Below are 56,366 nucleotides of genomic sequence, written 5' to 3' on the forward strand. Positions count from 1 at the left end.
GACCCCGCCCGGATGTCCCCCCGGGCGGGGTCATCCGTTTCAGCGCCAGAACAGCCCAGCGACGACTTGGCTCAGACTGCCTTCCGATTGCACGTTCCGCGTGTCAGGATACGAATCGGGGGCTGGAGGGCGAGCGTGAATTGGCGGGTCTCAATTGGATCGATCCTGATCGGGATCCTGGCATCGACGCAGGCATTTTCAGAGCCGGAGTCACGACCGCAAGCAGCGATCCAGGGTGACAGTCGCGCTGCCGTGGACATAGAGATCGTGATCGCGGTCGACATTTCCTACTCGGTGGAGCCGGACCTGGCAGCTCAACGCGAAGGCTTTGCCAATGCCATCGTTTCGCAGGAGTTTCTTCGAGCCTTGCGGACCGGCCCGATCGGCAAGATAGCGTTGACCTATTTCGAATGGTCATCCACGAACGACCAGAAAATCATCGTCCCCTGGCGGCAGATCGACGGACCGGAAGCGGCCGAGGCCGTCGCGACTGAAATCATGAAGGCGCCGATCCGCCGCGGTTCGCGCACCTCGATTTCGAGTGCGATCAAGTTCGCGGTGCCGCTGTTCGAGCAGGGCCCGTACCAGGGCTCGCGTCGTATCATCGACATTTCGGGCGATGGTCCCAACAACAACGGCGATCCTGTCACCACTGCGCGCGACACAGCGTTGCAGCAGGGCATCGTCATCACCGGCCTGCCAGTCATGATCAATGCAACACCCCCTGGTCAGGCGGACATCAACCATGTGGACCATATCGATTGGTACTATGAGGATTGCGTGATCGGCGGCCCAGGTTCCTTTGTTGTGCCGGTCACCGATCGCGAAAACTTCAAGCAGGTGATCCGGACCAAGCTGGCTCTCGAGGTCGCAGGCGGCGCGCCGGATCAATCGCCTGCTTACTCTGTGGACAAGAAGCCGCGAGTTCTCTGCACGATCGGCGAAAAGCTCTGGCAGCAGCGGTGGGATACGATCGGGCCGGCGACGAATAGTCCGGCGACGAGCAAGCCGGCGGCAAACGGCCCGACGAACAAGGAGGACGCGTTGCTCGACAAGAAGATGAAGGGCATCTGCCGCGGCTGCTAGGTGCTTACGTGAGCCGGCGACCGACCGCCGACCTTCACGACTCCGCCGCCCCTCCCATTTGCCTAGCCTCAGATAGATCGCCAGCAAGGGCCGGCTCCGCTCAAGCAGTCCGGATTCCCCGGCACCGTCAGGCAATGTTGCTGTCACGTCACACCGAGATGCGAACCATCCCCTGCGGCAATCCGCACTAGTTGCTATTGAGAATTAATCGCAATAAGGTTCGCAACGAGTTCAGGGGCTTGGGAAGAAGCCGGATCGGATCGAGATCATCTCGCCCGATCGCGGGAGCACCTAAGACCTGATGACAGGGCCGCCGCGAATCGGCAGGGATAATCGCGGCGAATGGGACACATTCGTGTTTGGGGGCGTGCGTTTTGACGTTGAGAGGTCACCGACACCGGTATTTGCGGACGGCCGCGGCGATTGCCTCGGGCGTGCTGGCTTTTCCAGCCGCCGGCCATGCGGCCGATCTGCCGTTGAAGGCGCCGGCGCTGAAAGCCGTCTATGACTGGACGGGCCTCTATATCGGTGCGCACGCCGGCTACAGCCTCGGCTCGTCGCGCTTTACGCTGAGCGACGGCGCCGCGATTAGCGACAACGGCGTCTTCAGCGGCATGAGTGGCGGCGTGCAGGCCGGCTACAATTACCGGCTCAACTCCGGTTGGCTGGTCGGCGTCGAAGGCGATTTTTCGTTTCCGAACTACATCATCTCGAACTCGACCGTCTCCTTCCTGGCGACACCCGCCAACACCGTCACCCAGCAATGGGACTACACCGCGAGCCTGCGCGGCCGCGTCGGCTACACCAGCGGTTCGTGGCTGGTCTACGCCACCGGCGGCTTTGCATGGATGGGCGAGCGCTATTTCGACACGCCGGCCGCGGGCGAAGTCCCGAAAATCCTGAACACGCGGCCCGGCTGGATCGCGGGTGCCGGCATCGAATACGGCTTCGCGCCGCATTGGAGCGCGCGGGTCGAATATCTCTACAGCCGCTTCGACGGCGCCAACGTCGCCTTCTCCACAGGCGCCCAATACACCTCTTCATCACTCGACTTTCAGTCGATCCGGCTCGGCCTCAATCGCAAGGTCGATTGGCCAGGCATGCCGAGCTACAATCCCAAAAGTTCGCTGTTCGACGCTGAATCGGATCGCTGGGAGATCCACGGCCAGAGCACCTATCTGCCGCAAGGCTATCCGTCGTTCCCCGCGCTCTACAGCGGGCCGAACTCGCTCTCGCCATCGACGCAGGCCAAGGCGACCTGGAGCAACAGCCTGTTCCTGAACGCGCGGCTGTGGGACGGCGGCGAGGTCTATTACAATCCCGAACTGCTCCAGGGTTTTGGATTGAACGACACGGTCGGCGCGGCAGGCTTCCCCAATGGCGAAGCGCAGAAGTCGAACTTTCCCTATCCGCATTACAACACCTCGCGCCTGTTCGTGCGCCAGACGTTCGGCTTTGGCGGCGAGCAGGAAGAGCTCGCCAGCGGCCAGTTGCAGCTTGGGCAGAAGGTCGATGTTTCCAGGCTCACGGTGCAGGCCGGCAAATTCGGGGTGGTCGACGTGTTCGACGGCAATGCCTACGCCAAGGACACCCGCAAGGATTTCATGAACTGGTCGCTGTGGGCGCCGGGCGCCTTCGACTATTCCGCCGACAAGGTCGGCCTCACCTACGGCGTCACCGCCGAGCTCAACCAGAGGCAATGGGCGCTGCGCGGCGGCTATTTCCTGATGGTCGCGGAGCCCAATTCAAATCATTTCGACACCAAGGTCGGGGAGCGCGGCCAGTACGTGGTCGAGCTCGAAACGCGGTTCTCGCTGTTCGGCCAACCCGGCAAGCTCAGGACCATGGGCTGGCTCGACAGCGCCAATATGGGAAGCTTCCGCGAGACGCTGGACAATCCCGCGCTGAATCTCGACATCGCACAGACCCGGCGCGGCCGCGTCAAGGTCGGCTATGTCGTCAATCTCGAGCAGGCGATCACGGACGATGTCGGGCTGTTCGGCCGCTGGAGCTGGAACGACGGCAAGTCAGAAACGGTTGCCTTCACCGATATCAACCGCAGCCTGTCCGGCGGCCTGTCGATCAAGGGCACGAAATGGGGCCGGCCCGACGACGTGGTCGGCGTCGGCGGCGCCATCAATGCTATCTCGCAGGACTATCGCGACTTCCTGGCCGCCGGCGGCCTCGGTGTTCTCATCGGCGACGGCGCGCTCAACTACCGCAAGGAGCGCATCCTCGAAACCTATTACGCCTACGCGCTGAACAAGAATCTCACCCTCACCGCGGACTACCAGCTCATCGTCAACCCCGCCTACAACGCCGACCGTGGACCGGTGTCGGTGTTTTCGGGACGGCTGCACGGCGAGTTCTGATCGCGACTCAGAACAGCAGCGCGACGCCGGAGACGAACAGCAGCGCGAGCACGATCTTGCGGAACATCGCCTCATCGATCCGGCCGAACAGCTTCAGCCCGAGCCACGTCCCGGCAAACAGAAACGGCAGGCCAAGCGCAAACAGCTTTGCGGTGTCGAGCGTGAGCGCCCCCTTGGCGCCCAGCAGGAACGCCGCCATGGCGAACACCACGACTGCGACGGGCTGGAAGGTCGCGCGCTGGACGTCCTTGGGCAGGCCACGCAGATTGCACCAGATGGTGATGATGATGCCGGCAAGGCCGGTCAGCCCGCCGAGCAGGCCGTTGACGAAACCAATCGACATGTCGGCGGTGCGCGGCACGATTGTCGCGACCTTGAGCTGCGGCCTGAAGAACGCATAGAGGCTGTAGACGATCAGGATCGCCCCAACCGCGATGCGGACGCTGTTCGGGTCAGCCCAGGTCAGAAGCGACACGCCGACCGGCACGCCAAGGACGGCGCCGACCATGAACGGCCACAGCCGGCGCCAGTCGAGCGCGCTGCGCAATTTCCAGACCGAGTAGCCCTGCACCAGAAGTCCGAAGCCGACGATCAGGCTCGCGCTCTGAAGCGGCGTCAGCACATAGAGCCACAGCGACGCCGCGACCAGGCCGAAGGCAAAGCCGGAGAGGCCGGCGACGAACGCGCCGGCGAAGGTGGCCATCAGGAAAAGGGTAAGCTCGATCGTGATCCCGTCCATTGCTCGCTCCAAACATCAGCGAGCAGCGCTTGCGTGGGATCACCCACTTCACGGGGAGGCTGCGACACCCCCAGGCTGGAAAGCCTAGGTGAAGCCGGCTGCTTCCACAATGACCATGTTACGCGGCCCGGATCGCGTCCAGAAACTTCCCAACCTCGACCTTGAGGCGGCTGCTCTCGCCGGACAGCGATCTCGCAGACGCAAGCACGTTGGAGGAAGCCGATCCGGTCTGGCTCGCGCCGCGCTGCACGTCGACGATGCTGGCGGAGACCTGCTGGGTGCCGCGTGCCGCCTGCTGCACGTTGCGGGAAATCTCCCGCGTCGCCGCGCCCTGCTCCTCGACCGCCGAGGCGATCGCCGATGCGATCTCGGACATGCGGGTGATGGTGTCGCCGATCGCCTTGATGGCGCCGACGGAATCCTCCGTCGCGCTCTGGATTCCCGTGATCTGCTGGCTGATCTCGCCGGTGGCCTTGGCGGTCTGCTCGGCCAGCGCCTTGACCTCGGAGGCGACCACGGCGAAGCCGCGCCCGGCCTCGCCGGCGCGCGCCGCCTCGATGGTCGCATTGAGTGCCAGAAGATTGGTCTGGCCCGCGATCTGGCTGATGAGCTCGACCACGTCGCCGATCCGGCCGGCAGCCTTGGCGAGCTCGCCGACATAGTCGTTGGTTCGCCCTGCCTGCTGCACCGCTTCGCTGGCGACGCGCGCGGAATCCTGGACCTGCCGGCTGATCTCGTCGACCGAGGACGCCATTTCCTCCGCGGCCGCGGCAACGGTCTGCACATTGGTGGAGGCCTGCTCGGAGGCGGCCGCGACGGTCGCGGTGACCTTTTCCGATTGGTCGGCGGTGCTCGTCAGCGTTCCCGCCGACACTTCCAGCTCCGACGATGCCGACGATACGGTGTTGATGACGTCGCCGATCAACGCTTCGAAATCGCGCGCGATCTGGTCCATGCGCTGGCTGCGCCGGAGTTTTGCCTCGGCTTCGACCGCGGCTGCCTCGTCGGCGGCCTTCTTGTCGACCAGCGAATCCTTGAAGTGCTGGAGCGAGCCCGCCACCTGGCTGATCTCGTCATTGCGGCCCGTCACGGGAATCTCGATCTCGTGCTGTCCGGCGGCGAGCGTTGCGATCACATTCGCGAGCCGGCTCAGCGGCGTCACCACGCGGCTGCGCAGCATCATGGTCACGCCACCGAGCGTCCCCAGCAGCGCCAGCACTGCAACGCCCGCGAGCGCGAGCATCGCCAGCGCGCCGTCGCGCGAGGCCGAGGCGCGCTCGGCAGCTTCCGCCAGCGCGGCGTCGCGCACGCCGTAGAACATCTGGATGGCCGGCACGATCACGTTGGCGAGCTCCTCGGCGTTGATGCCGTACTTGCCGTCGCTCCGGGCCGCGGGCATCTCCTTGTCCACGGCAGAAGCTGCTCTTCCGAAATAGGATTCCGTCGCCGCCTTCAGCGCGGTGGCGATGCGGGGCGGGCTTCCGAGCTGGTCGATGCCGGCCTCGATGCGCTCGCGGTCGGCCTCTACCCGCCCCTGCATACGATCCATCAGCGAGAATTCGGCCGCCGTGAGCGGTCGGCGTGCGCTCAGCGCCGGCGACAGCGTGGCAGCGCGGCTGCCGGCCGAGACGCGCAAATCCTGCGCCGTTCGCGCCAGGCTCAACAGCGCCGCAAGCGAGGAATCGGCATTGATGATCTTCGCTTCGAGCCGGTTCATGATCGGCTCGATATTGCCGATGACCTCGGCAACGCCTGGAAGGAAGCCCTTGATCACAGCGCTGTCGCGCGCCGCCAGGGGAACGCTCATCGCGCGATCCGCCGCCGTGGTGACATCCTTGAGCCGCCGCGCGGCACGGTCGAGGTTCTCGATCATCGGTCCGGAATCATCCAGCATCATGATGGCGCGCCTTGCCCCCTCGAACGCGGCATCGGCTGCTTTCGCGGCCTTCGCGGCGGCATCGATCTGCGCCTGTGTTGCAGGGTTCTCCTGGAAGATCGGGGAGATGTAGGGAGCGCGAAGGCCGGCGACCTGCTGGCTGACCATCAGGGTCGCACCAAAAGCGTCGACCGTCTTGATCGCGTCGGAGCGGTTCGTGAAGATGCGCGTCTGTGGTACGAGCACCTCGGCGCCAAGGACGACTGCAAAAACCGTCACCGTCAGCATCGACAGCGCGAAGAGCTTCCCGATCCGCATCCTGGTCCCCGAATACATTTCTACAAATGTCGAAAACCTAGCTGGCGGCCGCTAAGGGCCGGTTAAGCAGGGACATGCCCGTAGTTCCGCGGGGCGGCAGCGTCGCGGGCCTTTCGGAACACAGTGTCGCACCGAGGTTCCTCGCGGTGCCGAATGCGACAGAATCGTCGGCATTTCTTCCCCGAATACCTATATCAATGCCCTGTGCCGCTATCTGGCCACACTCCCTTACCTCGGAATGTCAATGCTCTCCGTCGAACTCGCTATCGTCGTTGTCCTGATCGTCATCAACGGCTTGCTGTCCATGTCCGAGCTGGCCGTGGTCTCGTCACGCCCGGCCCGGCTGTCAATGCTCGCCGCCAAGAGCGTACGCGGCGCCGAGCGGGCGCTGACGCTCGCGGCCGATCCCGGCAAATTCCTCTCGACAGTGCAGATCGGGATCACGCTGGTCGGCGTACTCTCCGGCGCGTTCTCGGGCGCGACGCTCGGACAGCGGCTGACGCAATGGCTGCTCGAGCTCGGCCTGTCCGCAGGGATTGCCGACATCGTCGGCGTCGGCATCGTGGTCACGCTCATCACCTACGCCACCCTGATCGTCGGCGAGCTGGTGCCGAAGCAGGTGGCGCTGCGCGACCCCGAGAGCATCGCGGTCAGGGTCGCGCCTGCGATGCACCTTCTGGCGCGGATCTCGCTGCCGCTCGTTTTCCTGCTCGATCTCTCCGGCAAGCTGATCCTCTCGCTGCTCGGCCGCGGCGGCAAGGCCGAGGAGAAGGTCTCGGAGGACGAGATCCATCATCTCGTCAGCGAGGCCGAGAGCGCGGGCGTGCTGGAATCCGGCGAAAAGGAGATGATCGCAGGCGTGATGCGGCTCGGCGACCGGCCGGTCGGCGCGATCATGACGCCGCGCACGGAGGTCAACGAGATCGACCTGCGCGATGCACCGGAGATCATTCAAGCGACCATCGCGAAGAGTCCGCATTCGCGCTTTCCCGTGTCCGACGGCGACCGCGACAAGCCGATTGGCGTGCTCCAGGCCAAGGACCTGCTGGTCGCCTACATGAACGAGCGCACGCCGGATTTGCGCGTGCTGGTTCGCGAGGCGCCTGGCATTCCTGCGTCGGCGGATGCCCGCGACGTGCTGGCAATCCTGAAGGCTGCGCCGGTGCATGTCGGCCTCGTCTACGACGAATACGGCGCCTTCGAAGGCATCGTGACGACGGCTGACATTCTGGAATCGATCGTCGGCGCCTTCCATTCCGAGGAAGGCCCGCCGGAACCGGCCTACGTCAAGCGCGCTGACGATTCGCTGCTGATCTCAGGCTGGATGCCAGTCGACGAGTTCGGCGAGCTGCTCGGCATCGAACTGCCGCCGCACCGCTACAACACTGTCGCCGGCCTCGTGCTGCAACAGTTCAACGTGCTGCCTGATGTCGGCGACGCCTTCGACCTCGGCGGCTGGCACGTCGAGGTGGTCGATCTCGACGGGCGGAGGATCGACAAGATTCTGGCGAGCCGGAGCGGCGAGAAGGCGGCGGCGTGAGTAACGCCACTCGTCGTCCCGGCGAATGGTCGGGGATGCCGACGGGGCTGGTGACGTCGAGCGCGGCGCCGGTATCGGACAGGTTGCGGACGGTGCAGTCGATCGCGCCGCCGCCGAACTCGATCGTCGCGGCCTTCAGCACGCGATGCCTGCCTCTATTGCGTCGCTCGTCCATAGGGCCAACTTACACCCAAGCTGACACAGACATTAAGATGCAATCCGGCTCCCGTTAAATTTACGCGCGATCAGACCTCGCGATATCATCTGGCGGTATCATATGGTGGGCCGGCGCCCTATGGCGCCGGCTGGAACGTCTCCGTCCGCGCCATCCGCCAGGCGTCGCGGAAGCGTGGGTCTTCGGTGCCTTCGAGCAGCTCGCCCGGACGCAGCGACGGATAAAGCTGCGCGAAGGATTTCACCTGGGTCGTCGACGTCCGCTGGCTGAAGTGGATCGGGCGCAGCTGCTGCGGATGTTCGAGGCCGGCCGCGGCGATCAGCTCGGTCAGCGAGTACAGCGTCGCATGGTGATAATTGTGCACGCGGTCGATCTTCAGCGGCACGTAGAGCGCGCGCGCCCGCGTCGGGTCCTGGGTCGCGACGCCGGTCGGGCAGCGGTCGGTGTGGCAGCTCAGCGACTGGATGCAGCCGAGCGAGAACATGAAGCCGCGCGCCGAATTGCACCAGTCGGCACCGATCGCCATTGCGCGCGCCATGTCGAAGGCGGTGGCGATCTTGCCGGACGCGCCGATCTTGATGCGGTCGCGCGCGTTGATGCCGATCAGCGCGTTGTGGACAAAATTGACACCCTCGCGCATCGGCATGCCCAGATGGTCCATGAACTCCAGCGGCGCTGCGCCGGTGCCGCCCTCGTTGCCGTCGACGACGATGAAATCAGGATAGATGCCGGTCTCGATCATCGCCTTGCAGATCGCCAGAAACTCCCAGGGATGGCCGATGCACAGCTTGAAGCCGGTCGGCTTGCCGCCGCAGAGGCGGCGCATCTCGCCGATGAACTGCATCATCCCGGTCGGCGTCGAGAAGGCGCGGTGCGAGGCCGGCGAGATGCAATCCTCGCCCATCGCGACGCCGCGGATCTTGGAAATTTCCTCCGAGACTTTCGCCGCCGGCAGCACGCCGCCATGGCCGGGCTTGGCGCCCTGGCTGATCTTGAGCTCGACCATTTTGATCTGGTCCTGGCTCGCGACGCGCGCGAACGCTTCGGGATCGAAGGCGCCGTCGAGATGACGACAGCCGAAATAGCCCGAGCCGATCTCCCAGATGACGTCGCCGCCCATCTCTGCGTGATAGGGACTGAAGCCGCCCTCGCCGGTGTCGTGCGCGAAGCTGCCCTTCTTCGCGCCGGCATTCAGCGCGCGCACGGCGTTCGGGCTGAGCGCGCCAAAACTCATCGCCGAGATGTTGAATACCGAGGCCGAATAGGGCTTCGCGCAATCCGGCCCGCCGATGGTGACGCGGAATTTCTCGTCGGCATGCGTCTTCGGCGAGACCGAGTGATGCATCCACTCATAGCCCTCGCGGTAGACGTCCTCCTGGGTGCCGAACGGGCGCTTGTCGAGCTGCATCTTGGCGCGCTGATAGACCACCGCACGGATGTCGCGCGAGAACGGCATGCCGTCCTTCTCGCTCTCGAAGAAATATTGCCGCATCTCCGGGCGTATCTCTTCGAGCAGAAAGCGGATATGCGCCGAGATCGGGTAGTTGCGCAGAACGGCGTGGCCCTTCTGCATGAGGTCGCGGACGCCAAGCAGTGTCAACGCGCCGAAGATCAGGATCGGGATCAGCAGGATGTCGAAGATCTTGCCATCGGCGAAGCCGATGCCGATCAGCAGCGCCGTGACCACCGCGCAGATGGTCAGGACGATGAAGCGCGGGGAGAATGGCAGCAGCAGGGTTTCCATGATCCCCTCTTCCGCCAGCGGCAACCGTTTGGTCGATAAGTTGGGCGATTCCTGCGTCTTATTCTCGTCGGCCACGATTCCCATCCTCTCGCCAGCATGAGGCGGTACGATACGCCCGCGCCTGTCATACGGATATGACGTGGCCCTTGTTTCAGGCTAGCGAATTCGGCGGAGACAAATCAATCAGCCCGATGGCTGGGCTTTTGCAGTGCAGCAGAGGACAGGACAATGACCCTGTGGCATCGCCTCGTGCGGGGTACGCTGGAACGGGCTGTCTGGTTCGGGAATGTCGCGGGCTGAGAAGTAGAATGTGGGTCGTGAGGCGGGTCGGCGACCACACTCATCGCCGTCGTCCCGGCCTAGTGCGCAATTGCGCACGGGGGCCGGGACCCATAACCACAGGAAGCGGTTTGGCGAAGACTGGTCGTTTGGGGACCGGCATCATCCGCGAGTCGAGAGACCTCGCGGTATGGGTCCCGGCCCCCCGTGCGCAATTGCGCACTAGGCCGGGACGACCAGAGCGAGCGGCGCTTTACCGCTCGACGAACGCCTTCTCGATCACGAAATGGCCGGGCTTGTTGCCGGAGCCCTCGACGAAGTCGCGGCCCTCGAACATCACTTTCAGCTCTTCGAGCATTGCCGGGCTGCCGCACATCATGATGCGGTCGGTCGCGATGTCGAGCGGGCCCTGGCCGATGTCGTTGAAGATCTGCTCGGAGCTGATGAGGTCGGTGATGCGGCCGCGGTTTTTGAACGGCTCGCGGGTCACGGTCGGATAGTAGATGAGCTTGTCCGCGAGCAACTCCCCGAACAGCTCGTCCTCGCGAAGGCTGGCCACGAGCTTCTCGCCATAGGCGAGCTCGGAGACCTGACGGCAGCCATGCACCAGCACGATGCTGTCGAACTGGTCGTAGACTTCGGGATCCTTGATCAGGCTCGCGAACGGCGCAAGCCCCGTGCCGGTCGAGAGCAGCATCAAACGCTTGCCGGGGATGAGGTTGTCGGTGATCAGCGTGCCGGTCGCCTTGCGTCCGACCAGGATCGTGTCGCCTTCCTTGATCTTCTGGAGACGCGAGGTCAGCGGGCCATCCTGAACCTTGATCGAGAAGAACTCGAGCTCTTCCTCGTGATTGGCGCTCGCCATGCTGTAGGCACGGAGCAGCGGACGGCCCTCAACCTCGAGGCCGATCATCGCGAACTGGCCGTTCTGGAAGCGGAAGCCGGAATCGCGGGTGGCGCGAAAGCTGAACAGCGTGTCGGTCCAGTGCTGGACGGAAAGAACTTTCTCTCGGTAAAACGCGCTCATGATTTTCGCTATTCCGAATAATTACGGTTTTAGGGCAAAATCGTTGCCCGGCCCCTGAAAGCGGAGCGGACACCATTGCCATGGCGGAGGATTTCGCGTCTGTGATCTACGCCATTGCGACCAATAATCAACCTCGTTCCGGATGCAATTGATGCCGGTCAAACCGGCATTTGCGGCGGAAATGGTCACATCATTAATGAATCTGCTGCCGGGCGCGCGCGGAGGGCAATTTCTTTTCCCTCCAGGGCTTGATTGCAGCACTTAATTTCCGTCGCGCTCGCGATAATTTCATTAAGAATAGCTCTGACTTTCACCCCGGTTTGGCGCCGTTTCCCGCATTTTTGCGGCTTTTGGCGACAGGAACGACTGGACCTAGCGACCGAAACACATGGCGGCGAGCGGCGAGCGAATCTTCGTCCAGGCGATCAAGCGCTATTGCGCGAACCATGGCATCGCGCTCGATGTCCGCGCCGGTGGCTGGCTGCTCGCGATGCGCCGGGGCGAGCAGCGTCACTTCGCCTTCGGCTACGACATCGGCCTCAACAGCGCCATCGCGCATCGTCTTGCCAACGACAAATCAGCTACGGCCGAGGTGCTTGCGCTCGAAGACGTGCCCCGCATTCCCCATCACCTCTTCCTCAATCCGAGCATGGGCGCGCAAATTGCCGGCCCCGATTGGCGCGAGGCGATGCTGTCGTTGCTCGCGCAGAATCCACAAGGCGTCGTGGTGAAGCCGAACGAGGGCACCTCGGGACGCGCGGTGTTCAAGGTAGCGAACAGTGACGAGCTCGATCGCGCCGTCGGCGAGGTTTTCTCGTCGAGCTTCGGCCTCGTGATCGCGCCCTATGTCGAGATCGAGGATGAGGTGCGCGTGATCCTGCTCGATGGTCAGCCGATGATCGTCTACCGCAAGGAGCGCCCGCAGGTCACTGGCGACGGCGTGCAGACATTGCGTGAACTGGCGACCGCGGCGGGACATGAGAAGCAGCTCCGCGAGATCGGTGCGGGCGAGGCGAACGCCATTGTCCCGAAGGGCGAGCAGCGCATCTTGAACTGGCGGCACAATCTCGACGCCGGTGCGCGGCCGGTGCTCCTGAACGGCGGTGAAGTCCGCGCGGCTTGCGCACAACGCGCCATCGACGCTGCCAACGCCATCGGCATTACCTTCGCATCGATCGATTTGGTCCGCGTCGATGGCGAGTGGCGTGTGCTCGAGATCAATTCCGGCGTGATGATGGAAGCGCTGGGGAAGCTGCATCCCGAGCTGGTGCAGGCGACGTACGATGCGGCGCTGGATCGGATGTTTGGCGAGGAGTTCTGAGCAGATTCATGCAGCCAAGGGCGCTCTGCACCCTCTCCCCTTGTGGGGCCCACAAGGGGAGAAGGAAGAAAGCGCTAATTATTCGCGCTCGCCGAATCGTCCATCGCCTTGAAGGCTTCCTCCAGCTGCAGCGAGATCGGCACGTTCATCCGTTCGCCGGTCGGAAGCCGTGCGATGAACCATTTGTTGTAGAGCGGGACGAGGTCGTGATTGGAGCCGAGTTTGCGGAAGGTGCGATCGACCACGGCCGTCAGTTGCGGTTCGCCCTTGCGGAACATGATGCCGTAGGGGTCGTAGGACAGGTAATCGCCGGTGACGCGGAACTTGTCCTGTGCCTTGTGGCGCACGATCAGGCCGGAGAGCAGGATGTCGTCGGTCGCAAAGGCGTCGGCCTTGCCGTCGACGAGCATCTGGTACGACTGCTCGTGATCCGCACCGACGACGATGTTCAGTCCCAACGAGGACTTCTTGTCGGCCGCCTGGATCGCCTGCTCGTTGGTGGTGCCCTTCGTCACCACGATGGTCTTGCCCTTCAGATCGGCCAAGGACTGGACGCTTGATGCCTTCGACACCATCAGCTTGGTGCCGGCGACGAACATCAGTGGCGAGAACGCCACCCGCTTGCCGCGCTCGGCGTTGGCCGTGGTCGAGCCACACTCCAGGTCGATCTTGTTCTGGATCACGGCATCGATGCGGTCGTCGGAGGTGACCTTGACGTAGCCGATCTTCAGATTGGGATCGTCGACCTCGACGCCGATCTCCTCGACGATGGCCTCGCAGAGCTCGAGGCTGTAGCCGATCGGCCGGTTGGCCTGGTCGAGGAAGGAGAACGGCGGCGAGCTCTCGCGATAGCCGAGCCGCACGGTGTGTGCGTTCTTGATGGCGAGCAACGTCGGGCTAAGCCCTTCGCTGCCGCCGCTCTGGGCAGAGGCACCGGTTGCCAGCAGGCACGCTGCCAGCAACAGGCCGCCCGAAATCGCCGTTGAAAGGCGCATGATGCACCTCAATGGCCGGCCATGGCGGGCACTTCGCCGGGGATCATGTCTCCCGGCACGGCGTCGTCCGCTCCAACCTCGTGCTCGGGCCCGAGCTCGCCTTCCCACTTTGCCACGACCGATGTCGCCAGCGTATTGCCGATCACGTTGGTGGCGCTGCGGCCCATGTCGAGGAAGGTGTCGATGCCCATGATCATGAGCAGACCCGCCTCCGGGATGCCGAACTGTGACAGCGTCGAGGCGATCACGACGAGGGAGGCGCGCGGCACGCCGGCGACGCCCTTCGAGGTGATCATCAGGGTCGCCAGCATTGCGAGCTGCGTGCCGAGCGGCATGTCGATGTGATAGCTCTGCGCGATGAAGACACTCGCGAAGGTGCAGTACATCATCGTGCCGTCGAGATTGAAGGAATAGCCGAGCGGCAGCACGAAGCTCGAGATCCGCGATGAGGCGCCGAACTTGTTCAGCCCCTCCAGCGTCTTCGGATAGGCCGCTTCAGAGCTCGCGGTGGAGAACGCGATCATCAGCGGCTCGCGGATTAGCTTCAGCAGATGGGCGTAGCGCGGCCCGATCACGATAAAGCCCACGACCACCAGGATGCCCCACAGCAGCGCGAGCGAGAGATAGAACCCGCCCATGAAGACGATGAGCTTCCAGAGCACCAGCAGGCCGTTCTTGGCAACCGTCGCGGTGATGGCGGCCCAGACGGCGAACGGCGCGAATAGCATCACATAGCCCGTAACCTTGAGCATGATGTGGCCGATATCGTCGATCAGCGCCAGGATCGGCTTGGAGCGCTCGGGCATCGAGCCCATCGCCACCGAGAAGAACACGGCGAAGATCACGATCTGCAAGATCTCGTTCTGCGCCATCGCATCCGCGATCGAGGTCGGGATCAGATGGGTCAGGAATTTTTCGATCGAGAAGGCGGAAACCGGCAGGCCGGTCGATTGCGTCTTGTCAGGCAGCGTGCCGGGGAAATTCGCGCCGGGCTGGAGCAAATTGACCATCACGAGACCGAGCATCAGCGAGACGAAAGAAGCGCTCACGAACCAGCCCATGGTCTTGGCGAAGATGCGGCCGAGCTTGGAGCCCGAGCCCATATGAGCAATGCCGCCGACCAAAGTCGCAAACACCAACGGCGCGATGATCATCTTGATCAGACGCAGGAAAATCACGGCAATCAGGTTGATGGACGAGGCCCAGTCGCCGCGCGTGTCGGGCAGGAAATTGTAAATCGCCGCGCCCATGATGATGCCCAGCACCATCGCCACCAAAATGAATTGCGTAAACCTGTTCGACATTGAAGACCCCCGCTACACCGGCCGCTTCATGATGTCGCAGATATGACGATCACGCAACACGCTTGGCGTGTGACCGCGGTGGGCGGGAGGTTCCCGTTGCGAAACCGGCGCCCGCGATCTAGCCTTCATGCAGCGCACAACGAATGCGGCTTGCACCTTTTTCTTGCGGCGGCTGCATCAATAATCGTCAAACACGCGAAGGGGAAACATCATGAGCGGCAGCATCAATCGTCAGATTCTTCTGGTCGAAAAGCCCAGCGGCAAGCTCGGCCCCGAGCACTTCAAGATGGTCGAAGGCGCGATGCCGGAGCCGAAGGACGGCGAGGCCTTGCTGCGCGTGCGTTACATCTCGCTCGACGCCGCCAACCGGGCATGGATGCACGGCGCGACCTATCGATCCGCGGTCGAGGCCAACAGCGTGATGGCCGGCGGCGCCATCGCCGAGGTCATCAGTTCGAAGGCACCGGGGCTTGCGCCGGGCGACATCGTGTTCGGCGACACCGGCTGGCAGGAGTTTGCCGTGGTGGCGGCAAAGCATCTCACGAAAATGCCGAAGCTCGAACCAATGACGCATCTGCTCAGCGTGTTCGGCATCGCCGGCCTCACCGCCTATTTCGGCCTGCTGGAGATCGGCAAGCCCAGGGAGGGCGAGACGGTCGTGGTCTCCGCGGCCGCAGGCTCGGTCGGCTCGATCGTCGGGCAGATTGCCAAGATCAGGGGATGCCGCGTGATCGGCATCGCCGGCGGCGCCGACAAGTGCAACTGGCTGACCTCCGAGTTCGGCTTCGATGCCGCTGTCGACTACAAGGACGGCGCGGTGTTCAAGGCGTTGCGCGCGGCGGCGCCCAAGGGCGTCGACGTCTATTTCGACAATGTCGGCGGCGACATTCTCGAAGCCTGCCTGCCGCAGATGAACAATTACGGCCGTATCGCCTGCTGCGGTGCGATCTCGCAATATGACGGTGCGCCCGCGGCACACGGCCCGCGCGGCGTGCCCGGCCTGATCGTGGTGAAGCGGCTGGTCATGCAGGGCTTCATCGTGATGGACTACATGAAGGAGAGCCAGCGTGCGCTCGCCGACCTCCAGTCCTGGGTCACATCCGGCAAGCTGAAGGTGCAGGAGGACATCATCGACGGTCTCGAGAACACGCCGAAGGCGCTGATCGGATTGCTTGCGGGCGAGAACCGCGGCAAACGCATGGTCAAGCTCTGACGACGTATTGTTTGAGCATGATCTTCGCGCAAACGCGTTCGGCGTTTGTCGCGAGGGAAAACCGCTGCACACTTTTCCGGATCATGCTCTAGTTACGTCGCAATTGCGAAGGCAATATCTACTTGCGGTAGAGGTCGCGGCGGCCAATGATGCCGCCTGCGGCTTCCCCCGCGACGATTGTTTGCATCACATTTGAAAAATTGTCGGCGTTACCGACAGGGCAGGAATTCACTCAAAAGGGCAGGAATTCACTCAAATGTTCAAAACGTTGAAACATGCAGCAACGCGTGGCGCGTTACTGGCGGCAGCACTTTTCGCAACTGCCCCAGGCGCATTCGCGCAAGCACCGACCGAGGCTCAGAAGGGCGCCATGCGCTCCGCATGCCGCTCGGACTTCATGGCGCACTGCTCGAGCGTCACGCCAGGTGGTGTGGAGGCGTATCAATGCCTCCAGAAGAACATGTCCAGCCTGTCATCGGGATGCCAGACCGCGGTGCGCGCGGTCGAGCCCGCTGCGGCTCCGAAGACCGAAGCTGCGCCGAAAACCGAGGCTGCACCCACGGCGGAGTCCGCGCCTGCCGCCCCAAAGGCTGAATCCGCTCCCGCCGCAAAGCCGGCTGGCGCAGCAGCGCCGAAGGCCGCTGCAGCCAAACAGCCGAGCAGCGCCCAGGTTGCGGCGGTCAAGAGCGCGTGCCGCGCCGATTATCCCAAAGTGTGCGCCAGCGTGCCCCCGGGCGGCGCGCCCGCGCTCGAATGCCTGGAGAAGAACAAGGCAAAGGTTTCGCCGGCCTGCGAGAAGGCCGTGACCGCCGCGGCCGGTGGCGGCGCAGCAACAACGGCAGCGCCTGCGGGCGCGGCTCCTGCGGCAGCAGCGCCAGGTGCCGCGCCGGCCGTGATCGTGCTGCGCCCGCTGCGGCCGCGCGAAGAGCTGTTCATCGTCCGCTCCGCCTGCGGCGCCGACATCCGCACGCTCTGCGCCGGCGTCGCGCCCGGCGGCGGCCGCATCGTGCAGTGCATCGCCAGCAATGCCGCGTCGCTGTCGCCGGCATGCAAGGATGTGCTGGCGCCGTTCGCTGCACGCTAGAGCAGCGTGCCATCAACATCTGACGGCGTGCGCGGCTTTCGCACGCCTGAAACGGTAATTGCATGACCTTCGAAGCCACCGATGCCAACGCGGTGGTGTGCGCCCGCAGCATCTATCGCGCCGGCTGCGCCGGGCCGAACGCGGCTGGCGTGGTCCGCAAGCCGGTTCCGGCGGTCGGCTGCACCACCGTGCTGGTGAACGGCGTCTGGGTGAAGCGCTGCGTCTGACGGTGCGGATGGCCAAGCCGGCGCGGTTTGGCTATGGTTCGCACGTCACTGCTTCGGACACGCGCCAAACGCGTGTCCGGGCATGAGCTTCGGCGCGCCTGCGCTTTGCCGATAATTCCGCTGGCGCCGGACGTCGGAGCACATTAGTGTGCTCCTAGATAGTAAGTATACTGTCAATTAGGGAGGCAGACGTTGCGGATCGCCGTGATTGGCGGGGGGCCCGGTGGGCTCTACTTTGCCTATCTCTGGAAGAAGCGCCACCCCGAGGATCAGGTCGACCTGTTCGAACAGAACCCGGCCGACGCGACCTGGGGCTTTGGCGTCGTGTTCTCCGACCAGGCGCTGGAATTCCTGCGCGCCGACGACCCCGAGACGGTCGACGCGATCGCACCGCACATGGAGAGCTGGGAGAACATCACGCTGAACCTGAGCGGCGACAGCGTCGCCATCGACGGTGTCGGCTTCTCCTCGATCGGCCGGCTCGAGCTGTTGCAGTTCCTGCAGCAGCGCGCGCTCGATGCCGGCGTCACGCCGCGTTTCGACACGCCAATTCACGCGATCGACCAGCTCAACGGCCATGATCTGATCGTCGCCGCCGACGGGCTGAACTCGCTGGTGCGGCGTGCCTTCGAAGGCGATTTCGGCACCTCGCTGTCCTACTCCTCCAACAAGTTCGTCTGGTACGGCACCTCGAAGCGCTTCGACACGCTGTCGCAGACTTTCGTCAAGACCGACCGCGGCGCCTTCAACGCGCACCACTACCGCTACTCGCCAACCATGAGCACCTTCCTGGTCGAATGCGACTACGCGACATGGCAGGCCTACGGTTTCGCCTATAAGGACGTCGAACAGTCCAAGGGCGTCTGCGAGGAGGTGTTCGCGGACACGCTCGGCGGCCGCTCGCTGGTCTCCAACAAATCGGTCTGGCGCAACTTTCCCTGGGTCTGGAACGAGCACTGGTCGTTCAAGAACATGGTGCTGCTCGGCGATGCTCTGCACTCGGCGCATTTCTCGATCGGCTCGGGCACGCGGCTCGCAATCGAGGACGCCATTGCGTTGGTCAAGGCGCTGGAATCGGACGCGCATCTTTCGACCGCCCTGCATCGCTACCAGGCCGCGCGAAAACCGGTGGTACAGAAGCTCGTCAACGCCGCGCGGACGAGTTCGTTCTGGTATGAGCACTTTGCCCAGCACATGCAGCAAGGCCTGATGGACTTTGCCTATAGCTACATCACCCGTTCGGGCCGCATCGACGACGCTCGCCTGCGCGCGATGTCGCCGGCCTTCATGGCGCGCTACGAAGCCGCCAAGAACGGTGGGGATCAGGCATGAGCGACCAGATACACGACCAGGTGCCTGCCGACTGTGCGGGCGCGCGCGAGATCGGCTTCGCCGTTCCGCAGGTCTACAATGCCAGCCGCGTGCTGTTCGACAATCTCGCGAGAGGATGCGGCGACAAGCTCGCACTCATTGGCCCCGCGGGTACGCGCACCTATGCGGAGCTCTGTGCGGAAGCCGGGCGCTGGGGCAACGGCTTTGCCTCGCTCGGCCTCACGCGCGGCGATCGCGTGCTGCTGTTCCTCGATGACACCCCTGCCTATCCGGCCGCGTTCTTCGGCGCGGTGCGCGCCGGCTTCGTGCCGCTCCTGATCAACACGCTGACGCCGCCGGATCTGCTGCAATTCTATCTCGCCGATTCCGGTGCGAGCGTCGCGATCGCGGACGCCGAGTTCTGTGCGCGCTTCAACACTGAGGCCTGCAGGGACACGAGCCTGCGCACGCTGGTCGTCGTCAATGGCGCGGTGGGTGATCACGCCGCGCCGAACGCCATTGCTGTCGCCGGCTGGCTCCCGCAGTTTCCGGCTGAGCTCGCGGAAGCCGACACGCATCGCAACGAGATGGCGTTCTGGATGTACTCGTCCGGATCCACCGGCCGACCCAAGGGCATCGTGCATCTCCAGCACGACATGGCCTATAGCGAGGCCGCCTTTGCCCGGAACGTGCTGAAGCTGGCGCCCGGCGACATCTGCTTCTCGGTGCCGAAGATCTTCTTCGCCTATGGCTTTGGCAACTCGATCACCTTCCCGTTCTCGGCGGGCGCGACGACACTGCTGTTGCCGGGCCAGCCGAAGCCCACGGCGATCTTCACGGCGATCGAGCAGTACAGGCCGACGGTCTTCTTCGGCCTGCCGACGCTCTATACGTCGCTGACCAAGGCCGAGGGTGCCGACAAGACCGACTTCTCGTCGCTGCGCATGGCGCTCTCAGCCGCCGAGGTGCTCTCGGCCGAGGTCTTCAACGGCTGGAAGACGCTCACCGGCCTCGATATCCTCGAAGGCCTGGGCTCGACCGAGGTGCTGCACATCTATCTCTCCAACCGCCCCGAGCAGAAGAAGCTCGGTGCCGCCGGCTTGCGCGTGCCCGGCTACGAGGTCGCGCTGCGCGACAAGGACGGCCGCGATGTCGCCGACGACGAGGAAGGTATTTTGTGGGTGCGCGGCGATTCCAACACGCCGCTGTACTGGAACCGGCCGGACAAATCCGCCGAAACGATTCGGCAGGGCGGCTGGATCTACACCGGCGACCGCTTCGTCCGCGATGCCGACGGCTTTCACTTCTTCCGCGGCCGCGCCGACGATCTCATCAAGATCTCCGGCCAGTGGGTCTACCCGCTCGAGGTCGAGCTGTGTCTCGCCGATCACCCCGACATCCGCGAATGCGCGGTGTTCGCCGCCGAGCTGCCGGACCGGCGCATGACGCTGAAGGCGGTGGTGGTGATGAACAGCCGCGCGGTCGACCAGGGCGAAGCGACAAGGCGGCTCCAGGATTACGTGAAGGGCAAGCTGCTGCCGTACAAATATCCGCGCGAGGTGATTTTTATCGACGAGCTGCCGAAGACGGGCACGGGGAAGATCGACCGGCAGGCGTTGTTGCGGATGTGACCACCGCTGTCATCGCCCGGCTAGACCGGGCGATCCAGTATTCCAGAGCCGGTTGTGATTGATCTGAGAGGCCGCGGCGTACTGGATTCCCCGCCTTCGCGGGGAATGACAGCGGGGATAAAGGCGATAGCGTCACCACATCCACCGACCACCCCCCTCACCCCGCCTTCCCCAGATGCTCCAGCGCGTCCTCGGCCCGTAGCGGCACCCGCGACGCCTCGTTGTTGAGATCGACGAGCTGCACCAGGAGCCCCATCAGCGCCTTGCGGTCCGCCGGCTTGAGCGGCTCCAGCATCCGCGCCTGGGCGCGTTCGACGGCGGGAATGATGTCGCGCAGGATCGCCGCGCCAGATTTGGTCAAATAGAGCAGCTTGATCCGCTTGTCTTCCAGCGCCGGCCTGCGCTCGACAAAATCCTTGGCCTGAAGCCGTTCGATCACGCTGCCGAGGGTGGAGCGGTCGAAGGCGATCACCGCCGACAGCCGCGTCGCGTCGATGCCGGGATGGGTGTGGATCGCGATCAGCGCCGCGTATTGCACCGGCGTGAGGTCGAACGCCTTGCACTCCTCCATGAAGATCGAGACCGCGATCTGCTGCATGCGCCGGAACAGATAGCCCGGCGCGGCATAGACCGCGTCTATGGTGATCGGAGGCGGCTTACTCGGCATCGGGCTGCTTCTCCGGCGCGGCGTTGACGAACGCCGGCAACGCCTTGGCCGCGGCTTCCGCCTCGAGCAGACGCGGATAGGCGGCGACGTCGACGGCGAAGCGGCGCGCATTGGCGAGCTGCGGCACGAGGCAGAGATCGGCCAGCGTCGGCACTTCTCCGAAGCAGAACGGGCCCGGCTCGTCCCTGATCAGCGTCTCGCAGGCCGCGAGCCCCTCGCGGTTGACCCATGCCGCCCAGTCCTGAACTTTCTCCTCGGCCAGGCCAAGCTCACGCAGCCGCGCCAGCACCTTCAGATTCTGCACCGGGTGAGTGTCGCAAGCGATCGCCAGCGCGAACGCCCTCACCTTGGCGCGCTGCAAAATATCCTTCGGCAGCAGCGGCGGGTTGGGATGGGTTTCGTCGAGCCATTCGATGATGGCGACCGATTGGGTCAGCACCGCGCCCGCATCGTTCTCCAACGCGGGCACCAGGCCCTGCGGATTGATGGCGAGATAGGCGGGGGCGCATTGCTCGCCTTTGCGAAGATGGTGCGGCAGGTGCTCGGCACCGAGGCCCTTCAGGTTCAGCGCGATCCGCACCCGGTAGGCGGCGCTGGAGCGGAAATAGCCGTGCAGTTTCATCGGAACCCTCCCGTTTCGTTCTTGTTCGCCACATTGACGCTACCTAGATCGTAAGTATACTGTCAATCAACAAAACAAACGGGAGCCGCACCATGGAAGCCGTGACCAAGACGCCGGAACGCGAGGCGTTCTACAAGAAGATCGACGGCGAGAATCTCACCGCGCTGTGGACGGTGATGAGCGATTTGATCACGCCGGAGCCGAAGAGCGCCTGCCGGCCGCATCTGTGGAAGTTCGACATCATCCGCGACTACATGACCGAGGCCGGCAAGCTGATCACGGCGAAGGAAGCCGAGCGGCGTGTGCTGGTGCTGGAGAACCCGGGCCTGCGCGGGCAGTCGAAAATCACTACGTCGCTCTATGCCGGCGTGCAGATGGTGGTGCCCGGCGACGTCGCGCCCGCGCACCGGCACAGCCAATCGGCGCTGCGCTTCGTGCTCGAAGGCAAGGGCGCCCACACCGCGGTCGACGGCGAGCGCACCGCGATGGAGCCCGGCGATTTCATCATCACGCCGTCGATGACCTGGCACGATCATTCCAACGAGACAGACGAGCCGATGTTCTGGCTCGACGGCCTCGACATTCCGCTGGTGCAGTTCTTCGACTGCTCCTTTGCGGAAGGCTCCAAGGAGGATCAGCAGAAGATCACAAGGCCGGCCGGCGACAGCTTTGCGCGCTACGGTCACAATCTGCTGCCGGTCGACGTGAAACGGAGCTCGAAGACCTCGCCGATCTTCAGCTATCCCTATGCCTACACCCGCGAGGCACTGGAGAAAGCTCGGGCGAGCCAGGAGTGGGACGCATGTCACGGGCTGAAGCTGAAATTCAGCAACCCCGAAACCGGCGACTTCGCGATGCCGACCATCGGCACCTTCATCCAGCTGCTGCCGAAGGGTTTCAAGACCGCGCGCTATCGCGCGACGGACGCGACGGTGTTCTGTCCGATCGAAGGCCACGGCCGCACCCGCATCGGCGATGCGACCTTCGAATGGGGCCCTCGCGACCTGTTCGTGGTGCCGAGCTGGCAGTGGGTCACGCACGAGGCTGACATGGATGCGGTACTGTTCAGCTTCTCCGACCGCCCGGTGCAGCAGAAGCTCGACCTGTTCCGCGAAGACCGCGGGAATGCGTGAGGCCTGCTCGCCACGACATATTCAGTGTCGTCCCGGCGAAGGCCGGGACCCATAACCACAGGGAGAAGTTTGGCGAAGACTTGGGGTTGATCTTCGTCGGTACGAATACCGCCGTTCACCGATAGATCACGCGGTATGGGTCCCGGCCTTCGCCGGGACGACGTTGGGCTACCGCCAGTGCAGCAGCCGCGTCTCCAGCCAGTTGATCACCCTTCCCACCATCAACCCAAACACCGACAAAATCACCACACCGGCAAGCAGTTGATCCGTCTGCATCAGATTGCCCGCCTGCAACACGAACGCGCCGATGCCGTATTGCGCGCCGATCATCTCGGCGCTGACGACGAGCAGCAGCGCCACTGAAGCAGTGATGCGGAAGCCGGCGAGGATCGCGGGCAGCGCGCCCGGCCAGACCACCTTGCGCACGATGGTGGCGAACGGCACGTTGAAGCTCTGTGCCATGCGGATGAGATTCCGCGGCACCGCATCGACGCCGCTGTAGACCGAGATTGCGGTCGAGAAGAACACCCCGAGCGCGATGGTCGCGATCTTCGGCTCTTCACCGATGCCGAGCCAGAGGATCAACAGCGGCAGCAGCGCGATCTTCGGGATCGGGAACAGCGCCGAGATGAAAGTGATGCCGACGCTGCGCGCCAGCCGCGACAGGCCGATGGCAAAGCCGACGGCGACACCGGCCGCCGTGCCGAGCAGCCAGCCGACACCGATGCGCAGGAGCGAAGCGGAAAGGTGCTGCCACAGTGCACCGGAGGCAGCGAGCTGGTAGATCGCCCGCGCGATCGCCGACGGCGCCGGCAGGAATAGCGGATTGACGAGGCCGGCGCTGCCGGCCGCCTGCCAGATCGCAATGACCAGCGCGAGCGCGATCCAGCCGCCGAAACGGCTGGAAGCCGGCACGAAGCCGGCGCCGCGGAAGCGGACGCGCCGGGTCGCGATATCCTTCGCAGTCTCGGTCGCCGCGCGATCAAGCATGCTGAACCTCGCGCTCGGCATCGATGGCCTCGTTGCGGATCAGCGACCAGATCTGGTTCTGAAGCGCGAGCAGCTTTTCACGCGCAGCGATCTCGCCGCGTTGGGCACGCGTCATCGGCACGGTCACGACCTCGCGAATGCGGCCGGGACGCCGCGACAGCACCACGATGCGATCGGCAAGCCGCGCCGCCTCTTCGAGATTGTGGGTGACGTAGACCGCGCCCATGCCGCCATCGGCGAGCAGGCGGACGAAATCTTCCATCAATAGCTCACGCGTCTGCGAATCCAGCGCCGAGAGCGGCTCGTCCATCAGCAGGATCGCGGGGCTGACCGCAAGCGCACGCGAGATGCCGACGCGCTGGCGCATGCCGCCGGAAAGCTGCTTCGGATAGGCCTTGCGAAAATCGGTCAGGCCGGTGCGGCGCAAGGCATCATCGACCTGCGCGCGGCGCTGCACGGCCGAGAGCTGGGTGTGCAGCAGTGGGAATTCGACGTTCTGCTCCACCGTGGCCCAGGGCAGCAGCGCAAAGTCCTGGAACACAAAAGTCAGCGGATTGAGGCTGTCCGCCGGCGGCGATCCGCGCAGCTCGGGCGCGCCGGAGGTCGGCAGCAACAGTCCGCCCAGGATCGACAGCAGCGTGCTCTTGCCGCACCCGGAGGGACCTACGATCGCCACCACCTCGCCGGCGCTGACCGTGAACGAGATGTCGTCGAGCACGGCGAGCTCACCGAAGCGATGGGTGATGTGGTTGGCGATCAGGTCCATGAGCTGCGTTCTACTCTCAATCCGCCTTCACAAAGTCCTTGGCAATGATCGCATTTGCATCAAAGCCCTTGTCGGCGAAACCCTGCTCCTGCAGCCATTTGATCTGGTTGTCGACGTTCTTGACGTCGAGCTTGCCGTCCGGATCGATATAAGCGCAGTTGCCGACCACCTGCTCGACCGGCAGGTTCGTATACTTGGCGATGATCTCCAGCAGCGGCTTTGTCTTGTCGTTGATCGGAGCGACGCCGTCCTTCATCGCGGCGAGGATGACGTCGTGATATTCGCGATCGGCTTTTGCCAATGCGCTGAGCAGCTTTGTCACCAGCACCTTGTTGGTCAGCGTCTTCGGCGAGGCGAACACCGCGCCCAGTTGCCAGGGTGTCTCGTCGCCGACCCAGCCGAGAAACTTCGCGCCACCTTCGTCCATCAGCTTTCGCGCCGTCGAGATCGGCAGCAGCGCCGCATCCACGGTCTCGCCCTTGAGCGCAGCCGCCGCATTCGATAGCGATTGCAGCGGCGCGATCTTCACGTCCGCGAGTTTGAAGCCGTATTTGTCGGCAAGCAGGCCGAGCGAATAGTGAAAGGAGGAGCCGACCTGCGTCATCGCCACGCGCTTGCCCGCGAGGTCCTTCGGCGTCTTCAGCCCGGCGGCATAGGCGTTGTTGCTGGCGAAATAGCCGATCAGGGGATAGCCGGCTTTCTCGCGGCTCATGCCGCCGATCACTTTCAGCACGCCTTTGCCGGCGAGATTGTAGAGGCCCGCGGTGAAGGCGGTGACGCCGAAATCGATGTCGCCCGAGGTGGTGGCGACCGCGATCGGCTGCGCCGCGTCGAAGAATTTCAGCTCGACGTCGAGGCCGGCCTCGCGGAAATAGCCCTTGTCCTGCGCGATGAAGACGGGCGCGGAGGACGACAGCCGGAGCACGCCGATCCTGGCCTTCAGCGCGTCCTCGGCTCGGGCCGTGCCCAGCGCTGTGATCGCCATCAGGCTAGCTAGCGCGAGCCGCGCAATCCCGATCATGCCGTTTCCTCTCGTGGTTCTCTTGGTCGTTCTCTTGGTCGTTCTCTTGCAGCCCGTCAGAGCCCTTCGGGCACGGGCTGGTCCCGTCCGATGAAGGTCCCCTGTTGTTTCAACGTTTCCTGCAATTTTTCAACCGGGATGTCACGCGGGATCCGGTTTCCGGAGAGCGCCAGTGCGGCGGCGGAACCGGCGGCCTCCCCCATCACGAAACAGGCGCCGGAGACCCGGGCCGCCGATTGGCCCTCATGGGTCATCGAGGCGCAGCGGCCGGCGACCAGGAGATTATCGACGCCCTCGGGCACCAGCATCCGGTAGGGCAGCTCGTTATAGCCGCGCGATTCCGGGATTGGCGGGAATGTGAAGACGACATCGCCGGGAACATGGGCCTCGATCGGCCAACCATTGACGCCGATGGAGTCCTCGAACGAGGCGCAGCCGAGCACGTCCTCGCCGCTGAGCTGGTAGCCGCCCCTGATGCGGCGGGTTTCGCGGATGCCGAGCTGCGGCGGCAGATCGACGATGTAGGACTTTTCAAAGCCCGGCACAGTGCTGCGCAGGAATTCGAAGGCAGCGAGCGCCTGCTTGCGGCCCTCGATCTCACCGCGGGTGAGATCGTCGGGCTCGATGCCGTTGATGGCATGGCCGTCCTCGCGCGCCACTTGCGTGAAGTTCACCCGCCATTCGATGCCGGATTTTTGCGGCCGCACGATCGCGCTCTTGCGCGGGAATTTGTGGGTGCCGGCGGCGGTGGCCTTCTCCATCAATTGCGGGATGGTCCGCCAGGCCTCGCCAGCCTTCTCGGGATCGATGCCGTTGAGACGGAGCATCATCGAGGGATACATCGGATGGCCGTGCTCGTCGCCGATTTCGAACGGCGCGCCGGCCCAGACCGCGAGATCGCCGTCGCCGGAGCAATCAATGAAGATCTCCGATCGCACCGCCTGCCGGCCGGCCTTGGTCTCGACCATCAGCGCATCGATGCGGCTGTTATCGCCCATCACCACGCCGGCACCAAGCGCGTGGAAGAGGATGTGCACCTTGTGGCCGGCGAGCAGTTGGTCGGCCGCGATCTTGTAGGCGGCGGTGTCGTAGGCCTGCGCAAACACCTTGCCAAGGATCAGGTGCGGCGCGTTGAGGCCGTTCAAGCGGTCGATCCGCGCCAGCAGCTCGGATGCCATGCCCTGCACCAGCCGGTGGGCCTCGCCGTAGACATTGCCGTGCAGGCCGCAGAAATTGGTGACGCCGGCCGCGGTGCCCATACCGCCAAGGAAGCCGTAGCGCTCGATCAGCAGCGTCTTCCGCCCCGCGCGCGCGCTTGAGGCCGCCGCCACGATGCCGGCCGGACCGCCGCCGAGCACGACGACTTCATATTCGCCATAGAGCGGCACATGGCGCGCCGGTTCTTCGATCGTCATGGCCTGCATGGCGCGTCCTCCTGAAAAATCTCTGCTTGGGCCGACTATGAATTAACGCAGGTCGGACTACAATCCACCAAAATAAGCGATCACTTCTCTCGAATCGCGAAAGGTCGGAGATGGACATCCTGGTAAACCTTCAGGCGTTCCTCGCCACCGCGGACGCGGCCGGATTTTCCGCCGCGGCTAGAAAGCTCAACGTCGCGACTTCGGTCGTCGCAAAGCGGGTCACCCAATTGGAGACGCGGATCGGCACGCGGCTGTTTCATCGCTCGACGCGGCAATTGCGGCTGACCGCGGCCGGCCAGGAATATCTCCACCGGGCGCGGAGCGTGGTCGCCGATGTCGGCGATCTCCTGTCGCGCATGGGCGAGAAAGGGCATGATCTTATCGATCATTTGCGTATCAAGGCACCGACATCGCTGACCATCGCCCGGCTTGCCGATGTGTTCAGCGCGTTCCAGACCCAAAACCCGAACCTGAAACTTGAAATTGTCCTGATCGACCGTCCCGTCGATCCGGTGACGGAAGGCTTCGATATCGCCATCGGCGCGTTCCCGCATTCTTTCGGCGGTGTGGTCGACGAACCCCTATGCCGATTGAAGCGCTTGTTGTGCGCGTCGCCGGCCTATCTCAGGGCGCACGGCATGCCGCGACACCCGCGCGATCTGGTCGATCATCGTTGCCTGAGTTTTCTTCCCACCGGCCCGGACTGGGTGTTCGACGGGCCGCGCGACCGTATCACGGTTCAGGTCCGCCCGCTGTTGAGTTCGAACGAGGGCCACGTGCTCGTGAAAAGCGCGATCGCCGGCAACGGCATTGCCTTCATCTCGCACTACCTTGCGGAAGAGGCACTACGCCAAGGCACGTTGCAGGTCGTGCTGCCGGATTTTCCAATCCCCGAATTATGGGTCAAGGCAACCATTCCCGAGCGGCGGGTCCAGGCTGCAGCGGTTCAGGCGCTATTGCGCGAATTGAAGAGCTCGCTGTTGCCGGTGCTGTAAGGCCCGTTTCGTTTGCACCTGCGGCATCGCCGATTTCTCCGGGAATTCAGGCCGCCGAGCGGATGGTGTGGAGGAACTCGTCGACGTTCGACTTCATTGAATCCGCCTGCTGCTTCAGGGCCGCCGCGACCGTAAGAGCGGCTTCGGCACCGGCGTCGGTCTCGCCCGCCACCGCGCGCACCTGACCGATTTCCTGCGTCACCGCCGTGGTACCGTTGGCCGCTTCTTCGACGTTGCGCGCGATTTCGCCCGTTGCCGCGCCCTGCTCTTCGACCGCCGCGGCGATCGCGGTGGCGATGTCGGCCATTTCCTTGACGGTGGTGCCGAACTGCTTGATCGCCTGGACCGATTGGCCGGTCGCACTCTGGATCGTCGCGATCTGGCTGGCGATCTGCTCGGTCGCCTGCGCTGTCTGGGTCGCGAGACTCTTGACCTCGCTGGCGACGATCGCGAAGCCCCGGCCGGCGTCACCGGCGCGCGCCGCTTCGATGGTCGCGTTCAGCGCCAGCAGATTGGTCTGACTGGCGATGGCCTGAATCAATTGAATGATGGTGCCGATCTTTTCAGCCGCATCCGACAGCCCATGGATCAAATCGGAGGTGCGGTTGGTCTCGTCGGTCGCCCGGTTCGAGACCGCGACGGAGCGGTGCACCTGGCTCGAGATTTCGCGGATCGAGGCCGCGAGTTGCTGTGTGGCGGAGGCGACGGTCTGCACGTTCATCGATGCCTGCTCGGCGCGGGTCGCGACCGCTTCGGCGAGCCCGCGACCACGCTCGGCGACCTTTGCCAACTCCTCGGCGCTGCGCCCCATGTCGTCGGCGCGGCCACCGACACCGGCAATCACCCCCTGCATGCCCTGTTCGAAACGGCCGGCAAGATCAGACATCATCCGGGCACGGTCGGCCTCGGTGGCTTCGCGCTGTGCCGTGGCCTCGCCTTCCATGCGACGAACCGCCAGTGCGTTTTCGCGGAACACCTCGACGGCACGCGCCATGCGGCCGATTTCGTCGCGCGATTCGCCGCCCGGAATCGGCTCATCGAGCTCGCCCGCCGCCAGCGATTGCATCCGGTCCGTCATGCCGCGAATCGGGCCGGATACGCTGGCTCCGATAAGCCATGCGAGCACCGCTCCCAGCAGCAGCGCGCCGGCCGCGGTCGCGATAACGGTCTGTTTGGTTTGATCGACCGCTGCCGAGGTCCTGTCACCCTGCTCAGCGCGCACGGTGCCGAGCTTCGCATTGATCTTGTTGACCTGATCGTCGATCGCCGCACTCGCCTTCTTCAATTCGGCCTGCCTGGCGCGCAGATCGGCGGCGACCTTGATGACCTCTTCGAGCGCCGTCGTGTCGGCGGCGATCGCGGTCTTAAGTGCTGCGACCAGCGTCTTCAATTTGGGGGCGTCCGCCGTCGCCAGCTCGGACTCGGTGTCTGCGATCGCCAACTGGGCGTACGACAACGCCTGCTTGGCGTCGTCGGCATCGCCCGTCGACAAAGTGGACCCATAGCGCATCACGGTGACGCGCAGCGCGTCGACAACGCCGGCCAGGCGCATCGGGTTGACAAGCCGTTCCGCATCATCCGAGCGATTGGCAAGCGCAACCTGAATGCCGCTGACATTGAGGCCGGCGGCCGCGCCCTGGGCGTCGGTCTTCGTGGTGGCGGCGCGCAGCCGATCTGCGGCATCTGCCGCCGCGGTGAACGACGAACGATAGGTATCCAGCGCCGTCTTGACCGGGCCGATGCCTTCCGCGATCGCTTGCAGTTTGCCGAATTGCCGATCGGCCTGATCGGCCAGTTTGCCCACGCCGTCGATCGCCTTGGCTGCGGCATCCTTGTCGCCGACATTCCAGGTCCGAATGAATTTCTCTACCGCCGAGTTCGCTTCCAAAAGCGCGGCACGCGCCTGTGACATGCCGGCGTCGCCAGCAGCGCTGGTAACGAGGTCATTGACCGTTCCGCCGATCCGCTCGACCTGGACCACGGCGAAGCCCGCGAGCAGGACCAGAAAGCTCAGAACCAGCGCAAAACCGCCAAACACGCGCGGACGAACACCGACCCGGGACATCATGTGCGATAATTTCATGGGAATTCCGAAATTCTTACTGAGTGGACCGGATGGTGACGAGCAAATCCTTGCCGAACCGCTTCTCGAATTCCTGATCGAGCGGCTTGACCGCGTCGACGAAGGGTTGGCGATCGAATTTCTCGATCACGTCCATGCCGCCGCTGCGCACCTGCTCGAGCGACGCGGCATCGAGCTTTGCCAGCCATGTCGCCTCCGCCCCCGCTTTTGCTTGCGCGATCAGCGTTGCCTGGTCGGCCGGAGTGAGCTGTTCGAACATGGCGCGATTGGCGATGAACACGATCGGCGCGAAGAAGTGGCCGGTCAATGTGAGGTATTTCTGGACTTCATAGAGACGGGAGCCGGCAATGGTCGGTACCGGATTTTCCTGCCCATCGAGCCGGCCGTCCTTGAGCGCGGTATAGACCAGCGGAAATTCCATCGGGATCACTTCGGCACCGAGCGCCTTGAACGTCATCTGATAGATCGGGTTCGGGATGACACGAATCTTCAGACCCTTGATATCCTCGGGCGTGCGAACGGGCCGTTTGGAATTCGTGACGTTGCGGAAGCCCTGTCGGCCAATCGCCAGCAAGGTCAGCCCCTTATCGCCGAATTTGGCGGCGATTGCCGCGCCGGCCGGACCTTGCGCCACGGCCTTGGCGTGAGCCGTATCGCGAAACAGGAAGGGAATGTCGAACACACCGAGTTCGGGGACGACCGCACTGACCACCGAACCCGACAGCACCGCCATATCGACGGCGCCCGCTTGCGTCGCGGCGAGAATGGCGTTCTCGCTACCGAGTGCATTGGTGGCGCGCTGGTCGACCACGATGTGCTTGCCGGGCAATGCCGCCAGATTCTGGCGAAACTCATCCGCCCCGATCTGCTGCGGGCTCCCCAGCTGGGAATTGAACGCCAGAGAGACCAGTCGAGGTGAAGCGGTCACCGGATGCAGGGCCAGCAGCGTTGCCGCCGCGACAATCGATACGGCCTTCCAAAATCCCAGAACTTCTCTGCGCATTCGACACCATGGTGTGACAATTGTCGTAACCATAATGGCCGGGAATGATTGAACCCTTAAGGACGGCCCCGCGGAATTACGGGGATTCGAATCGATCCCGCCGCGGGCAAGATTTGGGGATGGTGCACGATGCAGATCGTATCGAGTTGCTGCTGAGCGACGCGCTCAGGCCTTGCCGCCACTCCAATTCGCCGCGCGTTTTTCGGCGAACGACGCCAGCCCCTCCGCGGCTTCCGCGCTCTGCCGCTTGAGCGAATGCAGGTGCACGAGCCGCTTGTAAGCCGCATCGTCCACCGCCATGCCGCCGAACGAGCTCTCCAGCGCCAGCCGCTTGGTCTCGGCCATCGCCTCCGGTCCGTTGGCAAGCAACTGCTCGACCACCTTGGCGCCGGCGGCGTCGAGATCGGCGAGCGGCACCACCTCGTGGACGAGGCCGATGCGGCGGGCGTCCTCGGCGCCGAAGCGCTCGCCGGTGAGTGCGTAGCGGCGGACTTGCCGTACACCAACGGCATCGCAGAGCTGCGGGATGATGATGGCGGCGGTCAGACCCCAGCGCACCTCGGTGATCGAGAACAGGGCGTTGTCCGCGGCGATCACGACGTCGCAGGCTGCGATCACGCCGGTGCCGCCGCCAAAGCAGCCGCCCTGTACCAGCGCGACCGTCGGGATCGGCAAGGTGTTGAGCCGCTGCACGGCCTCGAAGGTCGCACGCGACGCCGCCTCGTTCGCCTCGGTCGATTGCGGCCGCACGCCGTTGATCCATTTGAGGTCGGCACCGGCCTGGAAATGCTTGCCATTGCCCCTGAGCACGACGACACGCAGATTGGGCTTCTTGCCGAGATCGTCCATGGCCGCGAGCACGCCTGCGATCAATGCGCCGTCATAGGCGTTGTTGACCTCCGGCCGGTTCAACGTGACGGTCGCAACCCCACGCGCATCCAGGGTCCACAGGACGGGGCGGTCAGTCATCGGCGATCCCTCCAGTCGTTTGTTTGCCCGGCACTATGACCGAGGCCGCACGTTCCGATCCATATCTTTCCGGCGTAGGGCGGCCGCGTCCATCGCATGGCGGCTTGTGTCATGCTGCTGCCGGGCGGCATTCAAGGGATCAGGGACGGGACATCACACCATGCGCATCTGCATTTTCGGCGCGGGCGCCGTCGGCAGCCATATCGCGGTCAGGCTGGCCCGCGCCGGCCATGAGATCTCGTGCGTGATGCGCGGCGCCCATCTGGAGGCGGTGCGCGCCAACGGCCTCAAGCTGCGCGTCGGCGATTCCGAGGTCTCCGCCAAGGTGAACGCGTCCGGCGATGCGGCCCAGCTCGGCCCCCAGGACGTCGTGATCTCGACGCTCAAGGCAACCGCGCTCCAGGGGCTGGTCGCCAGCATCAAGCCACTGCTGCAGGACGACACCGCGATCGTTTTTGCCCAGAACGGCATTCCCTGGTGGTACGGGATCGGCCTGCCGCCGCGGCACCCGACCCCGCCAGACATGTCCTTCCTCGATCCGGGCGGGCGCTTGCGCGCCTGCATTCCGAAAGAGCGGATCGTTGGCGGCGTCGTCTTCTCCTCCAACGAGGTGACCGCGCCCGGCGTGGTGCAGAACCTGACGCCGGACCGCAACCGCCTGCTGATCGGCGAATGCGACGACCGCAATTGCGAGCGCATCACGAAACTCCGCGGCGTCTTCAACGACGCACGGCTGGAATCGCCGCCGGTCGCTGATATCCGCGAGGCGATCTGGTCAAAGCTGCTGACCAACATGTCGCTGTCGGTGCTCTGCCTGCTCACCGGCCAGACGGCGCGCGGCGTGCGCGACGATTCTGCGTTCGCCGAGCTCATTCCGCGGATGCTGAACGAGGCCAACGATATCGCCCAGCACTTCATCCCCGAGGTCAAGCGCGTGAGCCGCAGCGGCCCCGCCCCCAATCACAAGCCGTCGCTGCTGCAGGATTACGAGCTCGGCCGCGCCATGGAGATCGACGTGCTGGTGAAGGCGCCCGCCGCCTTCGCGCGCACCGCCGGCCTGTCGACGCCGACCCTCGACCTGATCGCCGCGCTCGCGATCCAGAAGGCGCGCGACAAGGGGCTTTATTCGGCTTGATTTCTTGATCATGATCCTTTCGGAAAACCGCTGCACACTTTTCCGGATCATGCTCTGGCTTCAGGCGAGCCCATCGATCCAGGCCGCGAGCCTATCAAGCACCTCCGTAAGGGCTTCTTCGTTGGTGCGGCCGGACTTTTTCAACACCGCGAAAGAGTGATCGCCGCCTTCGACCTCATGCAGCGTCGCCTTCGGACCAAGCGCCTCGATGAGGGGCTTAAGATGGCCGAGATCGGCGAGCTTGTCGCGCGTGCCTTGCAGGAACAGCATACGAATTGCGATGCTCGCGAGATGCTCGGCACGCTCGGTCGATGGCTTGCCGTCGCCATGCAGGGGAAAGCCGAGAAAGGCGAGCCCTTTGACATCCGGCAGCGGCGCCTTGGATTGCGCCTGCGACGTCATGCGGCCGCCGAAGGATTTTCCACCCGCGATGAGCGTCACGCCGGGGCATAGCCGCGCCGCCTCCTCGACCGCCGCGCGGATGGTGGCGTGCGCGACCGCCGGCTGGTCGGGACGGCCCTGTTTCTTCTCCATGTAGGCGAAATTGAAGCGGAACGTCGCGATACCGCGTTCCGCAAGGCCGGCGGCGACTTTCTCCATGAAGGAATGCCGCATATCGGCGCCCGCACCATGCGCCAGCACGTAACAGGCGCGCGCAGCGTCCGGCTGCGTCAGGATCGCCGAGACCGTGCCGATGCGCTCGATGTCGAGCTTGAGCTCTTTGGTTTTGACGGCTTGGATTTTGACAGCCACAATCAGACATCCCGACAGACGCTGGTACGGCCGCCTTGTTAGCGTCACCGGCGCAGCCTGAAAACACAATAATTGCCGCCGCTGACTAGCCTACCAAGCAGGGAAGCCGCATTGACCGAGGTGACCATGTCCTACCGCTCCTCCTGGATGACCGAAGAGCTCGAAATCTTCCGCGACCAGTTCCGGAAATATCTGGCCAAGGACCTGGCACCGCATGCCGAAAAATGGCGTGAGCAGAAGATGGTCGACCGCTTCGCCTGGCGCGGGCTCGGCGAGATGGGCGCGCTGCTGGCAAGCGTGCCGGAGGAATATGGCGGCTTGGGTGCCACCTGCCGCCGTGCTCGACGACCTCGAAAGCATGGTGCCGGAGCTGACGACCGGCGTCTCCGTGCACAGCGCCATCGTCGCGCACTACATCCTCAACTACGGCTCGGAGGAGCAGAAGAAGCGCTGGCTGCCGAAGATGGCCTCGGGCGAGATGGTCGGCGCCATCGCCATGACCGAGCCCGGCACCGGCTCGGATTTGCAGGCCGTCAAGACCACCGCGAGGAAGCAGGGCAATTCCTACGTCATCAACGGCCAGAAGACTTTTATTACCAACGGCCAGGCCGCCGATCTCGTCGTCGTGGTCGCGCGCACCGGCGACGTCGGCGCCAAGGGCATTTCGCTGATCGTGGTCGAAACATCGGGCGCGGATGGATACAAGCGCGGGCGCAATCTCGACAAGATCGGCCTGCATGCCTCCGATACGTCCGAGCTGTTCTTCGACAACGTCACGGTCCCGCCGGAAAACCTGCTCGGCGGCGAGGAAGGCCAGGGCTTTGTCCAGCTGATGCAGCAATTGCCGCAGGAGCGCCTCGCGCTCGCGGTCGGCGCGGTCGCCGCGATGGAGCGCGCCATAAAACTCACCGTCGACTACACCAAGGAGCGAAAAGCCTTCGGCAAGCCGCTGATGGATTTCCAGAACACCGCCTTCACGCTCGCCGAGCGCAAGACCGAAGCGATGATCGCGCGCGTCTTCGTCGACTGGTGCATCGAGCGCCTGGTCGCCAAGGACCTCGACACCGTCACGGCGTCGATGGCGAAATACTGGTGTTCGGACAAGCAGGTCCAGACCGCCGACGAATGCCTCCAGCTGTTCGGCGGCTACGGCTACATGCAGGAATATCCGATCTCGCGCATCTTCATCGATTCCCGCATCCAGAAGATCTATGGCGGCACCAACGAGATCATGAAGCTGCTGATCGCCAGGTCGCTGTAATCAAGTTGCTGCAACGCGGCTATCTCATCCGCTTGTCGGCGGCGATGAAATCGATGAAGGTCCGCACCTTGGCGGAGAGGTATCTGCGGCTCGGATAGACCGCGAACAGCTTGCCCTCGAAGATGCCCTGCCCGGACATGACGTGATCGAGGCGGCCGGCGCGCGGCTGCTGCAATTCTATCGCGAGCAGGCCTAGGACGAAGCGGCCTGCCGTCACGCCGCCGGTTCCGACGGCCCTCGCTCGATCGCAAACGGGTTCAAATTTGCGAGACAACCCCTCATTGCAAGATGCGGCACCAGACCATACGCTGCGTGTGACGGGGCAACCACCATCTGGTTGCGTTTGCGTCACGTCAGGAGACAAGCGAATGGTTCACGTTTCGCGCCGGAAACTCCTCCAGCTTGCTGCTGTTTCGCCGTCGGCCCTTTCCGCTGCCTGGACGTCACCGGCATCAGCCGCTGCCGGCCCCAAGACCCTCATTGCGGTGATGCAATCGGACCTTCGCGTCACCGATCCCGGCTTTACGACAGCCATCATCACCCGCGACCATGGCTATATGGTCTTCGACACCCTGCTCGGCATCGATACCACTTTCAAGGTGCGACCGCAGATGGCCGACTGGACCGTGTCGGCGGACAAGCTGACCTACACCTTTACCTTGCGCGAGGGCCTGAAATGGCATGACGGAGCGCCAGTGACGGCGGAGGATTGCGTCGCCTCGCTGAAGCGTTGGGGCACGAGCGTCGACGGCATGGCGCGCAAGCTGATGGACTTCACGGCAGGCATCGAAGCCGCAGACGCCAAAACGATCGTCTTCAAGCTGAAGGAGCCCTATGGCCTCGTGCTCGAGACGATCGCCAAGCCATCGGCGGTTGTCGCCTTCATGATGCCCAAGCGGCTTGCGGAGACCCCGATCACCAAGCAGATTCCGGAGCAGATCGGCTCCGGCCCGTTCAAATTCGTCGCGAGCGAATTCCAGCCCGGCGTGAAAGCCGTTTACGAAAAGAACACCGACTATGTGCCGCGCAAGGAGCCGGCCGAATGGACCTCGGGCGGCAAGGTGGTGAAAGTCGACCGCGTCGAGTGGATCACGATGCCAGACGCGCAGACCGCGCTCAACGCGCTGCAATCAGGCGATGTCGATTTCGTTGAAACGCCGCCGTTCGACATGCTGCCCACGCTCGAATCCAATCCGGACATCAACGTGGCAATCCTGAACAAGTTCGGCTTCCAATCGTTCGGCCGGATGAACTTCCTGCATCCGCCGTTCGACAATGTGAAGATCCGCCGCGCCGCGCTGCTCGCGATCAACCAGAAGGACGTGCTCGACGCACAGATCGGCAATCCCAAATACTACAAGTTCTGCGGCGCATTCTTCATCTGCGACACGCCGCTCGCCAGCGACGAAGGCGGCGAGACCCTGATCAGGGGCAACGGCATGGCGGACGCCAAAAAGGCCTTGGCCGAGGCCGGCTATGACGGCACGCCCGTGGTGATCCTGGCACCGACCGACCAGATCCTGCTGAAAGCGCAGCCGGTCATGGCCGCACAGCTCCTGCGCGAGGCGGGCTTCAAGGTCGATCTTCAGGCGATGGACTGGCAGACCGTGGTCACCCGCCGCGCCAGCCAGAAATCCCCGAAAGAAGGCGGCTGGAACATGTTCTTCACCTACCAGGGCGCCGCCGATTCGATGAACCCGCTGGTCAACGTCCCGATGGGCGGCAAGGGCACGAGCGGCGGCTGGTACGGCTGGTCCGAGGACCCCAAGCTCGAGCAGCTCCGCGACGCTTTTGCCCGCGCCACCTCACCGGAAGAGCAGAAGAAGATCGCCCTCGACGTGCAGAAGGAAGCTTATGATCAGGTGATCTACATCCCGCTCGGCCAGTTCCAGGCGCCGAGCGCATGGCGCAAATCACTGACCGGCGTGATCGACGGCCCGGCAACGCCGATGTTCTGGAATGTCGACAAGAACGAGTAGGCTGACGGCCTCTTCCCATAAGGGGCAGGGCGATCGCATATGGCAGCTGAGAGGTCACCGGACGTGCTCGGCCTGCATGGTTCGAGACGCCCGCTTTGGCGGGCTCCTCACCATGAGGGTTTGGTATCTCCCCGCGAAACACGACCTCATCCTGAGGGCCCGCCGTAGGCGGGCGTCTCGAAGGATGGCCGCAGGCGAGCTTCCCGCCACGCTTTCTTGATACGGGAGCTGTCACGAGCGGCGAGAGGCGAAGCTTTAGTTCGGATGCCACCAGCGGCCGCCGATGACGACGCCTTCGGACACGATCTTCCGATCGCCGATCAGGTGCTCGCCGACGACGTCCTCATAGTCGAACTGGCCTTCCTTGACCGAGATCAGCGTGGCATCGCCGATGCTGCCCGGCTTGAGGCTGCCGAGCTCGGGCCGCCGCAGCGCCATCGCAGCGTTGACCGTGGAGGTTGCGATGACGTCCGACAGCGGCATGCCCATGCACAAGAATTTCGACAGGGTCGTCACCTGGTCGAAGGCCGGGCCGTCGATGCAGAGCTGATGAACGTCGGAGGAGATGGTGTCCGGATAGAAGCCGTTGGCGAGCATGGCGCGCGCGGTCTTGAACGCGAACGAACCCTTGCCGTGGCCGATGTCGAACAGCACGCCGCGCTCGCGGGCGTCGAGCACCGCCCGCTTCACCGTGCCCTGCGCGGTCGCGGGCGTGTTGGGGAAGGGCCGGAACGCATGGGTGAGCACGTCGCCGGGGCGCAGGCGCGCCAGCACCTCCTCGTAGCTCGGCGGCGGATGGTCGATATGCGCCATCAGGGGCATGCCGACCTCGTTCGCGACCTCGAGCGCGATGTCGAGCGGCACGATCCCCGACGTGCCCGAGGAATGCAGCCCCACGCGCACCTTGATGCCGACGATGAGGTCGCGGTTGGCATCGGCCACCTTGGCCGCCTCGATCGGATTCATCAGCCGCAACTCCTCGCTCTCGCCGACCATGATCCGGTGCGAGAAGCCGAAAATGCCGGCATGCGAGACGTGCAGATAGGCGAGAATGCGGACCTGGCTCGGCTCGATCACGTGCTTGCGGAAACCCGCGAAATTGCCGGGCCCCGCGCTTCCGGTGTCCACCGCGGTAGTGACGCCGGAGAGGCGGCAGAACTCCTCGGCGTCGATACCGAGCGAGGTGCCGCCCCAATAGACATGGGTGTGGAGATCGATCAGGCCAGGGGTGACGATGAGCTGCGAAACGTCGCGCACATCGGTGCCCGGATCGGCCTTGAGCCCGGTGCCGATCGCAGCGACCTTGCCGCCCGCAAAGGCGACATCCGTCACGGCATCAAGCTTCTGGGACGGGTCGACCACACGGCCGCCGCGCAGGATCAAGTCGAAAGGCATTATCGTCTCCGGATGGGGGCAGTGAGGTGTGGCTGGGGGACACATCAGCCGGGCCAGCAAGGAAGGCCTTCGCTTCTAGCAATTTTTGCGCCGATGGGTGTGGCAAACGGCGACGGTGCCTATGACAAAATGGCGATCCCGGGAAGACTCGAACTTCCGACCTACGGTTTAGGAAACCGTCGCTCTATCCGGCTGAGCTACGGGACCGCGGAACCCGCTTGAAAGAGTTCGGCCCCCTCATAGCAGAGCAGGGTGCGGTTCGCCAGCCGCAAGGCGGGGGCAGATCATCGTCAATCGCGACAAGGCTACGGTACAATCGTTTACCAAGATCCCTCTCGGTGGAGCAGCCCACATGATCGAAAGCATCAGCGCCATCACACTCGGGACGCATGACATGGGCTGCGCCGTGCACTTCTATCGTTCGCTGGGATTCGAGCTCCTGCATGGCGGCGAGGCCGCGGCATTCACGAGCTTTCGCGCCGGGACCGGCTATCTCAACCTGACGGCACAGCCGGACGACAAGCACTGGTCCTGGTGGGGCCGCGTCATCTTCTACGTGGCCGATGTCGACGGGACCTACCAGCGCGCATGCGACGCCGGGTGGCAGCCCTCGACCACGCCACGCGATGCGGAATGGGGCGAGCGCTACTTCCATCTTACCGACCCAGACGGCCACGAACTCAGTTTTGCGCGGCCATTGTCCTGACCGGTTAAGTCACATCCGCTGACGCTCCCAACGCGCAGGTAGCGCTATCCCAGCCGCTGTGGCAAGCTTGGCGCGGTTTCCTCAAGCGAGAATTGTATCTGGGATCTAACCAGGGAGGACGACCATGGTAACCTATGTCGTGCTGGGAAACTTCACTGATCAGGGAGTCCGCAGCGTCAGGGAGTCGCCGAAACGGGCCGAGGCATTCAAGGAGTTGGCCAAAACGTTCGGCGTGACCGTGAAAGAGATCGTCTGGACGCAGGGACGATATGACGTTGTGACCGTTCTCGAGGCCCCAGATGAGGCCGCCGCGATGTCGCTCAGCCTTAGTCTCAGCGCACTCGGCAACGTCCGCACCGAAACGCTGCGCGCGTTTTCGGCGGCAGATATGACAAAGATCGTTGGCAAGATGATCTGACGCTCAAGCCCGCGCGTGCGCACCGGACCTGGGATGGCAATCCCCGGGACGGGGCCTCTCGTGACGCGGATCGCCGAACCCTCGAGCAGCACGCCCGTCCTTCCTCGCCTATTCTGATCAGGCCTTCCCGTAAGAGCCCTGGTAGCGGCCCTCGCGGATCGCCTTCAGTGTCTCCTCCTCGCGCGCGACCTGGGCGCGCACCGCTTCCAGCAGCGCGGCGGCACCAGCGGCAGGAAACGACACCACGCCGTCCTCGTCGCCGACGACGATGTCGCCGGGCGAGATCACGCTGCCGCCGATCGTAACAGGCACGTTGATCTCGCCGGGGCCATTCTTGTAGGGGCCGCGGTGGATCACCGCGCGGGCGTAGCAGGGAAAGTCATCGGCCGCGAACGCTGCGACATCGCGGATCGCGCCGTCGATGACATAGCCTTCGGCTTTGCGCCACTGCGCGATAGTCTTCATGATCTCGCCGACCAGCGCGCGGGTCTCATCGCCGCCGCCATCGACCACGATGACGTCGCCGGGACCGACCAGCTCGAGCGCGCGGTGGATGGCGAGATTGTCGCCGGGACGGGTGCGCACCGTGAAGGCCGTGCCCACCAGCTTAGCGCCGCGATGATAGGGTTTGAGTCCCACCGCACCCGGCAGCCGGGCGAGATTGTCTGAAATGACCGAGGTCGGCGCACCGCGAAAACCCGCGATGATGTCGGCCGGCGGCTTCGGCACACTGTTCGCAGCGATGGTGATGGTCATGCTCGTTCGGTCCTTCCCGTGAATTGTCTCAGTCGGCGTGCGCCTTCGCGGGCAGAATCCGGAAGGCGCGCCCCTCCTTCATCCACGCCGCGCGCTCATCGCGCAACAGCGTGCGGCGAACTTTTCCGGAATCATCGCGCGGCGGGACGCTGACGATCTCAAAGCTCTCCGGATGCTTGTAGCGGCTGAGCCTGTCCTTCAGGAAATCCGCCATGCCGTCGGCGATGGCCTGACCGTCCGCATCGCCCTCCGGCTCGATGATGGCGTGCACGCGCTGGCCCAATTCCGGATCGGGCAATCCCACCACCACGCAGGAGCGCACGCCGGGGCGCTCGGAGACGGCGGCTTCGACCTCGGCGGGATAGATGTTGGCGCCGCCGCGCAGCACCATGTCGGCGAGGCGGTCACCGAGATAGAGGTAGCCTTCCGCATCCAGCCTGCCGATGTCGCCGAGCGATTCCCAGCCGTCCGCGCGGCGCTTCGGCTCGGCGCCGAGATAGTGATAGGTGGCATCCTTGCCGTCATTGTTGAGGAAATAGATCTCGCCGGTCTCACCCGGCGCAACGTCCTTGCCGTCCTCGCCGATGATGCGCAAGCGCGCCATTTCGCCGATCTTGCCGACCGAGCCCTTGTGCGTCAGCCATTCCGTGCCGGAGATGATGCAGGAGCCCTGGCGCTCGGTGCCGCCATAGAGCTCCCAGATCCGCTCAGGCCCGAGCCAGGCGATCCAGTTCTCCTTCAGCCAGGGCGGCATCGGAGCTGCCATGTGGAAGACGGTCTGCAGGCTCGACACATCGTAGGAATTGCGCACGTGCTCCGGCAGCGCCCAGATCCGGTGCATCATGGTCGGCACGAAATTGACCCATTGCACGCGCTCGCGCGCAATTTGTCGCAGCGTCTCCTCGGCGTCGAACTTGACGAGGCCGGTGAGCTGGCCGCCGGTGAACAGCGCGTAATGCGACACGATGAACGGCGCATTGTGATAGAGCGGACCGGGATTGAGCAGCGAGACCCCGAAGGGGATGTTGAGCGGCGGCGCGGCGACCGTGTCGGTCACCGCCGGCTGGTGGTCGAGGATCACCTTCGGGCGGCCGGTCGATCCGCCGCTGGTCATGGCTTTCCAATAGTGCGCCACCGGTGCGGTGAGCGGCTCGTCCGAAAATCCTTCCGGCACGAAATCCGCAGGAAGGCGGTTCGGCGCGTTCCAGTCGGCTTCGCCGCCGACCACGAGCGCCGGCTTCAGGATAGCAAGCACCGCGGCGGCTTCGCCGCGCGGCAGCCGCCATGACAGCGAGGTCGGCGTCGCCCCGCACTTCCACACCGCAAAGGATGTCTCGAAGAACGCATTGCCGTTGGGCAACCCGATCGCGACGAAGTCGCCGGGCTTGACGCCGCTGGCCGCAAACGCCCGCGCGCGCCGGTTGGCGCCGCGCTCGAGCGCGTCCCATGTCAGCGTGTCCGGTCCGTGACGGACGGCGATCGTGCCTTGCGGTTTGCGCGCGGCGTACCAGCGCGGCACATCGGACAAGGGCAGCAGCATCAGGCGTTTCCACTTCGTCTTCTTGGCGTCGCCGACGAGGCGAGCGCAGGATGAAGTGACGCTGTGACTCCTGCACCACGTCAAGCAAAAAATGTCAGCATCACAGCCATGAAATTCCCGGGTTCCATGGGTGACAAGCCGGCAATAAAGGGGCAAAAATCCGGCTCGACTCAGTTCGGGTTGAGTTTTGCAAGGAATGCTCTCGTAGAATGTCGGTCGCAGTTGCATCGCGTCGTGCGGCGCTCCTCGTCGCCACAGCAGGATTTTTCCTGCTGACGCCGTCGCATGCCCAGGCACAATGGTGGAAGCGCGCCCCTGTCGACTTCGAGGCCTGCGCCGACGCCGCCGAGAAAGCCGCGACCAAATCCGAGAAGACGGCTGCGCTTGCAGACTGCAACGCCAAATTCGCCGGCCGGCGCAAGGCAGGCGGCGGCTATGCCTATTACGATTTCCTCCAGGACCGCACCTTCGACATCGCCGGCCCCAATCCGACGCCGGAGGAGCAGAAGAAGATCGACGAATCCTACACCGCCTATCTCGCCAGTCAGCGCCGCAGCAATGAAGCCGCCCAGGCCGCCATGCGCCTGCAGCGCGAGCAGCAGGAACAACAGGCGCAGCAGCTCCAGCAGGTCGCGCTGCGAACCGAGGTCGAGCGCGTGCCCGTACCGGTCGAGCGGCCGAAAGTCCAGCAGGCCGCCATCGGCGACGCGCGACCGCGGCCGAAGGGCGCGCCCTGCACCAAGGGCTCGTTCTCCTGCGAATGGCCGCGGCTGTCGGAAAGCTTGAACGACCTGAAGAAGCTGTTCAGCCCGACGCCGAGCAAGCCCGCGAAGAAGGGCTGAGCTGCGGCCACAAGCTCCGCCGTCGTCCTGGCGAAAGCCAGGACCCATTATCCCAAGAGGCCGTTTGGCGGCAGGCTTGTAGTTCGGTACTCCGACCGTTCACTATTGATAGATTCCGCGGTATGGGTCCTGGCTTTCGCCAGGACGACGGCTGAGGATGCGGCCTCAGTTCGTGTGCTTCTTCTTGCTGCGCTTGGGTGCGACCACCGGCACACTGGCCGGCGCCGTTGTCGGCGAGCCGCTCAACGCCTTCCGGCTCTCCCGCAATCGCGCGTCATAGCCGGGAGAGTTCGTGACCGTCGGCGGCCTTGCTTGGGCAAACGTGACGGCGCCGCAGAGGACGGCCAGTGCGACCCCGATCGTCAAATAGCGCTTCATCGCACGTCTCCCGTCGACCGGCGTGAGCTCATGCAGCGCCGTGGATCTGTTGCGGCGTCAGCCGCGGCGGACCCTTGCCTGCGGCCTCAGCCTCGTTGATCAGCGCAACAATGCGGCGCGACAGCGGCACGTCGACGCTGTTCCGCTCGGCAAGCGCGATGATCGCGCCCTGGAGATAGTCGATCTCGGTCTTGCGGCCCTGCTTCAAATCCTGCCACATCGAGGAACGCGCCTCGGGATCGATCTTCATGGTCCTTCCCAGGATCAGGTTGAAAATCGGGTCAGGCAGTCTCAGCAAGGTGGGCGTCCAGGACGACGGGATCGGCGTCGCCGAAACCGGTGTGATGCCGGCCGCCTTCATCGCAGCCAGCCCCTCCGCCATCTGGTCGGCGAACAGTTTTCGCCAGTCGCGGTTCGCCAATTGCGCGGCGAGCGGCATGTCGGACAAGGCGCTGAGCGCATTGTTCAAATTGATGACCAGCTTGCCCCATTGCACGCCCGTGATGTCGCGGCTCGCGCGCATGGTGAGCCCCGGCACCGACAGCGCTGCGGCCGTGTTCGCTTCGTCTTCGCCAACATGAATGTCGCCGGAGGTCGAGCGGTGGAAACGGCCCTCGCCCATTCCGATCACGTTGAAAGGCACCATGCCGGCGAGCACGCGGCGGCCGTCGAGGCGCTCGCGCAGCACCGCGACATTGCCGACGCCGTTTTGCAGCGAGACGATGACGGCATCCTGCGGCGCATGCTGCGCGATCTGGTCCGCGACACCAGCCGTGTCCGCGCTCTTCACCGTGACCAGCACGATACCGGCGCTGTGGAGGATCGCGGGATCTTCCGACAGCGCGAGTTGGCCCGGGCTGAGCTTCTTCTCGGAGCCGTCGAAATCGGTCAGCCGCAGGCCGAACCGCTCGATCTCGGCCTTCACCCGCGGCCGCACCAGGAATGCGACGCGGCGGCCGGTGGCCGCCAGGGTGCCGCCGACGAAACATCCGATGGCGCCCGCGCCGGCCACCACGATCGGTCGATCCGTCATCACCTCGCCTTGCTCCCTGAATGCCCGGCCTTCGATAGCAGAGGCGAGGCCGGCTGCCCATCGCGGCGCATCCGCCTTGTAACCGTCATGAGAGCCCCATATGTTTTTGCCCCGGGGGCCTATCAGCGGCGGGCACTCGCCAACGAGAACGCCAAAGGAGAGCACCATGGGTCTACTCGACGTCCTCAACGGCATGCAGAACGGCCCGCGCGGCCCGAGCACGCCAAGCTCTGAGAAGTCCTCGGGCGGCATGTCGCCGATGACCATGGCGCTCCTTGGCCTGCTCGCCTGGAAGGCGTTCAAGCACATGACTGCAGGCCAGCCCGGCGCGGCGCCGCAGCAGCGGTCACCGCTGCCGCCTCCGACGCCGGTGAATACGGGCGGCGACGCTCTTCCCGGCGGCAGCGGCGGTCTCGGCGATCTGCTCAAGGGCGGCCTTGGCGGCCTGCTCGCGGGCGGTGCGGCCGGCACGGTGCTGAGTGGCGGTCTCGGCGATCTCCTCAACCAGCTCCAGCAGGGCGGCCATGGCGACGCCGCCAATACCTGGGTCGGCAAGGGCGAGAACAAGGCGATCGCGCCGGGCGATCTCGCCAACGCGCTCGGCGCCGACCAGATCGAGAGCCTGTCCGCCCAGAGCGGCCTGTCGCGCGACGAGCTGCTTTCGGGCCTCAGCCAGTATCTGCCGCAGGTGATCGATCATTTGACACCGGACGGACGGCTGCCGACCGAGAACGAGCTTTCGGGCAGAATCTGATTTTAGTCAAAACGAGGGGAGCGCTGTCATGAGCATGGGTGGCTTGTTGTGGATCATCGTCGTCGGCTTCATCGCCGGTCTCATCGCGCGCTGGCTGGCGCCGGGACCGAACAACCCGAGCGGGTTCATCCTCACCACCATCCTCGGCATCGCCGGCGCGTTTCTCGCGACCTTCGTCGGCCAGGCGATCGGCCACTACAGTCCCGACCAGGGCGCCGGATTCATCATGGCCACGATCGGCGCGGTGGTGGTGCTGTTCATCTGGCACCGGCTGGTCGCGAGCGGCGTGATCAAGGGGTAGTCGCAGTCAATTTGGGCTGTGGTCTATCTACAAAAACGGTGTCGTCCCGGCGAACGCCGGGACCCATAGCCACCGAATTCGATTTGGCGAAGATCAGTCATTGCCGGCTTCGCGCCACAATACGCCCTGTGGTTATGGGTCCCGGCCTTCGCCGGGACGACACCGAGTGTGTTGCGAGGCCTTAGGTAGTCAAATGCATCCCGGCATCCATGCGCACGACCTCGCCGGTCATGTTGCTGGAGGCCGGCATCGCCAGGAAGCAGACGAGCTGCGCGATGTCCTCCGCTGATGATGCGACCTTCAGCGGCACCTTCGCCACAACGCTGTCGCGCACCTGCTTGGCGCCGGCCTCGCCGCGGCCCTTGGTGAACCAGGGCGTGTCGATATAGCCCGGGCATACCGTGTTGACGCGGATCAGCGGCGCGAGCGCGCGCGACAGCGACAGCGTCATCGTGTTGAGCGCCCCCTTGCTCGCGGCATAAGCGATCGATGAACCGACGCCGCTGATCCCGGCGACCGAGGACACGTTGACCACGGCGGACGGCCGCTCTGAGGCCTTGGCGCCGGCCTCCAGCAGGCTGCGCGCCGCGCGCACCATCTGGAACGGGCCGATGGTGTTGACGCCGTATAGGCGCTGGAAATCTTCCGCCGACAATCCATCGAGATCGGCATGGGCGACATGCTTGGTGATGCCGGCATTGTTGACCAGCACATCGAGCCGGCCCCAGCCGCCAGCTGCCGCGACGATCTTGCGGCAATCCTCATCCTTTGAAACGTCGCCCTGCGCGACCAGAACTTCCGGAGAGCCCGCCTTGCGGCAAAGGTCCGCGGTCGCCTCCGCTTCCTTCTGGCTCGAGGAATAGTTGATGACGAGCCGCGCCCCGCTCCGTGCGAGAATTTCCGCGGTCGCAGCACCCAGGCCGGAGGCGGACCCCGTCACGATTGCGCACAAACTGTCCTTTGCCATCCGATTTCCTTCCCCTGTCTTTGATGCAAGCCTTGGGCTAGCAAGCCTTGGCTCGCAAGCCTTGGCTAGCTGACCTTGTTTAGCGAGTTTGCCGCGCCCTGCAAATCGAGCAAACTCCGCTAAGCGGAATTAGCTTGTCGCCCATGCCCGCGCCGCAGGTTGACCTGCGATCAACGCTTGTCAGGGCCATGGCTTTTTCGGATCATCGGGCGCAAGAAGAACCTGCGCGCCCGCCCCACGGGGCCGGATGCGCCAATGGCAAAACACGGGGAACGCTGTGGCGGAGAGTGACAATATCGTCGTCGAGACCGCGGAGAAAATCTTCGCCGACCTCGCCGATCCGCAAACCGTCAACAACGACAAAAAGGATTCGTGGCAGGCGCCGCTATGGCAGGCACTGAGCGAAGCCGGCTTGCCGTTGTCCTGGGTGCCGGACGATCTCGGCGGCTCCGGCGCTAGCCTTGCCGACGGTTTTGCGCTGCTGAACGCAGCCGGCCGTTTCGCAGTCGCGGTTCCCCTGGCCGAGACCATGCTGGCGGGCTGGCTGCTGGCGCAGGCGAAGATCGCGTCCCCCGAGGGAGAGATGACGCTGCTGCCGGCCTCGCCGAAGGATCGGATCACGCGCGATGCCGACGGCGCGCTCTCCGGCCGCGCCCGCGGCGTGCCCTTCGCAAAGGCGGCAAAGCACTTTGCAGTGCTGGCACACGGCAAGGACGGCGCCTCGATCGCGCTGGTCGATGCGAGCAAGGGGCAGATCGAGACCGGACTCAATGTCGGTTACGACCACAGCGACACCGTCACGCTCGACAAGGTCCAGCCGGTCACCATCAAGCCGGCGCCGAAGGGTTTTGACCAGACCACCCTGATGCTGATGGGCGGCGTCGCACGCAGCCTTCAGATTGCGGGCGCGCTGGAAGCGATGCTCGACATCTCCGTGCGCTATTCCAATGAGCGCGTCGCCTTCGAGAAGAAGATCTCCAAATTCCAGGCGGTGCAGCACAATCTCGCCCGCCTCGCCGGCGAGTCCGCTGCTGCCCTTGCCGCAGCGACCTCTGCGGCCGATGCCATCGCCAATGCAAAATCGTTCGACGATGCGGTCTACCTCGAAGCCGCCTCGGCAAAAATCCGCTGCGCGGAAGCTGCGGAAAAGGGCGGCGCCATCGCGCATCAGGTCCATGGCGCGATCGGCTTCACCCTGGAGCACATCCTGCATCGCTATTCGCTGCGGGCGCTGGCCTGGCGCGACGATTTCGGTTCGGAAAGCCACTGGGCCGTCGAGCTCGGCAAGCTCATCGCAAACCGCGGCGCCGACGAATTGTGGCCGCTCGTGGCTTCGCGCTGATCAGGGACGAGACAACAATGACCGCTGCCCTCCGTTTCGATCCGATCCGCCTGCCCGAGAAATGCGAGCAATTGCGCAAGGAAGTGCGCGCTTTCCTCGCGGAAGAGATCGCCGCCGGCACCTTCGATCCGCACAAGCCCAACCGCGAAGACACCGACGCGCCGGAATTCTCCCGCCGGGTCGGCGCCAAGGGTTGGCTCGGCATGACCTGGCCGAAGAAATATGGCGGCCAGGAGCGCTCGTTCCTCGAACGTTACGTGGTGACCGAGGAAATGCGCGTCGCCAACGCGCCGACGCGGCGCTTCTTCGTCGCCGACCGCCAGAGCGGGCCGGTGCTGCTGAAATACGCCCCCGAAAATATCAAGATGGACATCCTGCCGCGCATCTGCCGCGGCGAGATCTGCTTCGCGATCGGCATGAGCGAGCCGAACTCCGGCTCGGACCTGTTCGCCGCGAAGACGCGCGCGACCAAAACTGATGGTGGCTATCTCATCAACGGCACCAAGATATGGACCTCGTCGGCACACATCGCCGACTACATGATCGCGATCTTCCGGACGTCGCAGCCGACCAAGGAAAACCGGCGTCACGGCCTGACGCAGTTCCTGGTCAAGATGAAGCAGCCGGGCATCCAGGTGAACCCGATCGGCCAGATCACCGGCCAGTACGAGTTCAACGAGGTCGTCTTCACCGATTTCTTCGTGCCTGACGATCATGTGCTCGGCGAAGTCGACGGCGCCTGGAAGCAGGCGACGAGCGAACTCGCTTATGAGCGTTCGGGCCCCGAGCGTTTTCTGGAGACCTATTACGTGCTGACCGAGCTGGTGCGCGCGGTCGGCCCCAATCCGGATACGCGCAGCGCCGAAGGCATCGGCCGGCTTGTGGCGCAGCTCCACACCATGCGGCGCATGTCGGTCTCGGTCGCGGGCATGTTGCAGGCCGGCAAGGAGCCGGTCGTCGAAGCGTCCATCGTCAAGGACATCGGCACGGTGTGGGAGCAGCAGCTTCCGCACCGCGTTCGCGATCTCGCCGCCTTCGTCGAGGAGACCGCCACCAACCGCGAGACGCTGGAGCGGCAGCTCGACTTCGCCATCAAGACCGCACCGAAACTCACCATCCAGGGCGGCACCACCGAGGTGCTGCGCGGCATCATCGCCCGCGGGCTTGGTTTGCGCTAACTCTTCGAGGACATCATGAGCACTTATAAAGATATCGGCGTCGAGAAGGTCGGGCACGTCGGCACCATCGAAATCCGCCGCCCGCCGCTGAACTTCTTCGACATTTCGCTGATCAACCAGATCGCGGACGCGCTCGACGAGTTCGATCGCGACATCGAGATCCGCGCCTCGGTGCTATCGGCGCAGGGCAAGGCGTTTTGCGCCGGCGCCAATTTCGGTGACCCAGCGCGACAGGCGCAGGAAGCGCGCGAGGCCGAGAAGACGGCGAAGGGCGATCCGGCCGACAGCCTCGGCGCGATCAACCACCTCTATATCCAGGCCGTGCGCATCTTCCGCGCCAAGAAGCCGATCGTCGCCGCCGTGCAGGGCGCCGCCATCGGTGGCGGATTGGGCCTCGCGGTCTCGGCGGACTTCCGGGTCACCTGCCCCGAAGCGCGCTTCTCCGCGAACTTTACAAAACTCGGCTTCCATCCCGGCTTCGGCCTGACCGTGACGCTGCCCGAGCTGATCGGCAAGAACAACGCCGAGCTGATGTTCTACACCAGCCGCCGCGTCACCGGCGAAGAGGCCGTCAAATGGGGCCTCGCCAACGAGCTGGTGCCGCAGGACCAGGTCAAGGCGGCCGCACTGAAGCTCGCCGGCGAAATCGCCGAATGCTCCCCGCTCGGGCTCGCCTCCACCCGCGCCACGATGCGCGCCGGCCTCGCCGATCGCGTCATGGCTGCGACCAATCACGAGCTCGAGGAGCAGACGCGACTACGTGCCACGGAAGACTTCAAGGAAGGCGTGAAGGCCACGGAGGAACGGCGCGCGGCGAATTTCAGGGGGCGGTAGCCACCGCCTTACGTCGCCGCATTGGGGCGGCGTTGCCAGACACTCCATGGTCGTCCTGGCGAAAGCCAGGACCCATTACCCCAGGGAGAAGTTGTGGCGCGAAGCTGGTAACCACGAGTCTTCGCCAAACCACTCCCTGTGGTTATGGGTCCCGGATCAGCGCTCGCTCCGCTCGCTTGTCCAGGACGACAGCGGTGTTTGTGGCGCGCTACTTCCGCCCCACCACCAGCGCATCCACGATCGTCACGCCCTGGCCTTCGGCGTGCACCAGCACCGGGTTGAACTCGATCTCCGCGATTTCCTCTGCATGCCGCGCGGCGAGCACCGAGATATCCGCGATCAACCGCGACACCGCCGCAACATCCGCCATCGCCGCCCCGCGAAAGCCGTTCAACAACGGCGCGGCTTTCAAGCGCGCCAGCATCGCTTTCGCCTCCTCCGCACTCACCGGCGCCGGGCGGTAGACGACGTCGCGAAACAGCTCCGTGGCGATGCCGCCGAGGCCGACCATCACCATCGGCCCGAAGGTCTTGTCCGTCATCGTGCCGATGATGATCTCGACGCCCGGCTTCGCCATCGGTGCGACCAGCACGCCCTGAACTACAGCATCCGGCCGATGCTTGCGCGCATTGTTGAGCAGCGCCTCGAACGCCAGAAACACCTCGCCCTTTGCCGTGATGTTGACGCGCACGCCGCCGACCTCGCTCTTGTGCGCAATGTCCGGCGACTGGATCTTCATCACCAGCGGAAAGCCGACGCGGGCGACGGCTTCGTCGAGCTCGCCCTTGTCCTTCACCAGCACTTCGTCCGGCAGCATGATGCCGGCGGCGCGGAGCAACGCCTTGCTGTCGGCCTCCGAGAAGGCCGGCGATTTCAGGTGCGCAGAGATGTCCCGCGCGGGCACTTGCGCCCCGTCCGCGGGCTTCTGCAGCTTGAAGTTGGCGTAGTCGACGAGTTGCCGCATCGCGACGCCGACATGGGTGAGGCCCGAGAGCACCACGACGCCGGATTTGGCAAGCTCGCGTCGCGCAAAATCGGACGGGACCGTGTAGGAATAGAACACCACCGGCTTGTGCTGCGCTGCCAGCACCGGCTTCAGCTCGTCCTCCCTGAAGGGCTTGCGCACCTCGCTCGACAGCGACAGCACGACCAGGATCGCGTCGATCTCGTCCGAAGCGGTGAGCAAATCGACGCTCTTCTGCAGACCGCCCGAGGTCACGCCCTGCGCGGTGACATCGATCGGGTTGCGCGCGGTGCCGTAGGAAGGCATCAGCGCCCTGATCTCCACCTGGACTTTTTCGGAGAGCTCCGGCACCTGCAAGCCTTGCAGCGCCACAGCATCGGCGCCCCAGATGCCGGCACCGCCGGAGACGGTGACCACGGCGACGTGATCGCCTTTCGGCAGCGGGTTGCTCGCGAGCAGCGCCGCGATCGTCAGCGCCTCGTCGAGATCGTTGGAGACGATGAAGCCATATTTGGCGAACACCGCGTCATAGGCCGCCGACCATCCGGCCATGCTCGCCGTGTGCGACGCCGCGGCGCGCATCCCGGCGCCGGAGCGACCAACCTTCGTGACGATGACAGGCTTCTTCAGCTCGGCTGCCCGCCCCGCCGCCGCGAGAAACTTGTCGACGTCGCGAATGCCTTCGATGAACAGCAGGATCACGTCGGTCGCAGCGTCTTGCACCAGATAGTCCAGGAACTCGCCGGCGCCGAGATCGGATTCGTTTCCGGTACTGACGACATAGCTCACGGCGATTCCGAGCGCCCTGGCCCGGTGATAATAGGCAAAGCCGATGCCGCCGCTCTGCGCGACGATGCCGATCCGCTTTGTCGTGGCCACGAGCGGCACCACGCCCGGCTTGACGTCCACGGCGGGGCTGAACGTCGCCGCCACGCGCTGCATCTGGCTGAAAAAGCCCTCGGCGTTCGGACCGGAAATCCGCATGCCGGTCCGCCTTGCCAGCGCCGCGATCGCATCCTGCATCGCCGCGCTGTCGCCGCCTTCCTCGGCAAATCCGGAGGAAATGATGACGGCGTTCCTGACGCTGGCGGCGGCGCATTGTTCGAGCGCGGCAAGCACGACGCGTGCGGGAATGATAATGACGGCGAGATCAATCGGCGCGCCGATCTCCGTGATCGATTTGTGGCAAATGAGCCCGTCGATCTCGGCGTAGTTCGGGTTCACCGGATAGATCTTTCCGGGATACTCGTTCTTGCGCAACATCGACAGCAGCCGGCCCGGAATCTTCTCGTGATCACGCGAAGCGCCGATCAGCGCGATGCTTGCCGGTGCAAAGAAGCTGTCGAGCGGATGCGGCATGTTGAATCCTTGCTCGTATGTTTATCCGTCATCCTGAGGTGCCGGAGCGCAGCGGAGGCCTCGAAGGATGAACGGCCACCGGCCGGGCCGCTCATCCTTCGAGGCTCCCTGCACGGTGCTGTGCACCGTACAGCTCGCACCTCAGGATGACGGGTTGGGAGCTACGAAGGCAAGAGCTCAAGCCGCAATCCGGAACGTTACCCCGCCCAGCAAAAACTCGTTGCCGGCAACCGCGAGTCCTTTCGCCCTGGCGACATGCAGCACACCCGCCACATCGGCCACCCGAAACTCCAGCGCGCTCATGATCTCGCTACTGCCCTTCACGAAGCGAAAATTCGCATTGGGAAGTCTCAGCTCGGTCTCGCCACTCGCGCCACTCGGCGCAACACCAATGATCTTCCCCCAATGCTCGGCCAGCCCTATCGGATCCGGGCTCTGCATCTCCACGCCGGTCAGTGCCTGCGTCACGTCCTTGTGGATGAATTTTTGCCAGTCCGGCCCCGCCGGCGGATACGCGCCCAGGATGTCGTCGCTGCCGTCGGTGTGGTTGAACTCGATGAAGGCGGCGCGGCAGTCGCGGGGATGGAGCTGCACGCCGTGATAGGGCGCGTGGTCGATGACGTTGGCCGTGCGCACGCCGAGCGCGTTGGCGTTGCGACCGCGCTCATCGGGATCGTTGCAGCAGAAGATCGCCATGTAGCCGCTGCGCCCGCCGCTCTTCTCGATGAAACGGCCGGCGGTGGTACCGTCCTTGAACGGCGCGACCACCTCCAGCAAGATCGTGTCGACCGGCAGCAGCGCATTCTCCAGGCCGTATTTCGCAACATTGCCGTCGCGATAGCAGACCGCGAGGCCCATGATTTCCGCGATATCCGTAATCACGGCGGCGAGGTGCGGCGCGACCAGGCAGATCTGCCGCAACCGCATGTAGGGCGCCATGGTCATGCGCCCTTGAAGGTCGGCTTGCGCTTTTCGACGAACGCCTTTGCGGCCTCCTTGTGATCCTCGGTGTCGCCGCAGCGGGTGTGGTGGATCGCCTCGCCGTCGAAGCAATCTTCCAGCGCGAGATGCTCGGCGTTGTTGATGTTGCGCTTGATGAAGCCGAGCGCGATCGAAGGCCCCTGCGCCAGCGACAGCGCGAGCTCGTGCGCGGCGGCATCGACCTCGGCGTCGGGCACGACCTTCGTCACCATGCCGATCGCATGAGCCTCCTTCGCGGTCAGCACCGGCGAGGTCAGATAGAGCTCGCGCGCCCGCGCGCTGCCGAGGAGTTGGGTGAGGAAATAGGTGCCGCCGTAATCGCCGGAGAAGCCGACTTTTGCGAAGGCGGTCGTGATCTTGCAGGACTCGGAGGCGATGCGGAGGTCGCACGACAGCGCCATCGACAGACCCGCACCGGCGGCAGCGCCATCGAGCTGGGCCACCACGGGTTTTGGCATCTGGTGCAGGATGCGCGACACCTCCATGCCGCGGCGCAGGTTCGCAAGTTTTTGCTCGAACGGCAGCGGCGCCCGCCCCTCCGCCATCGACTTGACGTCGCCGCCGACGCAGAAGGAGCCGCCCGCGCCCTTGAACAATACCGCGCGCACCTCCGGATCGTCCGCCGCGCGCCGCGCCGCCTCGACCAGCCCGCGCACCATGTCTGGGTTGAGCGCGTTCTTCCGCTCGGGCCGATTCATGGTGATGGTGAGCAGCCCGCCTTCGAGCTTTTGCAGGACCATGTCGTTGCTCATGGTGGTCTCCCTCGTTGTTGTCTTGCTCCGTCGCTCACGCCCGCCGCGGGATGACGCTCCGCGTCACTTCTTCACCAGCGGGCAGCGCGACTGCTCCAGAGACTGGAACGCCTCGCTGCCGGGCACGGTGGCGAGCAGCTTGTAGTCGTCGGAGCGGCCCTTGGACTCCGACGGCTTCTTCACCTCGAACAGGTACATGTCGTGGATCATGCGGCCGTCCTCGCGGATCTTGCCGTCCTTGGCGAAGAAGTCGTTGATTGGCGTCTCCTTCATCACCTTCATGACGGCTGCGGAGTCCGTCGTGCCGGCCGCTTTCACGGCCTTCAGGTAATGCGTGACGGAGGAGTAGACGCCGGCCTGCGCCGAGGTCGGCACGCGCTTGGTGCGTTCCATGAAGCGCTTCGAGAACGCGCGCGTATCGTCGTTGAGGTCCCAGTAGAAGGCTTCGGCCAGCAACAGCCCCTGCGCGGTTTCCAGCCCGATCGAGTCGATGTCGGAGACGAAGGCGAGCAGCGGCGAGACTTTCTGGCCGCCCTTGGTAATGCCGAACTCGGCCGCCTGCTTGATGGCGTTGACGGTATCGCCGCCGGCGTTCGCGAGCCCGATCACCTTGGCTTTCGAGGCCTGCGCCTGGAGCAGGAACGACGAGAAATCCGACGTGTTGAGCGGATGGCGCACGCTGCCGAGCACCTTGCCGCCGGTCTTGGTGACGACGGCACTGGTGTCCTTCTCCAGATCCTGACCGAATGCGTAGTCGGCAGTGAGGAAGAACCAGGTGTCGAGGCCGGACTTCACAGCCGCAAGACCGGTCACATTGGCCTGACCGTAAGTGTCGAACACGTAGTGGATGGTGTAGGGACCGCAGGCCTCGTTGGTGAGACGGATCGAGCCCGGGCCGTTGAACATGATGATCTTGTTGCGCGCTTTCGCGATCTCGCCGGCGGCAAGCGCGGTCGCGGAGGCCGCGACGTCGTAGATCATCTCGACGCCCTGGTTGTCGAGCATGTCGCGGGCGATGCTGGCGGAGAGGTCGGCCTTGTTGAGATGATCGGCCGCCAGCACCTGGATCTTGCGCCCCAGCACCTCACCGCCAAAGTCCTCCACGGCCATCTTGGCCGCAGTCTCGCTGCCCGGACCGGTGATGTCGGCATAGAGGCTCGACATGTCGAGGATGCCACCGATCTTGAGTGGCGGCTTGTCCTGGGCCTGCACGGCGCTCGCACTCAGCGCAAACGCGGCAGCAAAAATGCCCGACAAAATATGCTTCATCGAAAAGATCTCCCTTATCGCGCCGTACTCTGATGGCGGCTTGGTTATTGCTCTTGGCTAAAGCTGTTGCCGCAATCATGCCGCATGCCCGAGAGCGCAGCAAGCGAAGGTGCGCCACGAGGACACGATTGGCGCGCACGTTTTCCGCAAAGCGGAATGGCGGAGTGCCGATGGTGTTTCCACGTCACTGCATGTGAGGAAGCCTCTTCGCGACACGCCGCGCTTGAGTTAAAGTTGACGGCCAACGCAACCTCTCCGGGACACGTGACGCAACGGCTTCACCTCATTGCCGCATTTCTTCTCGTCGCGGGGCACAGCGCATTCGCGAGCCCGTGCCAGTTCGAGTCCCTGGGCGAAGGCCGCGTCGCGGCTGTCGTCGACGCGCGCAGTATTCGCCTCGACGACAGCCGCGAACTCCGCCTGACCGGGATCGAGCCGAGCGCGACGACGAAGCAGGCGCTGACCTCGCTGCTCGTCGGGCGCGACGTGATTCTGCGGAGCGCTAACGACACGCCCGACCGCTACGGCCGGCAAGCCGCGCTGGTCTTCGTCGGCGAAAACGGCACCTCGGTGCAGGCCGCCCTCCTCGCCCAAGGCGACGCAATCGTCTCGGCCGAGATCGCCGACAAGGACTGCGCGGCGGCCCTGATGGCGGCGGAGGCCGAGGCGCGGCGCGAAAAAAAGGGCAATTGGGCTGACGCGTCGGCCATAAAAAACGCGGAAAGTCCGGACGATATTTTGGCGGGGATCGGGCGTTTTGTGGTGGTCGAGGGCAAAGTCCTGTCGGTCCGGCAAGCTGGGGCAATGACCTACCTCAACTTCGGACGGAACTGGACACGCGGCTTTGCCGTGACTATTTCAAAGCGCATAGTACCGGCCTTCGAAAGCGCCGGCATGGTCCCTAAGTCTTTGGAAAATAGACGTATTCGCGTCAGGGGCTGGGTCGAGGGGAATACGGGGCCGCGTATCGATGTGCGCCTCGTGGGACAGGTCGAGTTGCTGGGCGCAAACGAGCCGACAGGGGTAAGGCCCTAAAAGGGGCCAGGCACGGGTTAAGCGACGTGAATGGGGTGCTAGAACGGCACGGACGAGGTGAACGCCGCCGCCTGCGGGCTGCGCCGGCCGCGCTATGCCTCGTGCTGGGTTCGACCCTTGCCGGGTGTGGCGACATGGGCCGGTTCCAGACCGCGGCGGCCCCGCCGACTGTTGCGATGCCCAAGCCGAAGCCGGCCGTCGCCCAGACCCCCGCCACCGAGAAGGAGCACGAGCGCATCCTGGCGAGCTATGGCGGCACCTATGACGATCCCCGGCTCGAATCACTGGTCACCAAAACCGTCGACCGGCTCGTCGCGGCGTCCGACCGTCCCGACCAGGGCTACAGGGTCACCATCCTCAATTCCGGCGCGGTGAACGCCTTCGCGCTGCCGAACGGCCAGCTCTATGTCACGCGCGGCCTTCTTGCGCTTGCGAGCGATACGTCGGAATTATCCTCCGTGCTCAGCCACGAGATGGCGCATGTGCTGTCCAAGCACGCTGCGATGCGCGAGGACCAGG

Annotated in this window: 50 protein-coding genes, 1 tRNA gene and 2 pseudogenes (1 of these 53 running past the window's edge); 24 read left to right on the top strand and 29 right to left on the bottom strand. The window is 64.4% G+C overall.

All coding sequences use genetic code 11. From position 1 onward, the window contains the following. Positions 1 to 12: 12 nt before the first annotated feature. Both QCM77_RS28395 and QCM77_RS28400 read left to right on the top strand, forming a co-directional pair. A complete protein-coding gene (locus QCM77_RS28395; protein ID WP_347882398.1) occupies positions 13 to 1,086 on the top strand; it encodes a DUF1194 domain-containing protein in 1,074 nt (357 codons plus the stop codon). 404 nt (positions 1,087 to 1,490) lie between these two features. Beyond that, a complete protein-coding gene (locus QCM77_RS28400) occupies positions 1,491 to 3,458 on the top strand; it encodes a carbohydrate porin (protein ID WP_279664921.1) in 1,968 nt (655 codons plus the stop codon). A gap of 7 nt (positions 3,459 to 3,465) precedes the next feature. On the opposite strand, the gene QCM77_RS28405 is transcribed toward QCM77_RS28400, so the two are convergent. Then, on the bottom strand, positions 3,466 to 4,197 hold the full coding sequence (locus QCM77_RS28405; protein ID WP_279664920.1) for a sulfite exporter TauE/SafE family protein: 732 nt from the start codon (positions 4,195 to 4,197) through the stop codon (positions 3,466 to 3,468). A gap of 118 nt (positions 4,198 to 4,315) precedes the next feature. Next, positions 4,316 to 6,391: a methyl-accepting chemotaxis protein gene (locus tag QCM77_RS28410; RefSeq protein ID WP_279685810.1), complete on the bottom strand. Its 2,076-nt coding sequence runs from the start codon at positions 6,389 to 6,391 to the stop codon at positions 4,316 to 4,318. A 244-nt stretch (positions 6,392 to 6,635) separates the two neighbouring features. On the opposite strand from QCM77_RS28410, the gene QCM77_RS28415 reads away from it, so the two are divergent. Further along, positions 6,636 to 7,931, top strand: a complete 1,296-nt coding sequence (locus QCM77_RS28415; protein WP_279685811.1) for a hemolysin family protein — start codon at positions 6,636 to 6,638, stop codon at positions 7,929 to 7,931. Between the two features lie 25 nt (positions 7,932 to 7,956). Here the strand turns inward: QCM77_RS28415 and QCM77_RS28420 are convergent. The 3 genes and pseudogenes from QCM77_RS28420 to QCM77_RS28430 form a co-directional block, all read right to left on the bottom strand. Beyond that, positions 7,957 to 8,106: pseudogene (locus QCM77_RS28420) on the bottom strand (PilZ domain-containing protein); the annotation flags it as partial. A gap of 118 nt (positions 8,107 to 8,224) precedes the next feature. After that, complete coding sequence (locus tag QCM77_RS28425; protein ID WP_279664914.1) at positions 8,225 to 9,934, bottom strand: FMN-binding glutamate synthase family protein; 1,710 nt, start codon at positions 9,932 to 9,934, stop codon at positions 8,225 to 8,227. Between the two features lie 448 nt (positions 9,935 to 10,382). Then, a complete protein-coding gene (locus QCM77_RS28430; RefSeq protein ID WP_279664913.1) occupies positions 10,383 to 11,156 on the bottom strand; it encodes a ferredoxin--NADP reductase in 774 nt (257 codons plus the stop codon). 388 nt (positions 11,157 to 11,544) lie between these two features. Between QCM77_RS28430 and QCM77_RS28435 the strand changes: the two genes are divergently transcribed. Further along, positions 11,545 to 12,477: an ATP-grasp domain-containing protein gene (locus tag QCM77_RS28435; protein WP_279664911.1), complete on the top strand. Its 933-nt coding sequence runs from the start codon at positions 11,545 to 11,547 to the stop codon at positions 12,475 to 12,477. Positions 12,478 to 12,551: 74 nt separating this feature from the next. On the opposite strand, the gene QCM77_RS28440 is transcribed toward QCM77_RS28435, so the two are convergent. Both QCM77_RS28440 and QCM77_RS28445 read right to left on the bottom strand, forming a co-directional pair. Then, the gene (locus tag QCM77_RS28440; protein WP_279664909.1) at positions 12,552 to 13,472 is read right to left on the bottom strand and encodes an amino acid ABC transporter substrate-binding protein; all 921 of its coding nucleotides are present in this window, start codon (positions 13,470 to 13,472) and stop codon (positions 12,552 to 12,554) included. Between the two features lie 8 nt (positions 13,473 to 13,480). Continuing rightward, positions 13,481 to 14,776: a dicarboxylate/amino acid:cation symporter gene (locus QCM77_RS28445; RefSeq protein ID WP_279664908.1), complete on the bottom strand. Its 1,296-nt coding sequence runs from the start codon at positions 14,774 to 14,776 to the stop codon at positions 13,481 to 13,483. A gap of 211 nt (positions 14,777 to 14,987) precedes the next feature. On the opposite strand from QCM77_RS28445, the gene QCM77_RS28450 reads away from it, so the two are divergent. From QCM77_RS28450 to QCM77_RS28470, 5 genes are all read left to right on the top strand, one after another. After that, entirely contained in the window at positions 14,988 to 15,989 is a 1,002-nt protein-coding gene (locus tag QCM77_RS28450; RefSeq protein ID WP_279685812.1) for an NADP-dependent oxidoreductase, read from the top strand. Positions 15,990 to 16,245: 256 nt separating this feature from the next. Then, the gene (locus QCM77_RS28455) at positions 16,246 to 17,073 is read left to right on the top strand and encodes a cysteine rich repeat-containing protein (RefSeq protein WP_279685814.1); all 828 of its coding nucleotides are present in this window, start codon (positions 16,246 to 16,248) and stop codon (positions 17,071 to 17,073) included. Positions 17,074 to 17,135: 62 nt separating this feature from the next. Then, positions 17,136 to 17,300: a hypothetical protein gene (locus QCM77_RS28460; protein WP_279685815.1), complete on the top strand. Its 165-nt coding sequence runs from the start codon at positions 17,136 to 17,138 to the stop codon at positions 17,298 to 17,300. Between the two features lie 192 nt (positions 17,301 to 17,492). Beyond that, entirely contained in the window at positions 17,493 to 18,632 is a 1,140-nt protein-coding gene (locus QCM77_RS28465) for an FAD-dependent monooxygenase (RefSeq protein WP_279685816.1), read from the top strand. Next, a complete protein-coding gene (locus tag QCM77_RS28470; RefSeq protein WP_279685818.1) occupies positions 18,629 to 20,242 on the top strand; it encodes a benzoate-CoA ligase family protein in 1,614 nt (537 codons plus the stop codon). The genes QCM77_RS28465 and QCM77_RS28470 overlap by 4 nt, the downstream gene beginning before the upstream one ends. A gap of 157 nt (positions 20,243 to 20,399) precedes the next feature. Here the strand turns inward: QCM77_RS28470 and QCM77_RS28475 are convergent, their stop codons facing one another. Both QCM77_RS28475 and maiA read right to left on the bottom strand, forming a co-directional pair. Further along, on the bottom strand, positions 20,400 to 20,909 hold the full coding sequence (locus QCM77_RS28475; protein WP_279664898.1) for a MarR family winged helix-turn-helix transcriptional regulator: 510 nt from the start codon (positions 20,907 to 20,909) through the stop codon (positions 20,400 to 20,402). After that, positions 20,899 to 21,531: a maleylacetoacetate isomerase gene (gene maiA / locus QCM77_RS28480; RefSeq protein WP_279664896.1), complete on the bottom strand. Its 633-nt coding sequence runs from the start codon at positions 21,529 to 21,531 to the stop codon at positions 20,899 to 20,901. Before maiA ends, QCM77_RS28475 begins: the two co-directional genes overlap by 11 nt. Positions 21,532 to 21,623: 92 nt before the next feature. On the opposite strand from maiA, the gene gtdA reads away from it, so the two are divergent. Then, positions 21,624 to 22,664, top strand: coding sequence for a gentisate 1,2-dioxygenase (gene gtdA / locus QCM77_RS28485; RefSeq protein WP_279664894.1), 1,041 nt, complete (start codon positions 21,624 to 21,626; stop codon positions 22,662 to 22,664). Between the two features lie 168 nt (positions 22,665 to 22,832). Here gtdA and QCM77_RS28490 read toward each other — a convergent pair whose 3' ends face one another. Genes QCM77_RS28490 through QCM77_RS28505 form a run of 4 tightly spaced genes read right to left on the bottom strand, consistent with a single transcriptional unit; the run spans position 22,833 to position 26,865 of the window. Then, positions 22,833 to 23,654 carry an ABC transporter permease gene (locus QCM77_RS28490; protein WP_279664892.1) on the bottom strand — a complete coding sequence of 274 codons (822 nt, stop codon included), beginning with the start codon at positions 23,652 to 23,654 and terminating at the stop codon, positions 22,833 to 22,835. Next, positions 23,647 to 24,420 carry an ABC transporter ATP-binding protein gene (locus QCM77_RS28495; protein WP_279685819.1) on the bottom strand — a complete coding sequence of 258 codons (774 nt, stop codon included), beginning with the start codon at positions 24,418 to 24,420 and terminating at the stop codon, positions 23,647 to 23,649. Before QCM77_RS28495 ends, QCM77_RS28490 begins: the two co-directional genes overlap by 8 nt. 16 nt (positions 24,421 to 24,436) lie before the next feature. Then, positions 24,437 to 25,441, bottom strand: a complete 1,005-nt coding sequence (locus tag QCM77_RS28500; protein ID WP_279685820.1) for an ABC transporter substrate-binding protein — start codon at positions 25,439 to 25,441, stop codon at positions 24,437 to 24,439. 56 nt (positions 25,442 to 25,497) lie between these two features. After that, the gene (locus QCM77_RS28505; protein ID WP_279685821.1) at positions 25,498 to 26,865 is read right to left on the bottom strand and encodes an FAD-dependent oxidoreductase; all 1,368 of its coding nucleotides are present in this window, start codon (positions 26,863 to 26,865) and stop codon (positions 25,498 to 25,500) included. A gap of 110 nt (positions 26,866 to 26,975) precedes the next feature. Here QCM77_RS28505 and QCM77_RS28510 point away from each other — a divergent pair, with 110 nt between their 5' ends. Further along, on the top strand, positions 26,976 to 27,860 hold the full coding sequence (locus QCM77_RS28510; RefSeq protein ID WP_279685822.1) for a LysR family transcriptional regulator: 885 nt from the start codon (positions 26,976 to 26,978) through the stop codon (positions 27,858 to 27,860). A gap of 46 nt (positions 27,861 to 27,906) precedes the next feature. Here QCM77_RS28510 and QCM77_RS28515 read toward each other — a convergent pair whose 3' ends face one another. The 3 genes from QCM77_RS28515 to QCM77_RS28525 form a co-directional block, all read right to left on the bottom strand. Further along, a complete protein-coding gene (locus tag QCM77_RS28515) occupies positions 27,907 to 29,943 on the bottom strand; it encodes a methyl-accepting chemotaxis protein (protein ID WP_279685823.1) in 2,037 nt (678 codons plus the stop codon). 16 nt (positions 29,944 to 29,959) lie between these two features. Further along, positions 29,960 to 30,946, bottom strand: coding sequence for a TRAP transporter substrate-binding protein (locus QCM77_RS28520; protein ID WP_279685824.1), 987 nt, complete (start codon positions 30,944 to 30,946; stop codon positions 29,960 to 29,962). Positions 30,947 to 31,111: 165 nt separating this feature from the next. Further along, the gene (locus QCM77_RS28525) at positions 31,112 to 31,915 is read right to left on the bottom strand and encodes an enoyl-CoA hydratase-related protein (protein WP_279685825.1); all 804 of its coding nucleotides are present in this window, start codon (positions 31,913 to 31,915) and stop codon (positions 31,112 to 31,114) included. Between the two features lie 160 nt (positions 31,916 to 32,075). On the opposite strand from QCM77_RS28525, the gene QCM77_RS28530 reads away from it, so the two are divergent. Beyond that, positions 32,076 to 33,050: a ketopantoate reductase family protein gene (locus QCM77_RS28530; RefSeq protein WP_279664880.1), complete on the top strand. Its 975-nt coding sequence runs from the start codon at positions 32,076 to 32,078 to the stop codon at positions 33,048 to 33,050. 60 nt (positions 33,051 to 33,110) lie between these two features. On the opposite strand, the gene QCM77_RS28535 is transcribed toward QCM77_RS28530, so the two are convergent. Continuing rightward, positions 33,111 to 33,809: an alpha/beta hydrolase family protein gene (locus tag QCM77_RS28535; protein ID WP_279664952.1), complete on the bottom strand. Its 699-nt coding sequence runs from the start codon at positions 33,807 to 33,809 to the stop codon at positions 33,111 to 33,113. A gap of 120 nt (positions 33,810 to 33,929) precedes the next feature. On the opposite strand from QCM77_RS28535, the pseudogene QCM77_RS28540 reads away from it, so the two are divergent. Continuing rightward, a pseudogene (locus QCM77_RS28540) lies at positions 33,930 to 35,064 on the top strand (acyl-CoA dehydrogenase family protein). A 19-nt stretch (positions 35,065 to 35,083) separates the two neighbouring features. Here the strand turns inward: QCM77_RS28540 and QCM77_RS28545 are convergent. Continuing rightward, positions 35,084 to 35,281, bottom strand: coding sequence for a type 2 periplasmic-binding domain-containing protein (locus tag QCM77_RS28545; RefSeq protein WP_462676352.1), 198 nt, complete (start codon positions 35,279 to 35,281; stop codon positions 35,084 to 35,086). A 151-nt stretch (positions 35,282 to 35,432) separates the two neighbouring features. Between QCM77_RS28545 and QCM77_RS28550 the strand changes: the two genes are divergently transcribed. Continuing rightward, positions 35,433 to 37,043 (top strand): ABC transporter substrate-binding protein, encoded by a 1,611-nt coding sequence (locus tag QCM77_RS28550; protein WP_279664879.1) that lies wholly within the window; start codon positions 35,433 to 35,435, stop codon positions 37,041 to 37,043. Between the two features lie 255 nt (positions 37,044 to 37,298). Here QCM77_RS28550 and QCM77_RS28555 read toward each other — a convergent pair whose 3' ends face one another. Then, positions 37,299 to 38,438 carry an amidohydrolase/deacetylase family metallohydrolase gene (locus QCM77_RS28555; RefSeq protein ID WP_279685826.1) on the bottom strand — a complete coding sequence of 380 codons (1,140 nt, stop codon included), beginning with the start codon at positions 38,436 to 38,438 and terminating at the stop codon, positions 37,299 to 37,301. Positions 38,439 to 38,568: 130 nt separating this feature from the next. Next, a tRNA-Arg gene (locus QCM77_RS28560) sits at positions 38,569 to 38,645 on the bottom strand. A 145-nt stretch (positions 38,646 to 38,790) separates the two neighbouring features. On the opposite strand from QCM77_RS28560, the gene QCM77_RS28565 reads away from it, so the two are divergent. Beyond that, on the top strand, positions 38,791 to 39,144 hold the full coding sequence (locus QCM77_RS28565) for a VOC family protein (protein WP_279664877.1): 354 nt from the start codon (positions 38,791 to 38,793) through the stop codon (positions 39,142 to 39,144). 124 nt (positions 39,145 to 39,268) lie between these two features. Further along, positions 39,269 to 39,562, top strand: a complete 294-nt coding sequence (locus tag QCM77_RS28570; RefSeq protein ID WP_279664876.1) for a GYD domain-containing protein — start codon at positions 39,269 to 39,271, stop codon at positions 39,560 to 39,562. A gap of 117 nt (positions 39,563 to 39,679) precedes the next feature. On the opposite strand, the gene QCM77_RS28575 is transcribed toward QCM77_RS28570, so the two are convergent. After that, a complete protein-coding gene (locus QCM77_RS28575; RefSeq protein ID WP_279685827.1) occupies positions 39,680 to 40,318 on the bottom strand; it encodes an RraA family protein in 639 nt (212 codons plus the stop codon). A gap of 28 nt (positions 40,319 to 40,346) precedes the next feature. Continuing rightward, positions 40,347 to 41,858, bottom strand: a complete 1,512-nt coding sequence (locus QCM77_RS28580; RefSeq protein WP_279664874.1) for an AMP-binding protein — start codon at positions 41,856 to 41,858, stop codon at positions 40,347 to 40,349. Between the two features lie 209 nt (positions 41,859 to 42,067). Between QCM77_RS28580 and QCM77_RS28585 the strand changes: the two genes are divergently transcribed. Further along, positions 42,068 to 42,700, top strand: a complete 633-nt coding sequence (locus tag QCM77_RS28585; protein ID WP_279664873.1) for a hypothetical protein — start codon at positions 42,068 to 42,070, stop codon at positions 42,698 to 42,700. Positions 42,701 to 42,865: 165 nt separating this feature from the next. Here QCM77_RS28585 and QCM77_RS28590 read toward each other — a convergent pair whose 3' ends face one another. Both QCM77_RS28590 and QCM77_RS28595 read right to left on the bottom strand, forming a co-directional pair. After that, the gene (locus QCM77_RS28590; protein WP_279664872.1) at positions 42,866 to 43,078 is read right to left on the bottom strand and encodes a hypothetical protein; all 213 of its coding nucleotides are present in this window, start codon (positions 43,076 to 43,078) and stop codon (positions 42,866 to 42,868) included. A 28-nt stretch (positions 43,079 to 43,106) separates the two neighbouring features. Beyond that, on the bottom strand, positions 43,107 to 44,114 hold the full coding sequence (locus QCM77_RS28595) for a 2-dehydropantoate 2-reductase (protein ID WP_279685828.1): 1,008 nt from the start codon (positions 44,112 to 44,114) through the stop codon (positions 43,107 to 43,109). A gap of 163 nt (positions 44,115 to 44,277) precedes the next feature. Between QCM77_RS28595 and QCM77_RS28600 the strand changes: the two genes are divergently transcribed. Both QCM77_RS28600 and QCM77_RS28605 read left to right on the top strand, forming a co-directional pair. Further along, the gene (locus QCM77_RS28600; RefSeq protein ID WP_279685829.1) at positions 44,278 to 44,865 is read left to right on the top strand and encodes a YidB family protein; all 588 of its coding nucleotides are present in this window, start codon (positions 44,278 to 44,280) and stop codon (positions 44,863 to 44,865) included. Between the two features lie 28 nt (positions 44,866 to 44,893). Further along, complete coding sequence (locus QCM77_RS28605; protein ID WP_083636342.1) at positions 44,894 to 45,166, top strand: GlsB/YeaQ/YmgE family stress response membrane protein; 273 nt, start codon at positions 44,894 to 44,896, stop codon at positions 45,164 to 45,166. Between the two features lie 181 nt (positions 45,167 to 45,347). On the opposite strand, the gene QCM77_RS28610 is transcribed toward QCM77_RS28605, so the two are convergent. Next, positions 45,348 to 46,133: an SDR family NAD(P)-dependent oxidoreductase gene (locus QCM77_RS28610; protein WP_279685830.1), complete on the bottom strand. Its 786-nt coding sequence runs from the start codon at positions 46,131 to 46,133 to the stop codon at positions 45,348 to 45,350. A 277-nt stretch (positions 46,134 to 46,410) separates the two neighbouring features. On the opposite strand from QCM77_RS28610, the gene QCM77_RS28615 reads away from it, so the two are divergent. The 3 genes from QCM77_RS28615 to QCM77_RS28625 are packed head-to-tail and all read left to right on the top strand — an operon-like array spanning position 46,411 to position 49,487. Further along, entirely contained in the window at positions 46,411 to 47,475 is a 1,065-nt protein-coding gene (locus tag QCM77_RS28615) for an acyl-CoA dehydrogenase family protein (RefSeq protein ID WP_279664866.1), read from the top strand. A 17-nt stretch (positions 47,476 to 47,492) separates the two neighbouring features. Continuing rightward, on the top strand, positions 47,493 to 48,653 hold the full coding sequence (locus QCM77_RS28620) for an acyl-CoA dehydrogenase family protein (RefSeq protein WP_211400069.1): 1,161 nt from the start codon (positions 47,493 to 47,495) through the stop codon (positions 48,651 to 48,653). Positions 48,654 to 48,668: 15 nt separating this feature from the next. After that, positions 48,669 to 49,487: an enoyl-CoA hydratase/isomerase family protein gene (locus tag QCM77_RS28625; RefSeq protein ID WP_279685831.1), complete on the top strand. Its 819-nt coding sequence runs from the start codon at positions 48,669 to 48,671 to the stop codon at positions 49,485 to 49,487. Between the two features lie 208 nt (positions 49,488 to 49,695). Here QCM77_RS28625 and QCM77_RS28630 read toward each other — a convergent pair whose 3' ends face one another. From QCM77_RS28630 to QCM77_RS28645, 4 genes are all read right to left on the bottom strand, one after another. Further along, positions 49,696 to 51,810, bottom strand: a complete 2,115-nt coding sequence (locus QCM77_RS28630; protein WP_279685832.1) for an acetate--CoA ligase family protein — start codon at positions 51,808 to 51,810, stop codon at positions 49,696 to 49,698. Between the two features lie 177 nt (positions 51,811 to 51,987). Beyond that, a complete protein-coding gene (locus tag QCM77_RS28635) occupies positions 51,988 to 52,749 on the bottom strand; it encodes a VOC family protein (RefSeq protein WP_279685833.1) in 762 nt (253 codons plus the stop codon). A 2-nt stretch (positions 52,750 to 52,751) separates the two neighbouring features. Further along, on the bottom strand, positions 52,752 to 53,543 hold the full coding sequence (locus tag QCM77_RS28640) for an enoyl-CoA hydratase (RefSeq protein ID WP_279685834.1): 792 nt from the start codon (positions 53,541 to 53,543) through the stop codon (positions 52,752 to 52,754). A 63-nt stretch (positions 53,544 to 53,606) separates the two neighbouring features. Continuing rightward, positions 53,607 to 54,812: an ABC transporter substrate-binding protein gene (locus tag QCM77_RS28645; protein WP_279685835.1), complete on the bottom strand. Its 1,206-nt coding sequence runs from the start codon at positions 54,810 to 54,812 to the stop codon at positions 53,607 to 53,609. 234 nt (positions 54,813 to 55,046) lie between these two features. On the opposite strand from QCM77_RS28645, the gene QCM77_RS28650 reads away from it, so the two are divergent. Beyond that, on the top strand, positions 55,047 to 55,847 hold the full coding sequence (locus QCM77_RS28650) for a thermonuclease family protein (RefSeq protein WP_279664860.1): 801 nt from the start codon (positions 55,047 to 55,049) through the stop codon (positions 55,845 to 55,847). Positions 55,848 to 55,981: 134 nt separating this feature from the next. Beyond that, positions 55,982 to 56,366: the 5' portion of a M48 family metalloprotease gene (locus QCM77_RS28655; protein ID WP_279685836.1), read on the top strand. 1,007 nt of this gene lie beyond the right edge of the window; only the first 385 of its 1,392 coding nucleotides appear in the window; it begins with the start codon at positions 55,982 to 55,984; its stop codon lies beyond the right edge, outside the window.

The organism is Bradyrhizobium nivariense, assembly GCF_029846695.2.
In the GTDB taxonomy this organism is placed as follows: Bacteria; Pseudomonadota; Alphaproteobacteria; order Rhizobiales; family Xanthobacteraceae; genus Bradyrhizobium.

Coding starts and splice junctions, on each gene's coding strand:
- QCM77_RS28525 (WP_279685825.1), bottom strand. CDS start 31,915: ATGACTGACCGCCCCGTCCTGTGGACCCTGGATGCGCGTGGGGTTGCG.
- QCM77_RS28570 (WP_279664876.1), top strand. CDS start 39,269: ATGGTAACCTATGTCGTGCTGGGAAACTTCACTGATCAGGGAGTCCGC.
- QCM77_RS28585 (WP_279664873.1), top strand. CDS start 42,068: ATGTCGGTCGCAGTTGCATCGCGTCGTGCGGCGCTCCTCGTCGCCACA.
- QCM77_RS28580 (WP_279664874.1), bottom strand. CDS start 41,858: ATGCTGCTGCCCTTGTCCGATGTGCCGCGCTGGTACGCCGCGCGCAAA.
- QCM77_RS28590 (WP_279664872.1), bottom strand. CDS start 43,078: ATGAAGCGCTATTTGACGATCGGGGTCGCACTGGCCGTCCTCTGCGGC.
- QCM77_RS28395 (WP_347882398.1), top strand. CDS start 13: ATGTCCCCCCGGGCGGGGTCATCCGTTTCAGCGCCAGAACAGCCCAGC.
- QCM77_RS28435 (WP_279664911.1), top strand. CDS start 11,545: ATGGCGGCGAGCGGCGAGCGAATCTTCGTCCAGGCGATCAAGCGCTAT.
- QCM77_RS28430 (WP_279664913.1), bottom strand. CDS start 11,156: ATGAGCGCGTTTTACCGAGAGAAAGTTCTTTCCGTCCAGCACTGGACC.
- QCM77_RS28500 (WP_279685820.1), bottom strand. CDS start 25,441: ATGATCGGGATTGCGCGGCTCGCGCTAGCTAGCCTGATGGCGATCACA.
- QCM77_RS28620 (WP_211400069.1), top strand. CDS start 47,493: ATGACCGCTGCCCTCCGTTTCGATCCGATCCGCCTGCCCGAGAAATGC.
- QCM77_RS28405 (WP_279664920.1), bottom strand. CDS start 4,197: ATGGACGGGATCACGATCGAGCTTACCCTTTTCCTGATGGCCACCTTC.
- QCM77_RS28470 (WP_279685818.1), top strand. CDS start 18,629: ATGAGCGACCAGATACACGACCAGGTGCCTGCCGACTGTGCGGGCGCG.
- QCM77_RS28520 (WP_279685824.1), bottom strand. CDS start 30,946: ATGCGCAGAGAAGTTCTGGGATTTTGGAAGGCCGTATCGATTGTCGCG.
- QCM77_RS28610 (WP_279685830.1), bottom strand. CDS start 46,133: ATGGCAAAGGACAGTTTGTGCGCAATCGTGACGGGGTCCGCCTCCGGC.
- maiA (WP_279664896.1), bottom strand. CDS start 21,531: ATGAAACTGCACGGCTATTTCCGCTCCAGCGCCGCCTACCGGGTGCGG.
- QCM77_RS28440 (WP_279664909.1), bottom strand. CDS start 13,472: ATGCGCCTTTCAACGGCGATTTCGGGCGGCCTGTTGCTGGCAGCGTGC.
- QCM77_RS28565 (WP_279664877.1), top strand. CDS start 38,791: ATGATCGAAAGCATCAGCGCCATCACACTCGGGACGCATGACATGGGC.
- QCM77_RS28455 (WP_279685814.1), top strand. CDS start 16,246: ATGTTCAAAACGTTGAAACATGCAGCAACGCGTGGCGCGTTACTGGCG.
- QCM77_RS28410 (WP_279685810.1), bottom strand. CDS start 6,391: ATGCGGATCGGGAAGCTCTTCGCGCTGTCGATGCTGACGGTGACGGTT.
- QCM77_RS28490 (WP_279664892.1), bottom strand. CDS start 23,654: ATGCTTGATCGCGCGGCGACCGAGACTGCGAAGGATATCGCGACCCGG.
- QCM77_RS28495 (WP_279685819.1), bottom strand. CDS start 24,420: ATGGACCTGATCGCCAACCACATCACCCATCGCTTCGGTGAGCTCGCC.
- QCM77_RS28530 (WP_279664880.1), top strand. CDS start 32,076: ATGCGCATCTGCATTTTCGGCGCGGGCGCCGTCGGCAGCCATATCGCG.
- QCM77_RS28460 (WP_279685815.1), top strand. CDS start 17,136: ATGACCTTCGAAGCCACCGATGCCAACGCGGTGGTGTGCGCCCGCAGC.
- QCM77_RS28450 (WP_279685812.1), top strand. CDS start 14,988: ATGAGCGGCAGCATCAATCGTCAGATTCTTCTGGTCGAAAAGCCCAGC.
- QCM77_RS28645 (WP_279685835.1), bottom strand. CDS start 54,812: ATGAAGCATATTTTGTCGGGCATTTTTGCTGCCGCGTTTGCGCTGAGT.
- QCM77_RS28555 (WP_279685826.1), bottom strand. CDS start 38,438: ATGCCTTTCGACTTGATCCTGCGCGGCGGCCGTGTGGTCGACCCGTCC.
- QCM77_RS28415 (WP_279685811.1), top strand. CDS start 6,636: ATGCTCTCCGTCGAACTCGCTATCGTCGTTGTCCTGATCGTCATCAAC.
- QCM77_RS28550 (WP_279664879.1), top strand. CDS start 35,433: ATGGTTCACGTTTCGCGCCGGAAACTCCTCCAGCTTGCTGCTGTTTCG.
- QCM77_RS28625 (WP_279685831.1), top strand. CDS start 48,669: ATGAGCACTTATAAAGATATCGGCGTCGAGAAGGTCGGGCACGTCGGC.
- QCM77_RS28475 (WP_279664898.1), bottom strand. CDS start 20,909: ATGCCGAGTAAGCCGCCTCCGATCACCATAGACGCGGTCTATGCCGCG.
- QCM77_RS28630 (WP_279685832.1), bottom strand. CDS start 51,810: ATGCCGCATCCGCTCGACAGCTTCTTTGCACCGGCAAGCATCGCGCTG.
- QCM77_RS28510 (WP_279685822.1), top strand. CDS start 26,976: ATGGACATCCTGGTAAACCTTCAGGCGTTCCTCGCCACCGCGGACGCG.
- QCM77_RS28600 (WP_279685829.1), top strand. CDS start 44,278: ATGGGTCTACTCGACGTCCTCAACGGCATGCAGAACGGCCCGCGCGGC.
- QCM77_RS28515 (WP_279685823.1), bottom strand. CDS start 29,943: ATGAAATTATCGCACATGATGTCCCGGGTCGGTGTTCGTCCGCGCGTG.
- QCM77_RS28505 (WP_279685821.1), bottom strand. CDS start 26,865: ATGCAGGCCATGACGATCGAAGAACCGGCGCGCCATGTGCCGCTCTAT.
- gtdA (WP_279664894.1), top strand. CDS start 21,624: ATGGAAGCCGTGACCAAGACGCCGGAACGCGAGGCGTTCTACAAGAAG.
- QCM77_RS28425 (WP_279664914.1), bottom strand. CDS start 9,934: ATGGGAATCGTGGCCGACGAGAATAAGACGCAGGAATCGCCCAACTTA.
- QCM77_RS28605 (WP_083636342.1), top strand. CDS start 44,894: ATGAGCATGGGTGGCTTGTTGTGGATCATCGTCGTCGGCTTCATCGCC.
- QCM77_RS28445 (WP_279664908.1), bottom strand. CDS start 14,776: ATGTCGAACAGGTTTACGCAATTCATTTTGGTGGCGATGGTGCTGGGC.
- QCM77_RS28635 (WP_279685833.1), bottom strand. CDS start 52,749: ATGGCGCCCTACATGCGGTTGCGGCAGATCTGCCTGGTCGCGCCGCAC.
- QCM77_RS28640 (WP_279685834.1), bottom strand. CDS start 53,543: ATGAGCAACGACATGGTCCTGCAAAAGCTCGAAGGCGGGCTGCTCACC.
- QCM77_RS28575 (WP_279685827.1), bottom strand. CDS start 40,318: ATGACCATCACCATCGCTGCGAACAGTGTGCCGAAGCCGCCGGCCGAC.